The sequence below is a fragment of the Mycobacterium sp. SMC-15 genome, from assembly GCF_045310925.1.
GTDB lineage: Bacteria > Actinomycetota > Actinomycetes > Mycobacteriales > Mycobacteriaceae > Mycobacterium.
Genome location: NZ_JBJIAJ010000001.1, coordinates 398252 through 454322, shown reverse-complemented (window position 1 = coordinate 454322; position 56071 = coordinate 398252). Strand labels below are relative to the sequence as shown.

Below are 56071 nucleotides of genomic sequence, written 5' to 3'. Positions count from 1 at the left end.
TGTTCTGCTCATCGTCGGAGAAACCTGTGTAGACAGCGTCGTGGTACCAGGCGGCTAACCGTACCGCGTCGGGGGTGGCGGCGTGATCCGCGAGCTGATCGACGTGACGCAGCACCTTCCGCAGGTGGGTTACGTTGTGATACCGGCGGTGCGGTTCGGACCAACGGGCAAGCAACTGACGGCCGACGTCGGTCTTACCCGACTCAGCGCTGTGCCTTCCGATCAGCGACTGCCAGGCGGCCAAGAGGTCGGCGGTCTGGTAGCGCTGCGATTCATCGACGACCAATGGATTCCTTGGGATACGCCACAGAGTTTTCGCTAAGCAAGAGTCATTCCGTCGTAATTCTCGGAGCAGAACATGCAAGGATCGTTTCGTTCGCTACCGTAATTAACATATGACGCTACGGCCGTGACTACTGATGCGGCCGTAGCTGGGTCAAGGGTCGGTTCATCTGTGGTTGTAAGCCCAGGCTCCAGGGCGCCGATACTGGCGACTAGCGGTATCTGGCTGTTCATGTCGCCGGTGGCATCGGCAGTGCAATCGCCATCGATGAACAATGTGTACAAATCATGCTCGGGGAACCCGTAGTTTAATCTCAGTACCCACCATTTTCCGGACCGCATGGCGGCATAGGGGAAGAATTTATACCCCGTACGCAACCACTCAGGGCGTGCGCTGGTGTCGATCGGCGGCGGCCCGCTTTGTGATGCATCTTCCAACGCCATAGTTTATGCGATTCTCTTCGGGTCGCTAAAAACCGTTGCCTCGCGATTTTCGTCTTTGTTGCCCATCAGATGTCCTTCGGGTGCTTCAGTTGATGCCAGTGGTTGGGAACCGCGGCCAAAATTCGTAATAGACCGCGTTAGTTAAGTTTGTTGCCCGCTAACTTGGCGGCTAACGACTCACACCAGCTCGCTTCAGCCTGTAATGCCTCGCTACTCACTCGCAGCGTCTGACCGACCATGACGGAATTCTAATTTCGAACGAGACCTGGCGCACCTCACGGTCGGACCGGCACCATAGACCGATGCCGCCACCCCTCGACGACATCCTTGACCGCCTACACGTGGTGGCGCTGCCGATGCGGGTCAAGTTCCGCGGGATCACGGTGCGCGAGGTGGGCCTGATCGACGGCCCGGTCGGCTGGGGGGAGTTCGGTGCGTTCGGCGAGTACGAACCGCCCGAGGCGGCGCACTGGCTGGCTTCGGCGCTGGAAAGTGCCTATGGCGAACTGCCCCAACGTCTCCGCGACCGCATCCCGATCAACGCAACGGTGCCCGCCGTCGACGCCGAGCGGGTTCCCGAGGTGCTGGCGCGGTTCCCCGGCGCGAAAACCGCCAAGGTCAAGGTCGCCGAACCGGGCCAGACCCTGGCCGACGACGTCGCTCGCGTGGAAGCCGTCCGCGCGCTCATCCCCACCGTGCGGGTTGATGCCAATGGCGGCTGGACCCTCGATCAGGCGGTCGAGGCGGCAAAGGCCTTGGGTGCACTGGAATATCTCGAACAACCCTGCGCCACCGTCGCCGAACTCGCGGAGCTGCGCCGTCGCATCGATACGCCGGTGGCCGCCGACGAGAGCATCCGCAAGGTCTCCGACCCCCTGGCCGTCACGAAAGCCGGGGCCGCCGATATCGCGGTGCTGAAAGTCGCGCCACTGGGCGGCATTTCAGCGCTGTTGCAGATCGCTGATCAGATCGGCATCCCGGTGGTGGTCTCCAGCGCGATCGACTCGGCGGTCGGTATCGCAACCGGCCTGCGTGCAGCGGCCGCGCTGCCGGACCTGCAGCACGCCTGCGGGCTGGGCACCGGATCGCTGTTCGTCGACGATATCGCCGAGACACCGCCGCAAGAGGATGGCTACCTGGCTGTACAGCGCGTCACCCCGGACCCCGCGCGGTTGCACGCCCTAGCCGCTTCGCCACAGCGGCGCCAGTGGTGGATCGACCGGGTCCGGGCCTGCCATCAACTGTTGCCGCAGTAAACCCTCACACGCTGGGCAGCCGCGCGTCGATCCCGTTGGCGATCGTGACGGCTTCGTCGCTGACGTAGAGCTTGCACGCCAGCACATCAATCGCGACGTTGTTGGTAACCCGCAGGGCCCGTTGACACGACCAACCCGCGCTGTCGTCCTGGTGCTGGGTCATCCACACCGTTGAGTCGACATCGGCGACCGCGTCAAACGTCCAGGACGTATCGGGGTAGCCGTCCTTGGCGGTCGCGAATGTCTGCTCGCCGCAAGAGTTCCAGCGCCGCGCGGTCGTGTCGAAGAAATTCTGCGCCGCGTCGCGGTTGGCGAACACCGTCGCGGCCTGAATCACGAAATGGTCTTGCGAGCTCTGGGTGAGGGTCTGGGCGAGGGTCGCGGTCCATTGCGCGTCGGCGTATACGGTTTTCTCGACGGGCATCCACGCCGCCAGACAGCCGTGTTCGGGGAATTGGCGACCGGAGTCGAACATCCGCGACCGGGAGTCTTTGACCCGCATGGCGCGCGCGCCCATGATCTCGCTCACCGTGGTCGCCTTCAGCAGCAGCTCCGGCAGCATGACAGCCGTCACCGGCCGGGGTCCGTCCTGGTCGGCCGGCACCGCCACGCCACCGGTCACCCGGGAACAGCCCGCCAGCACGGCACAGGCCAGCGCCAGCGTGCAGGCCAAGCCGACGCTCCGTATCCGCATCACCGTCCCCCAGCTGCGCAGTTGAGATCCTGACACCATAAAGCGTCGACGGGTCGCGTACCTTCACTCTGGTGACCAACCTCGCTTACGACGACCGTAATCAGGATGGGGAGCCGGTTCTGTTCATCGCCGGGCGGGGCGGCGCCGGCCGCGGCTGGCACTTGCATCAGGTGCGCGATTTCCAGCTCGCCCGGTATCGCCCGATCACCTTCGACAACCGCGGCATCGGTGCCACCGAGAACGCCTCGGGGTTCACCACCGAAACCATGGTCGCCGACACCGCGCAGCTCATCGAATCGCTGAACTGTGGACCGGTCCGCATCGTCGCGGTGTCGATGGGCTCCTTCATCGCTCAGGAATTGATGCTTGCCCGGCCCGAATTGGTGACATCGGCCGTCCTGATGGCTACGCGCGGCCGCCACGACCGCGCTCGTGAATTCTTCTACCAGGCCGAGGCGAAGCTCGCCGAATCCGGTGCCGAACTCCCTACCGAATACGAAGCCAAAGTTCGCCTGCTGGAGAGCTTTTCACCGAAAACGCTCAGCGACGACGCGGCGATCAAGGACTGGATCGCGATGTTCACCATGTGGCCGGTCAAAAACACCCCGGGGCTGCGCTGCCAGCTGGACGTGGCGCCGTTGACCAACCGGCTGCCCGCCTACGCCAACATCACCCAACCGGTGCTGGTGATCGGATTCGGCGACGACGTCGTCACTCCGGCGCACCTGAGCCGCGAGGTCGCCGATGCGATCCCGGGCGCGCGCTACCTGGAGATCCCCGATGCCGGGCACCTCGGTTTCATCGAGAAGCCGGACCAGGTCAACAAGGCTGCCCTGGAGTTCCTCGCCGAGGTCGACGGCAAGCCGTTCCGGTGGGCGCCGGTGCCCCCGGCGCACGACTAACCTGATACCAATGACCAACCCCTCGACGGCACAGGCCCGCATCGTCGTCGACGAGCTGATCCGCGGTGGTGTCCGCGACGTGGTCTTGTGTCCGGGGTCGCGCAATGCGCCGCTGGCGTTCGCGCTGCACGACGCCGACCGGGCGGGCCGGCTGCGGCTGCATGTGCGCATCGACGAACGCACCGCCGGGTATCTGGCGATCGGGCTGGCGGTGGGCGCGGGTGCGCCGGTGTGTGTGGCGATGACCTCGGGTACCGCGGTCGCCAATCTGGGGCCGGCGGTGGTCGAGGCCAACTATGCGCGGGTGCCGCTGATCGTGCTGAGCGCCAACCGCCCCTACGAGCTGCTGGGCACCGGCGCCAACCAGACCATGGAGCAACTGGGCTACTTCGGCACCCAGGTGCGTGCCGCCATCAGCCTGGGGTTGGCCGAGGACGCCCCCGAGCGGATGGACGCCCTCAATGCCACCTGGCGTTCGGCGGTGTGCCGAGTCTTGGTCGCCGCCACCGGATCCCGGACCGCGAACGCGGGTCCGGTGCAGTTCGACATCCCGCTGCGCGAACCGCTGGTGCCCGATGCCGATTCGGATCGGCCGCTGGAGCAGCTGGGCCGACCGCACGGGCGTCCCTGGACTCTCACCCCACCGGTCAGCTTCGACCAGCCCCTCGACATCGACCTGTCCCCGGACACCGTGGTGATCGCCGGGCACGGTGCGGGGCTGCACCCCAACCTGGCGGCGCTGCCCACCGTCGCCGAGCCCACCGCCCCGATGCCGGAGAATCCGTTGCACCCGCTGGCGCTGCCGCTGCTGCGCCCGCAGCAGGTGATCATGGCCGGCCGGCCTACCCTGCACCGTCCGGTGTCGACCCTGCTGGCCGATCCGACGGTGCCGGTGTACGCGCTGACCACCGGGCCACGCTGGCCGGACGTGTCGGGTAACTCGCAGGCCACCGGCACCCGGGCCGTCACCTCCGGGGAGCCGGATCCGGCCTGGCTACGCCGCTGCGCGGAGCTGAACGCCCAGGCCAATGCCGCGGTGCGCGCGCAACTGGCGGCCCATCCGCTCACCACCGGCCTGCACGTGGCGGCGGCCGTGGCCGACGCGCTGCGCCCCGGGGATCAGTTGGTGCTGGGCGCGTCGAACCCGGTGCGCGACGCCGCCCTGGTCGGGCTGGGCAACGCCAAGGGTGCCCGAGGCGTCGCCGTGCGATCCAACCGTGGGGTCGCCGGCATCGATGGCACGGTGTCCACCGCGATCGGTGCCGCCCTGGCACACGAGCGGCAGAACCCCGACGCGCGCACCATCGCCCTGATCGGGGACCTGACCTTCGTCCACGACAGCTCCGGGCTGCTGATCGGGCCCACCGAGCCGAGGCCGCAGCAGCTGACGATCGTGGTCTCCAATGACAACGGCGGCGGAATCTTCGAGCTGCTGGAGCAAGGAGACCCCCGGTTCGCCGATGTCTCGTCGCGAATCTTCGGCACCCCGCACGACGTCGACATCGCCGCGTTGTGCCACGCCTATCACGTCGATTTCCAGCAGGTCGAGACCGAGGACCTGCTCGCCGTGCTCGCTGAACCCGCCGGCGGCGTGCGGGTGCTCGAAGTCAAAGCCGACCGCTCATCGCTGCGGACGCTGCACGCCGCGATCAAGGCCGCGTTGTGAGACTGCCCGATTACCGGTCCAATCGGGCCTATCGAACGTTGAAGCCGCTGTTGCGCACATTGATTCGCGGTAATGGCGCCTTGCCCCGCGACACCTGGGCCGCGCGTGTACTGCGGTGGGCGCGTACCGGCGTGGTGATCCTGGTGTCGTTGGTGACATTACAGTCGCTGTTGCTGGTGGCCGGTGCGTGGCGCAACGACATCACCATCGAGCGCGACATGGGGGTGGCCGAGGCCGAGGTGCTCAACGCGGGATTTCGGCGCTCCACCATCGAGTTCGTCACGCCGGAGCGGATCACCTACCGCCCCGAGCTCGGCGTGCTCTATCCCTCCGAATTGGCAACCGGGATGCGGATTTACGTCGAATACGACAAGGCCGACCCGGATCTGGTGCGGGTCCAGCACCGGACCGCGGTGCTGGCGGTCATTCCGGCCGGTTCCGTCGCGGTGATCGCCTGGCTGATCGGGGTTGCGGCGCTGGCGGGATGCAATGTCGCCGAACGACGGTGGGCCAGAGCGCAGTCGTAGTGCGGCAGTCGTCGCTGGGGCCAAAAGTCCTCAAAATTTGCGCTAGTGCCTGTTTTTGCTGAAGAGCGCAGAACGACTTGTTAATCTGCTGCGGATTTCATGCTGTTCGTTTCGTAGCAAACGGCGGCCCTCGGGTGGTGAGGAGACATTCCATGATCCGTCGCACTGTGGTCCTTGCAGGCCTCGTCGCATTCGGAGTCGGTATCGCAACGGCTCCCATCGCTGCTGCAGAGCCGTACTACAAGAACTGTTCTGAGGCCCGTGCGGCGGGAGCGGCGCCCATCCGCGAGGGCGAGCCCGGATACCGCCGGGCGCTCGACCGCGATGGCGACGGAATCGCCTGCGAATAAATAGCGCTGGGGAGCGCTGACGCGCTAGCGCTCGTGCACCAGCCGCTCGAGCCAGCCCGCGTCGTCGGTGTCCACCACCGTCTTGGTGGTCAGGTCGTACACCGTCGGGGTGCCGGGGCTCTCCGGGTTCGCCGAGAGCAGTTGCACGCGGTTGAAGGCATTCATCGACGTGGCGTCCACGACCTGCTGGCCGGCAGCGATCCGGTCCACCACGTGGCCGGGCAGGCCGCTTTCGCGAGCGGTGGTCGCGATGTCCTCCACGCTGGGTGTGCCGCCCTTGCGGTACAGGCCGGTCACGAACGTTTGGTAGGCGCCGGCCGTCGTGGCCGGATCGGCCGCTGCCATCAGTGCGTTGCCGACGCGCGCGGAGGTGTCGTTTTTGCGGCGGGCATCCAGAAACGTCATCCACCGGTAGGTCACCGCGACGTCTCCGGTGGACAGGTGCCAGCCCAGCTCGTCGCCGGAGGCCGCCTCGAACTTCGCGCACTCGGAGCACTGCGGGTCGCAGAAGATCTCCAGCTGCACCGGGGCGGAGGCCGCTCCGACCAGCACGCCGAAGTGGTCGGCACTCCACGCCGTGCCGGGTTCATGCGCCGGTCCCAGCTTCGCCTCTCCTCCGTCGAGGCTCGCTGAACCGCCGGGTTCCTGCGCCGGGGGATCGGCTGCTGCCGGCCCCGCCAAAGCCCCGCCGAATACCATCAGTGCTGCCAATGTGCCCAGCCAAGACCGCATTCCAGCACCCTATCGAAAGGCGGGTACCGTCGACCGGGTGAGCCGCGCGAGCCTGGACAAAGACCCCCATGCCGTGGCGTCGATGTTCGACGGCGTTGCCCGTCGTTACGACCTGACCAACACGGTGCTGTCGCTGGGACGAGATCGGTCCTGGCGTAAGGCCACCCGGAAAGCCCTTGAGTTGCAGCCGGGGGAGAAGGTGCTCGACCTGGCCGCCGGGACCGCGGTGTCGACGGTGGAGCTGGCCCGCTCGGGTGCCTGGTGCGTGGCGGCGGACTTCTCGGTGGGGATGCTGGCCGCAGGGGCGGGTCGGCCCGTGCCCAAGGTCGCCGGGGACGCCACCAAGCTGCCCTTCGGCGACGAGGTGTTCGATGCGGTCACGATCAGCTTCGGGCTGCGTAATGTCGTCGACCACACCGCGGGCCTGCGGGAGATGGCCCGGGTGACCCGGCCCGGGGGCCGGCTGGTGGTGTGCGAGTTCTCCACCCCGACGGTGCCGGTGTTCGCCACGGCTTACAAGGAGTACCTGATGCGGGCGCTGCCCGCGGTGGCGCGCGCCGTGTCATCGAACCCGGAGGCCTACGTCTACCTCGCCGAATCGATCCGCGCCTGGCCGGATCAGGCCGCGCTGGCGGAGCAGATCGGCGCGTCGGGTTGGTCGGAGGTGAGCTGGCGCAACCTCACCGGGGGCATCGTCGCGCTGCACTCGGCCCGCAAGCCGCGCTAACCCCGCGCGCTCGGCCTAGGAAGGCCTAGGAAGGGTCTAGGAAGCCGGGTCGAACCGGAACACTGCGATTCGGCCGGCGAGCGCCTCGACCTCGTCGGGGGTGCCCTGGTCCACCAGGCCGGCCTGTTTGAGGAAGCGGGCGCCGACGGGCACCTGCACCGGAAACGCCCGCAACACCGGACGGGCCGCCTCCGCCGACAGCTCGACGATGCGCACCGGCCGTTCGTGGCGACCGTGGCGCAGGAGGCCCGCACCGGCCGCCCGGGCGTTGAGCGCCCAATCGGCCTTGGGGAACCCCGCCACCGTGTAGAGCTGGCCGTCGACGGTGAACGGCGTCATCGGGGTGCTGCGCGGCTGGCCGGACTTGCGGCCCGGCACCGTCAGCACCATCGGCGGTCCCGTGGGGATGCCCAGTTTCTGCAGGCCGATCATCAGCTTGTTGACCGGTTTGAGCCAGCGCGGCGGCTTCGGGTCAGCCATGGCTTCGCTCCCTGTCAGCCCAGATGCGCCGAGAGCAGCCAGCCCGCAGCCGACTTGCGCCCACCCGCTTCGTCGCGCAGCCCGACGCCGCCGAACCCGGGGAAGTCGTCGGGGAACACCGCGTGCAGCCGGGCCGGCTTGATCTCGTCGACCACCCAGTACTTCGAGACCACCTCACGCAATTCGTCAGCGGTCACCGCGAATGGCGGGCCCTCGGGGATGGCGGTCTTATCGAAGACCAGCACGAAGTACGACGCCCCCGGCGCGGCGGCCCGCACGATGGACTGCTGGTAGCCCTCACGGGCCTCCACCGGGATCGAGTGAAACAGCGTGCTGTCGACGATGGTGCCGAACCGGCCGTCATAGCCGGAGAAATTGCTGATGTCGGCGACCTCGAAGGAGGCGTTGGTCAGGCCGCGTTTGGCGGCCTCGGCGCGGGCCAGCTCGATAGCGGTGGGCGAGCTGTCGAGCCCCACCGTGGTGTGCCCCTGTTTAGCCAGGTGCAGCGAGATGGCGGCCTCGCCGCAGCCGACGTCAAGGACATCGCCGTGGAACTTGCCCTGCTCGATCAGTGTGGCCAGCTCGGGTTGGGGTTCCCCGATACTCCACGGTGGTTTGGCGCCCAAGCCCATTTGCTCGGATTCGCCACGGTAGGCGGCGTCGAACTGGAGATCCAATGAATCGCTCATTACCCCGGTATATCAACGCCCCTGATGCATGTCAATGTTGTTGATATATCTTTTTGCGGCGCCCCAGCAGCCGCCCCCAAGTTCCCGGCGCTAGGAGAACGGGCGGCGGCGGTCGATCAACCGAGACATCCGCCCCCCGCCGCGCCAGGCCCGCGCCACCAGATCTGCGTCATCGTCGGTGACCAGGTTGGCCATCACCCGCACCGCCACCCGCATCAGCATCGTCGAGCGCATCGCTATCGGGCCGGTGGCCGGCAGGAACCGGGGGAACGTCAGCAGCAGCGCGAGGCGTCGCGCGACCGAGAACCCGCGTGCGTAGTGGGCGGACAGCAACTCCGGCCAGGCCTGCGAGAGGTCAGCAGAATGTCCAGCGGCGCTCAGTAACTCAATGGCCAGCCGGCCGGTTTCCAGGCCGTAGTCGATGCCCTCGCCGTTGAGCGGGTTGACGCAGGCCGCGGCGTCGCCGATCAGCATCCAGTTGGGCCCGGCGACCCCCGAGACCGCGCCGCCCATCGGCAGCAGGGCGCTGGCCGGCGCACGCACCGGCCCCTCGAAGCCCCACTCCTCGCGGCGCAGGTCGGCGTAGTAGGACATCAGCGGCCGCAGCGCGACGTCGGCGGGTCGTTTGACGGTGGCCAGCGCACCGACGCCGATGTTCACCTCGCCGTTGCCCAGCGGGAAGATCCAGCCGTAGCCCGGCAGCACCTCGCCCTCGGGGGAGCGCAGCTCCAAATGCGACGTCAGCCACGGTTCGTCGCTGCGCGGCGAGGCCAGATAGCCGCGGGCGGCCACCCCGTACACCGTCTCCTGGTGCCACTGGCGGCCCAGCACGCGGCCCAGCGTGGAGCGGGCCCCGTCGGCAACGATCAGCGTCTGACAGCTGACCTCCGCGCCGTCGGCCAACACCACCGAGCGCACTCGCCCGGACGAGTCGTGATGGACCCCGACGGCCTTGACGCCCAACAACATCCGGGCCCCGGACTCCTCGGCGACCTTGCGGATGCGTTCGTCGAGTTCGGTGCGCGGCGCCGCACTGCCGGTGGACGGGAACGACGGGCCGGGCCAGTCCACTTCGATCTCGCCACCGAAGCCGGCCATCCGCAGACCACGGTGCCGGATGTGGCTGTCCAGCCACTCGCCGAGCCCCAGTAACTCCAGCTGTTCGACGGCCCGCGGGGTCAGGCCGTCACCGCAGGGCTTGTCCCGCGGGAAGACGGCCGAATCGACCACCAGCACGTCGCGGCCCGCCCGCGCGGCCCAGGCGGCTGCCGCCGACCCCGCCGGTCCCGCACCGACCACCACCACATCAGCCTGCGAACTCACAGTGACCAGTATGTTGGAGCCGTGAGGACACCGGCGAACGTGGTGGCGGGGTTGGATTTCGGCGGCTTGGGGGACCCGGGTTTCGCGGACCGAGTCCGCGACGGGGTTGCCCGCATCGAAGAGCTGATGGACACCGAGTTGCGCGGTGGTGACGGCCTGATGACCGAGGCCGTCACCCACCTGTTCGACGCCGGCGGAAAGCGGTTCCGTCCGCTGTTCACGGTGCTGTCGGCCCAGCTGGGACCCGAGCCGGACGCCTGGCAGGTGACGGTGGCCGGTGCGGTGATCGAGCTGGTGCACCTGGCCACGCTGTATCACGACGACGTGATGGATGAGGCGCAGATCCGCCGTGGGGCACCGAGTGCCAACGCGCGGTGGGGCAACAACATCGCGATCCTGGCCGGCGACTACCTGTTCGCCACCGCGTCACGGCTGGTGTCGCGGCTGGGCCCGGATGCGGTGCGGATCATCGCCGAGACCTTCGCCCAACTGGTGACCGGACAGATGCGCGAGACCCGCGGTGCGGCTGACGGCGTGGACTCGATAGAGCACTACCTCAAGGTCGTCTATGAGAAGACGGCCTGCCTGATCTCGGCGTCGGGCCGGTTCGGTGCGACGTTCTCCGGTGCCGACGACGACCAGATCGAGCGACTGGCCCGGCTGGGCGGGATCGTGGGCACCGCCTTCCAGATCTCCGACGACATCATCGACATCGATTCCGACCCCGACGAGTCTGGCAAGCTGCCCGGCACCGATCTCCGCGAGGGCGTGCACACGCTGCCGGTGCTCTACGCCCTGCAGGAGACAGGTGCCGACGCCGAGCGGTTGCGGGAGCTGCTGGCCGGCCCGGTCACCGAGGACGCGGCGGTCGAGGAGGCGCTGGGGCTACTGCGGGCGTCGGCGGGGATGGTCAAGGCCAAGCAGACCGTGGCCGACTATGCCGCGCAGGCCCGCGCGGAGCTGGCTGAGCTGCCCGACTGCGTCGGTCGCGCGGCGTTGGCCGGGTTGGTCGACTACACCGTCAACCGGCACGGCTGACCACGATTGCGGAACTCGTGCGACCGCGGCGGCGTTTAATGAGCACGATGGTCGTTCTCCAAGGAGGAAGTCGATGACCTGGCACCCGCACCACAACACGGCGAAGACGTTCTTTCTGCTGTTCGTGATGTCGGCGTTGATCGTCTTGGTGGGCCGGGCGTTCGGGCCACAGATGATGTGGGTGGCGGTGCTGTTCGCCGTGGGGATGAACGCCTACACCTACTTCAACAGCGACAAGCTGGCGCTGCGGGCGATGCGGGCCCAGCCGGTGACCGAGGTACAGGCACCGGAGATCTACCGGATTGTGCGGGAGCTGGCCACCACCGCCCACCAGCCGATGCCCCGGTTGTACGTCAGCGACACCAACGCACCCAACGCCTTCGCCACCGGCCGCAACCCGCGCCACGCCGCGGTGTGTTGCACCAGCGGAATTCTGCGGCTGCTCAACGAGCGTGAGTTGCGCGCGGTGCTGGGGCACGAGCTGTCGCACGTGTACAACCGCGACATCCTGATCTCGTGCGTGGCCGGCGCACTGGCCTCGGTGATCACCGGGTTGGCCAACATGGCGATGTTCATGGGCAACCGGCGCGACGGCAACCCGCTGGCGATGCTGCTGGTCGCCTTGGTAGGTCCGCTGGCCGCGTCGGTGGTGCGAATGGCTGTGTCGCGGTCGCGCGAGTACCAGGCCGACGAGTCCGGTGCGGTGCTCTCGGGTGACCCGCTGGCGCTGGCGTCCGCGCTGCGCAAGATTTCCGACGGTGTGGAACTCGCCCCGCTACCGCCCGAGCCGGAACTGGCCAGCCAGTCGCATCTGATGATCGCCAACCCGTTCCGCGCGGGGGAGAAGGTCGGTCAGCTGTTCGCGACCCACCCGCCGATGGCCGACCGGATTCGGCGGCTGGAGGCGATGGCCCGCGGCTAGCGCACCCGGACGCCCCACCTGCCACTTTCGCACCCGCGCTTGGGGATATGTGGCTTGTCGAATCGCGTGCAGAAGTTGGCCGACCGGCCGCCGACTGGCCTGCCCGACTGGTGATATCGGATGCGCTATCCGATTCACACTCACCTCACCCCAGCCTCGATGGTGCGCAGGTGGCGCATGCGTCGGCTGCGTCCGCTGTGGAGCGCGATTCACTGGGAACCAGCACCGTGCCACCGGTAGCGCAATGCTGCCGCAGCCAATCTTCCAGGGTCTGCTCGGCGGCGTGATCGATGTAGGTGGTCCGGATGGCGAGCGTGACATGCGAGCCGGCGGGAATCTGTGCCAGCACGTTGGTCAGCCGGGGAAGCGCCAGGAAGGTGCACGCGCCCGACACGGTCACCACCCACTCGTCGTCGCTGTGCGCGGCGGTGATCTTCATCCGGATCACCCGCCAGCCCGTCAAGGCCATCGCCAGCACCAGCCCGATCAGCACGCCGTGCAGCAGGTTCAGGAACACCACGCCGGCAACCGTCACCAGGTAGACGACGAGATCGCCGCTGCGCCAGGCCGTCTCGATGTGAATCATCTTGATCAGCTGAACGCCGACGGTAATCAGCAGGCCGGCCAATGCCGCAGTGGGAATCTTCTGCACCAAGTCCGCGAACGGCAGGGCGAACAGCAGGATCCACACGCCGTGCAGGAACGCCGACGCCCGCGACTTCGCACCGGCGGCGACGTTGGTGGCGCTGCGGACGATCACCCCGGTGATCGGCAGCCCACCCAGCAATCCCGAGGCGACGTTCGCGGTGCCTTGCCCGATCAGTTCGCGGTTGAAAGCGGTACGCGGCCCGGTATGCATCCGGTCCACCGACACCGCCGAGAGCAGGCTTTCCACGCTGGCGATCAACGCCACGGTGACCACCCCGATGAAGGCGGCAGTCCAGTTGCCGTCCGGAAGCGCGGGCAGCTGCACGGCATCCAGCAGTGATCCGTCCAGGGTGATGCGACGCACCTCGAGCGAGAAGAGCAAGGACAGCACTGTCGCTCCGGCAATCGCGACCAGCGGCCCGGGAATCCGGCCCAGCGGTCCCGGTACCGATCGCCAGGCGAGCATGGTCATGATCACCAGGATGCCCAGGATCGGCTCGGCCCCATGGGACTCGATCAGCCCCTCCGGCAGCCTGGCGAGGTTTTCCCAGGCCGAACTCGCCGAGCGGCCGCCGAGTAGGACGAGCAGCTGCTGCAGGGTGATCGTGATGCCGATTCCGGCCAGCATCGCGTGCACCACGACCGGCGAGATCGCCAGGGCGGCCCGCGCCACCCGGCTCAGTCCCAGGAGGACCTGCAGCATCCCGGCGCCGACGGTGATTGCGCACGTCACCTTCCAGCCGAAGCGCCCCACCAGATCCGCGACGATTACTGTCAGCCCGGCCGCCGGCCCGCTGACCTGCAATGGTGATCCGCCCAGGGCGCCGACGACGAGCCCGCCGACGATCGCGGCGATCAGGCCAGCCAGCACCGGTGCGCCGGAGGCAACGGCAATACCCAGCGACAGCGGCAGAGCGACCAGAAACACCACCAGGGAGGCGGGTAGGTCATGCCGGAGAACCGAGCGCGACCAGGCTCTTCGTGCGTTGGCTCGTGATTTGACGTCGGCTTGCGCGGTCAGCATCCGGTAGTTCCCCTGCCCTCATAAGATATTGCTGAGATGCAGAGAAGTTATTCATGCCTTATTGCCAGTGATGGAATGTGACATGTCCAGGAAGTAAACACATGTAACACATTCGGAGCGAACGTACAGGAATCACACAGTTAGAAGCCAGAGCCGGTCACCTCATGCCCGGGGGTCTCGGCGATCAGTCCGCGATAGGCCTGCTCCACCGTGGAGCCGTGGTTGATCACGCCGTCGACCTCGCGCGCGATCGGCATACTCAGGCCGTACTGGGCGGCGAACTTCATGATCACGCTGGCGGCCCGCACCCCCTCGGCCACCTGGTTCATCGACGCGATGATCTCGTCGATCGGCTTGCCGGAGCCCAGCTGCTCACCGACATAGCGGTTGCGGCTGCGCTGGCTGGTGCAGGTGACGATCAGGTCGCCCATCCCGGCCAGGCCCGCGAAAGTGTCGCGGGCTCCGCCCATCGCCTCGCCGAGCTTAGACATCTCGCGCACCGAACGCGCCATCACCATGGCCCGGGTGTTCTCCCCGATCCCCAGTGAGTAGCCCATTCCGACCGCGATCGCGTACACGTTCTTCAGTGCGCCGGCCATCTCGACCCCCACCACGTCGTCGGTGGTGTAAACCCGGAATCGCTTGGTGCGGAACAGTGACGCCAGTTCGCAGGCCAGGCCCGGGTCGGGCATGGCCAGCACCGCCGCCGCCGCATAACCCTCGGCGACCTCGCGGGCGATGTTCGGTCCGGCCAGGATGCCGGCGGGATGCCCGGGCAGCACCTCGTCGACGATCTGCGACATCCGCATGTTGGTGCCCTGCTCCAGGCCCTTGACCAGCGACACCACCGGCACCCAGGGGCGCAGCTCGGTGGCCAACTCTTCGAGCACTCCCCGGAAGCCGTGTGACGGTACGGCCATCACGACGACGTCGGCGCAGTGCGCGGCTTCGGCGAAATCGGTGGTGGCGCGCAGCGTGCTGCTGAGTTCGACATCGTTGCCCAGGTAGCGACTGTTGCGATGGTTGTCGTTGATGTCGGCAGCGGTCGCTTCCGATCGCACCCACTGCAGCGTCGGCGCACGGCGCGAGCAGATGGACGCCACCGTGGTACCGAACGATCCGCCTCCGAGCACGACGACATTGGGTGTACGAGTAGCAGCAGGCATGAGCGACAGCGTATTGCCGTCGCCACTGCCGCACCCACGGTTTGTGAACATGTCGCCTAAACGGCGGACCAGCCGCCGTCGATCGAGAGCGTGGTGCCGTGGATGTTGGCGGCTTCGTCACTGGCGAGGAACACCACGGCGCCGGCAACCTCTGCCACGGTGCTCATCCGCCGGGACGGAATCCGGGCCAGCACGGGCGCCACGTGCGGTTCGAACTCCGCGTTGCGCTCGGTTCGGATCGGTCCGGGGGCAACGGTATTGACGCGCACACCGGAGGGGCCGTATTCGTCGGCCCACGACTTGGTCAGCGAGTGGATGGTGGCCTTAGTCGCGCTGTACAGCGCTGAATTCGCCGAACCGATCAGCCCGCTGATCGAACCGACGTTGACGATCGCGCCGCTGCCGCGCTGCGCCATCGCGGGCGCGAGAGCGCCGGTCAGCAGGAACGGGGCGAATACGTTGATCGCGAACGCGTCGCGGATCTGTTGCTCGGGAACCTCCGCGGTGGGCGACGGCATCAGCAGCATGGCCGCGTTGTTGACCAGGATGTCGATCGGACCGCCGGCCGCGGCGGTCGCCTCGGCGGCCAGCCGGGTGACCGCGTTCCCGCCGGCGCCCAGATCGGCGCCGATGAACGTGGCCTTGCCGCCCGCTGATTCGATGCGCTGCACGATGTCGGCGCCGCGTTTGGAATCGCGTCCGCTGACGAGGACCGACGCGCCGGCCTCGGCCAATGCGGTGGCGATGCCGGCCCCCAGTCCGGCGGTAGAACCGGTGATCAATGCTGTGCGGCCTGCAAGCCGGGTAATGTTTGGACTCATGAGTCCAGATAGTTCACCTATCAAAATGGACCCGCAAGTCCAGAAATTGACCAGCAAGGGGGCGGCCACCCGGTGGCGGATCATCGAGGGCGCCGCCGCGGAGATCCGTACCAGCGGGGTGTCGGCCACCACGCTCGATGACATCCGGGCGCGCACCCAGACCTCCAAGAGTCAGCTGTTCCACTACTTTCCCGGCGGCAAGGAACAGTTGCTGCTCGCGGTGGCCGAACACGAGGCCGCGCGGGTGTTGGCCGATCAGCAGCCCTACCTGGGCGAGCTCACGTCCTGGGCGGCCTGGCAGCGCTGGCGCGACGCCGTCGTCGAGCGGTACCGACGTCAGGGGCAGCATTGCCCGTTGGCGGTACTGATGTCCGAACTCGGGCGGACCACGCCGGCGGCCCAAGCCGTTACCTCGTCGCTGATCCGGCAATGGCATGCCGAGATCGCGACCGGGATCCGCGCGATGCAGCAGGGCGGCAAGATGGCGGGGCGTATCGACGCCGATTCGGCGGCAGCCGCCCTACTGGCGGGCATCCAGGGCGGCGTCGGCATCCTGCTCGCCACCGGCGATCTCGGCTTCTTGGAGGCCGCACTGGACCGCGGCATCGCCCCGCTGCGTACCGAGACGTGACCTATCCGGCCAGCGGGATCGCCTCCCCGGCCCGTCCGAACACCATTGATTCGGTGATCTGATCGAACCGGAAGTCCAGGGCGTCGGCGAAGTAGTTCTGCCGTACATTCCAGGGCCGCTTGGTGCCCGAGCGCGGGAGCGCGTGCGGCGCGCGCAGCACGTAGCCGGCCTGAATGTCCCACGCCGACTTCTCGGCCATCGGCTCGTCGCCGAGGTGCGGGTAGGCGTGGGTGTAGCCCCGCGAGGTCATGTACTCCAGCAGTTTGGCGGTGGCCCGGGCGGTGATGTCGGCGCGCAGCGTCCAGGAGGCGTTGGTGTAGCCGACGCACCAGAACAGGTTCGGCACGTCTTCGAGCATGTGCGCCTTGTAGACGAAACGGTCGGTGGACTTGATCTCGGTGCCGTCCAAGCTGATCCGCACCCCGCCAAGTGCCTGCAGCTGCAGGCCGGTGGCCGTGACGATGATGTCGGCGTCCAGATGCGCACCGGACTGCAACGCGATCCCTGCGGCATCGAAGTGGTCGATCCGGTCGGTGACCATGTCGACCCGCCCGGCGCTGATCTCGGCGTAGAGGTCGGCGTCGGGAATCAGACACAGTCGCTGGTCCCACGGCTCATACGGCGGCTTGAAGTGGGTGTCCACCGGATAGCCCGGCGGCAGGTTCTGCACGGCCGTGCGACGCAGGATCCACTTCAACACCGGGGGAGTCTTGCGGGCCAGGAACCAGACGTAGCCCTCGAACATGGCCATCACGAATCGGATGATCGGGTGAGCCAACTTGCGGGGCAGCAGTTTTGCCACCACGTCAACGAAACGGCTGTACATGGTCGCCGAGATCAGATACGTGGGGGTGCGCTGCAGCAGGGTGACGTGGCGCGAGCGCTCGGCCAACGCCGGGACCAGTGACATCGCGGTGGCGCCGCTGCCGATCACCACGACCTTCTTGTCGGTGTAGTCCAGGTCTTCGGGCCAGTGCTGCGGATGCACCAGCGTCCCCGCGAACGTCTCGGATCCCGGGAAGTCCGGGGTGTAGCCCTCGTCGTAGTTGTAGTAGCCGGAGCCGAAGAAGACGAACCGGCCGCGGTAGGTCCGCGCGGTGCCGTTCTCGTCCGCCGTCACCGTCCAGGTGTCGGTCGCCGAGTCCCAGTTTGCCGCGGTGACGTGGTGGTTGAACCGGATGTGGTCGTCGATGCCGTACTTGTGCGCGGTGTCGGTCAGGTAGTCGCGGATCTCGTCGCCGTTGGCGACCCTTTCGCGCCGGGTCCACGGTTCATACGGCAGGCACAGCGTGAAGATGCTGCTGTCCGAGCGCACCCCGGGATAGCGGAACAGATCCCAGGTCCCGCCGATGCGCTCACGCCGTTCCAGGATGACGTAGCGGGTGCCGGGGTTGCGTTCGGCGATGCGGTAAGCCGCGCCGATACCGGAGATGCCCGCTCCGATGATGACGACGTCCACGACCTCTTCGGTAGTCACGATGCTCAGCCTAAGCACCGGGAGGCGGTCGGACCAGCGGTACCGGTTACCGGTAATTCACGAACTGCAAGGCCACGTCCAGGTCGGCACCCTTGAGCAGTGAGATCACGGCCTGCAGGTCGTCGCGCTTCTTCGACGACACCCGGATTTCTTCGCCTTGGACCTGGGACTTGACGCCCTTGGGTCCCTCGTCGCGGATCAGCTTGTTGATCTTCTTGGCGTGCTCGGCGTCGATGCCCTGCTTGAGGCTGCCGCTGACCTTGTAGGTCTTGCCCGACGGCTGCGGGTCCCCGGCGTCGAACGCCTTCATGGAGATGTCGCGGCGGATCAGTTTCTCCTTGAACACATCGACGGCGGCCTTGACCCGCTCCTCGGTGGAGCTGACCAGCTCGATGTTTTCCTCACCCTTCCAGGCGATGGTGGTGTCGGTGCCGCGGAAGTCGAACCGGGTGGCCAGCTCCTTGGCGGCCTGGTTCAAGGCGTTGTCGACCTCCTGCCGGTCGACCTTGCTGACGATGTCGAACGATGAGTCCGCCACGAGATCTGTCCTCTCCTTGAGTTGTGCTGGCCGTTTGCGTCTGAGGTACATCCTCGTTGTAGTCTGCTAGGCGCACTACGGCAGGTTGCCCGAGCGGCCAATGGGAGCGGACTGTAAATCCGTCGGCGAAAGCCTACACAGGTTCGAATCCTGTACCTGCCACACTGGTCAGGCCCCCTCAATGAGGGGGCCTGACGTTTTTCCGGGCTGGGCGCGCATGCGGCCAAGACCAGTTTTCAGTAGGCCGAACGGTGCGAGCTTGCCGGTCGAATCCCGTGGTGCAGTTCGGCGACGTCGGGGTGAGCCCGGGTGCGCGACTTCCATGCGTTCTCGCCGTAGGTGTCGAAGATGGGGTTGTCCGGGTCGGTCTCGACGCCCCGCGCCAGGACCGCCAAGTCGGCGGGCAGGGTGATACGCGGGATGGTGGCATCCAGTGCCGGGTTGAGGAAGTACGGGATAGATACCCGGTCGGTGCCCGGTTGGGGCAACAGCACCCGGTGACGCGTGGCCCGCAGGTAGCCGTCGGTCGCGACTTCGAGCAGTTCGCCGATGTTGACGATGAACGCGCCGGCCATCGGGGGAACGTCGACCCATTCGCCGGGCGAGCTTTCCACTTGAAGCCCTTCGGAATCCGGATCGACGAGCAGCAGGGTCAACACGCCGGAATCCTTGTGGGCGCCGACACCTTGGCCGGCCTCGGGGCCGCCCGGATACCGGACGACTTTGATCAGCGTCGCCGGCGAGGTGGCGAACGCCTCGTCGAACAGGTCTTCGGCGGCTCCCAGCGAGGCCGCCCAGTGCCGGAGCAGTTGCAGGCCCACCGCGGACAGGGACCGGTCCCACGCTTCGAACGCGGCGCGGAAGGAAGCGGGCCGTGCGGGCCATAGGTTCGGGCCTTGCAGATGCCAGTACCCCTCCGCTTCGGGTAGCGCGGGACGCTGCGGCCCGATATCGATCTGCTCTCGCCAGTCGACGCGCCCGTTCGTCAGCTCTCCGCCCAGACGTGAATAGCCCCGGAAATGCGGGCTTTTCAACTGGCTGATCTGGTTCTTCTCCGCCTCGGGCAGCTCGAAGAACTGCCGGGCCAGCTGGAGGACCTCGGTGCTCTGCTCCTCGGGTATGCCGTGGCCGATGAGATAGAAGAAGCCGCGGGTGTGGGTGGCCTCCCGCAAGGCCAGGCGAAACGCCGCTGCGTCGGTAGCGGCGTCAGACAGGTCCAGTACGGGCAGCATCACAGGGACCCTTCGTCATCGGGCGCCAAAAGCCAAGCGCCTACAGGTCGCCTGAGTAATCGGCGGTCAGCCAGCGGTCGGGCCGGATGGTGAACAGCACGCTGGATGCGCCGTCCATGTTGGCGGCAAATGCCCGGCCGCCTTCCTGGCCCAGGTAGCGAATCGCGATGGCCTCGCGCTGCGGCAGCGGCGCCGGCGTGACCGCATTGACCACGGTGCCTTCGACGATCACATATTGGTAGGGCAGCTCTTCGCGCTGCACCACCAGCGTCACCGCACCGGCCTGCTCGATGAGCTTGGCCTTCCGCCGGCCGGCACCGGTATTGACCAGGATGTCGCCGCCGGGGGTGTAGTCGTACCAAATCGGGACACTGGCCGGAGGCCGGCCGTCGGTGGCGGCGACGGACAGCACCGCGATGTGCTTGTCGGCGAGAAACTGTTGACGCTCGGTCTCGGTAAAAGGTTTGGGCATACCGGCTCGAACAGCGGTGGACGCTGCGCTATTCCACTTACACTCCGGCGATGCCCGCCGAGAAGGAGCCCGGAATGCCTGTAGCGGATCTCGTTGTCATCGGCACGGTGCTCACGGTCAACGACGCGCAACCGACTGCCCAGGCGCTGGCTGCCATCGACGGGCTCATCGTCGCGGTCGGCGACCGCACGGACGTGGACCCGCTCATCGGCCCCGACACCCGGGTGCTCGACATCGGCGACGGCGCCGTATTGCCCGGCTTCGTCGAGGCCCACGGGCATCCGCTGATGGAGTCGGTCGTGCTGTCCGGCCGGATGGTCGATATCCGGCCGGTGACTCTTACCGACGCCGACACCGTGGTGGCGCTGATCCACCAGGAGGTCGCCACTCGCGGCGTGGACGGGGCATACGCGGTCGGCTGGGACCAGTTGCTGCAACCGGGTCTGCCCATACCTACGTTGGCCTGGCTGGACCGCGTCGCCCCGGAGCACCCCCTGGTGATCGTGCACAACTCGGGCCACAAGGCGTATTTCAACAGTGCAGCCGCCCGGGAGGCCGGGCTGAGCCGCGACACCCCCGACCCGATCGGTGCAAAATACGGCCGCGACGCCGCCGGCGAACTGGATGGGACCGCGGAGGAGACCGCCGCGCTGATTCCGTTGCTGGGCAAGGCGATGCTGCCCGGCGACGCTCCGGCGATGCTGCGCGCCGAATGCGCACGGCTCAACCGGGCCGGCCTGACAACAATTTCGGAGATGGCGTTCTCGCCGCAGTTCCGGCCGCTTGTTGACCACCTGCGCAATGAGCTGACGGTGCGACTGCGCACCTACGAGATCTCCAACGAGGCGTTGCACACCGACGCTTCGCCGGGGGACGGCGACGACATGGCGCGCCAGGTCGGGATCAAGATCTGGGTGGACGGCTCACCGTGGATCGGCAACATCGACCTGTCGTTCCCGTACCTGGACACCGACGCCACCCGCACCATCGGCGTCGAACCCGGATCATGCGGGCACGCCAACTACACCGGCGAACAATTGACCCGCATCGTCGAGGCGTACTTCCCGCACGGCTGGCAGATGGCCTGCCATGTCCACGGCGACAACGGGGTCGACACCATTCTTGATGTCTATGAGGACGTGCTGCGGCGGCACCCGCGTCCCGATCACCGGTTGCGCCTCGAACACGTCGGCGCCATCCGCCCCGAGCAACTGCGCCGCGCCGCCGCGCTGGGCGTCACCTGCAGCCTGTTCGTCGACCACCTCCACTACTGGGGTGATGTTCTGGTCGACGGACTGTTCGGCGAGGAACACGGCTCGCGCTGGATGCCGGCGGCATCCGCCGTCGCGGCGGGTATGCGCATCTCATTGCATAACGACGCGCCCGTCACCCCCGAAGAGCCGTTGCGCAATATCAGCGTCGCCGCCACCCGGGTGGCACCCAGCGGGCGGGTGCTGGCGCCCGAAGAGCGGCTCACCGTCGAGCAGGCGATTCGGGCGCAAACCCTCGACGCGGCCTGGCAGCTGTTCGCCGAGGATGTGACCGGCTCACTTGAGGTGGGCAAGTACGCCGACCTGGTGGTGTTGTCGGCCGACCCACGCGCCGTCGCCCCGGAAGCGATCGCCGATCTCGAGGTGCGCGCTACCTTCCTGGCCGGCCGCCAGGTGGTCTGAAATCCGGGGACCGCCAGCTATTTAAAGGAAACATAGGGGTCTAAAGCCCTCTGGCGGACTAAGCCTGGTAAGGCTAACCTTCGTTGCATGAGCCTGCCGATGCCCGACCGCAAGACCGCTGATCTGCCCGGCCACTGGCTGTTCGCCCGTCTGGGCAAACGGGTGCTGCGGCCAGGCGGGCTCGGTCTGACCCACCGGATGCTGGCCGACGCGCAGCTGGCCGGGGCCGACGTCGTGGAACTCGCCCCGGGCATGGGGCGTACCGCGAAAGAGATCCTGCAGAACGGCCCCGGCACCTACACCGGTGTCGAGGCGGACGAGAACGCCGCCGGCGTGGTCCGCTCGGTGGTCGGTGAACGGGGCCGGGTCGTCACCGGCGAGGCGTCGCAGACCGGTCTGGAGGCCGACAGCGCCGACGTCGTCATCGGCGAAGCGATGCTGACCATGCAGACCAACGCGCATAAGGCCGACATCATCGGGGAGGCCTTCCGAGTGCTGCGCCCCGGCGGCCGCTACGCCATTCACGAGATGGTTCTGCAGCCCGTCGACGTGCCCGAGGCCGTCAAGGACGAGGTCCGCACGGCGCTGGCCCGCTCCATCAAGGTCAACGCCCGCCCGTTGACCGCCGCGGAATGGACCGAGTTGCTCACCGAGGCCGGCTTCACCGTGGAGAAGATCTCCTACGCACCGATGGCGCTGTTGGAGCCCCACCGGTTGATCGCCGACGAGGGCCTGTTCGGGGCGCTGCGGTTCGTGTTCAACGTGCTGCGCGATTCCGATGCGCGGGCCCGGGTGCTCAACATGCGCGCGACGTTCCGTCGCCACCGCAACAACATGGCCGCTATCGAGGTGATTGCTGCCAAGCCCGCCTGACCGGCTTGCCATGATGGACAGGTGACAACCCGCGACCGCGACGACTCGGGCCGTCCCCGCAACGCCCGCCCGCGTGATCGGCTGGGCCGGCCGCTGCCCCGCGGCAGCCAGGGCGGCGTCGAGGGTGTTCCCGACGACCTCGACCTGCCGCCGGCGCAGATGCTCGCGTACGCGCAGCTGTTGTTGGACGACGGTCTGGCGTTCAACGCCCACGAAGTGCTGGAAGCCGCCTGGAAACATCGGCCTTCCGCCGAGCGTGAACTGTGGCAGGGCTTGGCGCAGCTGGCCGTCGGCGTCACCCACGTCCAGCGGGGCAATGTCGCCGGCGCGGTCAGTCTGTTGCGCCGCGGCGCCGAACATCTGGCGACGGTGCGGCCCCCGGCCCCGTTCGGGATCGATCTCGCCGGATTGCTCGGCTTTGCCGCGCATTTGGCCGACGACCTGGCGGCCGGTGTCGAGATCGCCCCGCAGCGGCTGCACCCGCGGCTGGTCGCGTGAGCGCCCCGATTCGCTGGACGCTCGCCGACGGCCGCGACCTCCTGTTCTTCGCCCTGCCCGGCCACACCCCGGCCCCGGTGACCGATCGCCGGCCGCTGTCGCCCCGTGACCCCGAGCCGTCGCAGTTGCGCTTCGACCGCACCACCGGCCAGTGGGTGATCATCGCCGCGCAGCGCCAGGACCGCACCTACAAGCCCCCGGCCGAGGCCTGCCCGCTATGCCCGGGGCCGAGCGGTGAGACCAGCGAGGTGCCGGCGGCCGACTATGACGTCGTGGTCTTCGAGAACCGGTTCCCGAGCCTGGCCGGGGCCGGGGCCGGTGCGGTGGTCGGCCCAGCTCCGGACGGTGCCGAGTTCGTCTCCGCTCCGGGCTACGGCCGTTGCGAGGTGATCTGTTTCTCTGCCGATCACACCGGTTCGTTCGCCGACCTGCCGGCGGCGCATGCCCGGCTGGTGGTGCAGGCGTGGCGGCACCGCACCGCTGACCTGTTGGGCCGCGCGGGTGTCGAGCAGGTGTTCTGCTTCGAAAACCGCGGCGAGGAGATCGGGGTGACGCTGGCTCACCCGCACGGCCAGATCTACGGCTACCCCTACCTGACTCCACGCACCGCCGCGATGCTGGCGCAAGCGCGTGAGCATCGAGTGACGCACGGCACCAACCTGTTCGCCGATCTGCTGGCGGCCGAGCGTGCGGACGGTGCTCGGATCGTGGCGCAGACCGAACACTTCACCGCATTCGTGCCGTTCGCCGCACGCTGGCCGGTGGAGGTGCACCTGTACCCGAATCGTCGAGTGCACAACCTGACCGACTTGACCGATGACGAGCTCGAAGACTTCGGAGGCGTCTACCGAAACCTGTTGGGTCGCTTCGATCGGATCTACGACACCCCGCTGCCCTATATGGCCGCGCTGCACCAGTACCGCGGCGACGGCGCGCAGGCCGACGGCTATTTCCACGTCGAGCTGATGTCGATCAGACGCAGCGCCACCAAGCTGAAGTATCTGGCGGCCTCGGAGTCGGCGATGGACGCGTTCATCGCCGACGTCACGCCGGAGTCGGTGGCGGCTAGGCTGCGGGAGCTGTGATCACCTACTCCGCGCCGGGCCGGGTCAACCTGATCGGCGAACACACCGACTACAACGGCGGTTTCGCGCTGCCCATCGCGTTGCCGCAACGCACCAGCGTCACCTTCACCCCCGCCGAGGTCGACACCCTCACCGTGCTCAGCGATCGCGCCGACGCGCCGGTCAGCATTCCATTGAACACCACGCCCGGCCAGACCACCGGCTGGGGCGCGTACGCCGCCGGGGTGATCTGGGCGCTGCGCGACAGTGGGTTTGCGGTGCCCGGCGGCACCATGGATATCCGCAGTGACGTACCGATCGGCTCGGGCCTGTCGTCGTCGGCGGCCCTGGAATGCGCGGTGCTCGGCGCCTTGGCCTCGGCGGCCGGCCTGAATATCGATCGGATCGAGCAGGCCCGGATCGGCCAGCGCGCCGAAAACGACTATGTCGGCGCGCCAACGGGTTTGCTGGATCAGCTGTCATCGCTGTACGGGGAGGTGTCCAGCGCGCTGCTGATCGACTTCCGCGACGTCGCGGTGCACCCGGTGCCGTTCGACCCGGATGCTTCCGGGGTGACCTTGCTGCTGCTCGACTCCGGTCAGCGGCACGGCCACGTCGACGGGGAATACGCCGCCCGACGCGCCTCGTGTGAGCGGGCCGCCGCCGAGTTGGGGGTGTCATCGTTGCGTGAGGTCCAGCACCGGGGCGTGGCAGCGCTCGATGCGCTCGCCGACCCGGTCGACGCCCGGCGGGCCCGGCACGTGCTGACCGAGAACGAGCGGGTGCTGGATTTCGTTGCGGCGTGTGCGGAGTTGGACTTCGCCGCGGCCGGTACGTTGTTCACCGCGTCGCACGCGTCGATGCGCGACGACTTCGAGATCACCACCGAGCACATCGACCTGATCGCCGACAGTGCGGTGAGCGCCGGCGCGCTCGGCGCCCGGATGACGGGCGGCGGGTTCGGTGGCTGCGTGATCGCCCTGGTGCCCGCCAAACTCACGTTGAAGGTGGGTGATGCGGTGCGCGCCGCGGTCACCGACGCCGGATATGCCGAGCCGGAGGTGAGCCGGGTGTATGCGGCGGCCGGGGCCCGATAGCCTCAGATCCCGTAGTCGGGCAGGTCGAAGTCGTCGCGCACGGCGCCGGCGAACAGGTTTGCCAGCATTCGCAGGTTCATGGCCCGTAGCGCTAGGTTACGAAACCATAGGCCGAAACGTGTTCGGGTGGCGAAAAATCCGAGCAACTGTGCAGCGTTGGACTGCTTGTCTTCGATCAACGGGCGCAACCGCGCTTCGTAGGCGTCGAATGCGCGCCGATGATCGCCGTCGGCGCGGTGCAGCTCGCCGGCCAGCACGTAGGCCTCGGTGATCGCCAGGCCGGTGCCCTCTCCGCCCAGCAGCGAGATGCATCCGGCCGCGTCGCCGATCAACAGCACTCGGCCCCGCGACCAATGGTTCATCCGAACCTGGCTGACCACATCGAAGTAGAGGTCGTCGACGATCTGGCCGTCGATCGCAGCCAGTAGCTGGGAACACTCCCAGCCGGCATCGGCGAACCGATTGTGCAACTGGGTGTTCGGACCTGAAAGCTCCGGTGAGGTATCGCGGAACACGAACAGCGCCAGGGTGCGGTCTTCGCGCAGCGCGACCCGCGACACCTGGCGGTCGGGCACCGCGTACGTCACGTACTCCGATTCGTCGCGCGGCCGGTAACCCTCGACGACGGCGGCGGCCACCTTGCAGCCCAGATAGTGCTCGAAATCGTCGTCGGGCCCGAAGACCAACCGGCGCACGTTGGAGTGCAGCCCGTCCGCGCCGATCACCAGGTCGAACTCCCGCGGCCCGGCGTGGTCGAAGCTGAGGCGGACGCAGTCGTCGTCCTGGTCGATGGCGGTGATGCTGTCGCCGTAGATCATCTCGACGTGCTCGGCGATGGCGGCGTGAATGGCGGCGGCCAGGTCGCCGCGCGGCAGACTGGTGAAGTCGCCGCCGAGCAGATGCCGAAAGACGTTGGCATCCAAGGTGGCGAGGGTATGGCCGTCGGTGCCGACTGATCGGAGGGATTCGATCTGGTAGCCCTTTTCGAGGATCTGCGCCTCGATGCCCATCCGCTGGGCCACGGTGTAGCCGACGCCCCAGAAGTCGATCATGTAGCCACCGGAGCGGAAGGCCGGTGCACGTTCGATCACGGTCGGGGTATGGCCGGTGCGGTGCAGCCAGTACGCGAGCGCCGTCCCGGCTACTCCTGCACCGCTGATCGCGATCCGCATGGGTTCAGATCATTTCGTTCTCGGTCAGCCATCGCATCACCGGCCAGCCGATGAAAACCGGCAGCCAGCAGGTCAGTACCCGGTAGAGCAGCACCGACGGGACCGCCAGCGCGGCGGGCACACCGAACGCGGCCAACCCACCGATCAGGGCGGCCTCCACGGCGCCCACCCCGCCGGGTGTCGGTGCGGCGGAGGCCAGGGTGCCGCCGACCATCGTCACCACCGTGACGGTGACGAATGAGGTGTTGCCGCCGAACGCCTCCACGCTGGCCCACAGTGCCAGCGCCGCACCCAACGTGGTGCCGGCCGCGCCTAACACGATCAACGCCAGCCGCTTGGGCTCGCGGGCCAGGTCCACCAAGTCGCCGGTGACTTCCTTGAGGCGCGGCCGCAGCGCCGTGGTCAACCACCGGCGCAGGTTCGGTACCAGCAGCACGATCCCGGCCAACCCGAGCGCAACACCGGCGATCAGGTACAGCATGGTCGCGCCGGGTACGAAGTGGGACAGATCCGTCGAGGCGCCCGCAGCGGTGGTGAAGATGACCAGCAGGATCACGTGCACGATCACCTGCACCGACTGCTGCAGCGCAACCGCGGCGGTCGCGCGCAAGGTGCTCAGGCCGCCCTTTTGCAGGAAGCGGGTGCTCAGCGCCAGACCGCCGACCCCGGCCGGCGTGGTGGTGGCCGCAAAGGTGTTGGCCACCTGCATGATCGCCAGATTCCGGAAGCTGACGAAGCCGTTGGCGCAGGCCCACAGGGCGCCCGCCGCGCCGACGTAGGTCAGCGACGAGACAATCAGCCCGACCAACGCCCACCACCAGTTCGCCTGCCGCAGTTGGGAGAAGAAGGTTGGCACCTGGCTGATGAAGGGATAGGCCACGTAGACCAGGGCGACCAGCAGGATCAACTGAATCAGCTGGCTGCGGGTGAACCGGGTGATGGTTTTGGTCTGGATCTGATCGGTACCGGTCTGACGCTTGACCTCCTCGCGGGCGGCGGCGATCACCGTGCCGACATCGGGGACGGCATTGCGAAGGCGCGCGGGAACCGCGGATTTGGTGAGGCGTCGCGAGGCGGCCAGCACCACGGTGCGGCCGAAGTGCTCGATTGCCGCGGCCACCGCCGCGGCCGCGTCGTACAGCGATGACGTCGTCACCAGCAACTGGGCGATATCGGATTGCAGCTGGGTGTCGGTGGCGCCGTACTCGGCATTGCCGAAGCCACCGAACACCACCTGCCCGTCGTCGACGGTCATCTCCTTGCTGCGCAGGTCGCCGTGCGAGATCTGCTGATCGTGCAGACGCCGCAAGGATTCCCAGGGCTGGGCCACCGGCGTGGAGGAGGTGCAGTCGGCGATCGGGGTGCCGCGGGGCGGGGTGTGGGCGTACAGCGTCCAGCCGCGGTCGAGGGAGGCGACCGCGACGGTGTTGGTGTTGGCCAACTTGGCATCAGCGATGGAGATCGCCATCAGGGCGCGATGCTCCACGGCGCGGTGCAGGGAGGCGTGCAGCGGCGCGGTCTCGGTGGTGCGTAACCGGAATTTGCGCCAGAGCTGGCGCAGCGCGCCGCCGCTGCGCTGGTTCGGGCCGTACAACTCGATGGTCACCGGGTGGTCGCCGACGGTGGACAGCACCAGCGGGCCGCGGCCAGCCGGCCGGATGACGGCGAGTTCGGAGACGGTGTGACCGCGACGTGCCAGGGCGCGGACCGTGCCGTCCAACGGCACCTCCAGTGCGGGGGTGCCGACGATCAGGATCACCAAGGCCCCGACGAACCATCCGACGGCCAGCCCCAGCAGCGAGCGGGCCGGCACAATCGCGCTGACCACCAGGTGGATCGGTACGAACGCCAGCAGCAGTGCCCACCACCAGCGTCGCCAGCGGGCCGGCAGCCAGGGGCCGGAGACGGTGAGCATGGCGGCGAGCATGGCGATCCACCGCGGGTCGTCGAGGAACTGTGCCAGCGTGGTGGCCAGCCGATCGGAGAGGTCGAAATGCCAGTTCGGTGCGGCCATGCCGGTGCTGCGGATCGACAGTGACACCACGGCGAGCAGGCCGGCCACGGCATAGGCTCCGAGCAGCTTCCATTGCTTGGAGACCACCAGTCCGATCAGAATCGCGAACGGCAACACCAGGATCGCGATGCCGTAGGCGAGGTAGACCAGGTTGGCGTGGACGGGGGAGAGCACCCCGACGATCTGGGAAACCGACCGCTCGAGTGCCACCCATTCGTAGCGGGTGACCAGCGAGCTGGTGATGACGGTCGCGAGGAAGAGTGTGGCCAGCACCAGACGCAAGATGTCATTGGTGCGTCGGGTCAGCGGCTGCAGCAGGTTGCCGGTGACGGCGACGTCGCGCCCCTCAACTCGCATGATCTCTTTCGGTCCGTCTCATGCCGCATCGCGCGGCGGCTCGCCACAACTTAACCGGTGAGCTGCGGTATCACCGTGGATTGTCGGCGACATGGGGCCGCGTCGGCCCGCGTGAGTCCCATGCGCCACACCCGTCACCACCGGGGACCGGCATGAGGGGTGCCCAGCTTGCAGCGACGCGGTTCAGAGCGGGTAGCTGACCCCGGTCATCTTTTCCGACTCCTCCCACAGCCGCAGCCACAGCCGCTGATCCTTCGAGAGTTTGTTCGACGGGCACGGCCCCATTGCGCCGCGAGACTGGTTCAGCTTGGTGGGGCCCCAGTAGGTGTCCGGATCGGCGTCGGGCACGGTCGCGGCGAACAGGGTCGACTCGGCGCCCCGCTCCGGCGGCTGACCGACCAGCGGCAGGCCGTACTTGGCGATCAAACCGACGACGGTCTTGTCGTTGTCGAACAGGTCGGTGGTCGACACCCCGGGGTGCACGCCGTAGGACCGCAGCGGCGAACCCGCCGCCACCAGCCGCCGCTGCAGCTCGCGGGCGAACATCAAGTTGGCCAGCTTGGACTGTGCGTAGGCAAGGTTGCGTTGGTAGGGGCGGTGCTCGTAGTTGAGGTCGTCGACCCAGAACTTGGGGGTCTGCTTGTGCGCGATGCTCGACACCGTCACCACCCGGTCACCGATCCGGTCCAGCAGCAGGCCGGTCAGCGCGAAGTGGCCCAGGTGGTTCACCCCGAACTGCGTCTCGAAGCCGTCCACGGTCCGCCGCATCGGGATGTTCATGATCCCGGCATTGTTGACCAGCACTTCGAAGCCGCCCTGCTGCGCGGCGAAATCGCGCACCGAGGCCAGGCTGCCCAGATCCAGCGCCGCCACCGTCACGTCGCCGTCGATGCCGTCGGCGATCTCCTGGGCCTTGGCGGTGTTGCGACAGGCCATCACCACGCTGGCGCCCTTGGCGGCCAGGGTGCGGGTGACGACCTCACCCAGACCGCCGTTGGCGCCGGTCACCACGAAGGTGCGGCCGGACTGATCGGGGGTGTCCGTGATTCTGAAAGACATGCTGGTCACCGTACCTGCCTGTGGCGCTCACGCCGTAGCGCTGTTCGGTAGCCGGGGAGCTCAGATGGTGTCTACCAGTGCGAGGAAAATCAGTGCCCATGGCACGCCGCCGGCCAAGAGTGTCAGGCCGGATCCACCGACGGCCAGCCCCAGGCCGCGCCGGCGCGGTGACTGCGAGCGCAGCAGCCACGCACCGATCAGCAGTGATGCGAACGCCGTGATGGTGAACGTGGCGGCGAACATGATGCGATATCCGGCATGGCTGTCTATCGGAAAATGACCCAGTAGCCAGCCGACGCCGAAGGCCGTCGCGAACACGACCTGGACGACGATCGGCGCTGATCGGGTGGCCGTCCGCCAGACGTCGTTGTCCTGTACACAAATTCGTGCCCGCAGTTGATTGAACATGCCCGAGTCCTCTCAGTGCAGGTGCTGCAGCAGCTGGTAGATCACGGTGGCGGGTATGACGGTGACGGCGATGGTCAGGGGAGTTGCGAGGTAGCCGATGAGGATGCCGCGCCCGACCTGGCCAGCCTCGCCGGGCAGTTCGCGCATGAACAGTCCGGTCGGCACCGCCACTACCGTTGCGATAACAAAGAAGAAAACGCTGGCGAACCAGAGCGGCAGCCAAGCCCACGTCGCAGTCTCAACGATCGCGATGGTCGCCAACGCGGCCAGGAAGCCGCGCGGTCCGTAGCGAGCTGCCGGGTCAGGGGTGGTCATGACGGCTCCTTCAACGGTGCTTAGCTGATTGGTCTCGACGAGACGGACGGCGGAGCATAGACAGGCCCGAATTCGCGGGCCGTCGCGTCGTCGAACGCGGCGAAGCGCGAACTGCCGACGCCGATCTCGTGGTGGATCGGCAGATTGGTGACCGGGCCCAACCAAGTGTTGCCGGAGTGTGCCGGATCGATCAACACCGTGCGGGTGCCGCCGCTCGGCAGATCCTGGTAGACCTCCAGCGACGGGTAATTGGTCCGTGTTCCGTCGATATAGACGCCGTCGTGTCCCGGAGTGAACACCAGATCGCCGTTGACGCTGAGCCGATTGTCGCGCAGTGGGCCGTGCGCATCCGTTGTGAAGCCGGGCACCAGCGGGTTCCCGGCGTCGTATTTGATGCGCACCGACCCGTCAGCGGCTTGCGCGATGCTGGCTTGGGGGACGCCGACTGCCACTTTTCCAGGGCCGCCACTGCCGTTGAGTTCAACCGACGGGTTCTGTCGCATCACCACGATGCCGTTCTCGTAGTCGATGTAGGTGGTGACCTTTGTGTCCTCGGGATCAAAGTGCGCATTAGGTCCACCATCGTTCCCAAAATCGCGAGAAAGTAAACCGCTCTTGACATCTCGCTGTGGGATCCATTGCGATGCACGCACAACTCCTTGCCCCGGCACCGGATCGATCCGGGCCACCCGAACCTCGGAGTTCACCCCCTGGAACTTGGAGTCGTAGGTGCTCGGGTCCAAGGCCGCCGCAGTAGCCCAGTCGGAGGCTGATACCGGGTCTCGCCCGAAGACCTCCCGGAAGGCGTCGATCTGGTTGAGCCGGCGCGCCTCATCGGTGGCCGGGCCTCGTTTGAAGGAGTGGTCTACGGCCTGGATGGTCGGCCGTTGCCGGTGCTCGACCGAGTAGCCGCCATTCAAGGTGCGCACCGCCCGCGCGCGGGCCTGACCGTCAGCGACGGTCTCGGCGATCACCTGGTGAATGTCGCGGGTCTTAGCAGACAGGAAGCGCTGGAACTGTCGGGCGCCGGCCGGGGTATCCACGGCCAGAGCGCGGTGCTGGGCCAGCGCGGCCCGGATCTCGGCTTCGATACTGTCGAGACGCCGGCGGCCCTGCACCGCCACCTGCGCGGCGCCGCGCACCGTCGTCAGGAAAGCCCGGTCGGTCTGCACGGACCTCTGCAGCCGCCCCGCCAGGGCATCTTCGCGCGCTCGCGCGGCATCGGCGTGGGCGCCGAGTTCCTCGGGCATGCCGGCGACGCTAGTTCAGCGATGGCGATCCCGGTATTCACCCGAGGCCGAGCCTTGAGCGTCAGTCCTTGAAATACACCAGCTGATGCGTGCTGGCCACCAGCCGGCCCGCCCGCGACCACAGGTGCGCGCTCTGATCGAAGTAGCCGCGCGAGAACCGATTGGCGTGCGCGCTGGCCAGCAGAAAATCACTTCCGAGCGCGTCGATTTCGCCTTGGTCGGCGTGGAAGTAGGTGGTCAGGGAGATGGTGCCGGCGGGCAGGAAGCGGCCGCTGCGCAGGAACACTCGAGGGAAGAACACGTCCGACAGGCACGCCAACGCCGCGAAGTCGAGCGGCCGGTTCTCGGCGTCGCGCACCCACAAGGTGGTGGTCGAGGATTCGCTGGGCTCTACCGCCTTGAGCGGCACCGGGCCGTCGGTGAAGCGCATGTCGTAGCGCTTGGCCCAGACGATGGCGTCGACGAAACTGCCCGGGGCGACGTCCTCGGGGGCGGGGGCGCTCGACGGGTGGCTTTCGTCGTCGGCCCAGGTGTCCCGGTGCAGTCCGAACAGCGCGGTGGCCGTGGTCTTGACTTCGTCACCCTGGCGCAGCTCAAGCACCCAGTGCTGGTTGCTGCGGTTGGTGCGCGCGGCGCGCACGCTGACGTCGAATTCGCCGTCGGCAATGGGTGCGGCGAAGTTGACGGTCAGCGCCAGCGGGTCACCGATGCGATCGGGGTGCGATTCAACGGCACGTAGCAAAACAGCCGCGGTGATCCCGCCGAACGGCCCGACCATGTTGGCCCACTCCGGACGGGTAGCGCCGCGGAACGTTCCAGCGTCGACCGCCTCGAGTTGCATGGCCAGATCGAAGGGGTGTGGGGTCACGGGAGTCCTTAGCGGTGATCGGAGCGGTCCCGGTCACGCTATCGCGGTGACCACCCAGGTGCGGCCCGGGAACTGCACCACACCGTCGACCCGCTGCCGGCGCAGCTCGTCACGCAGTTCCTCGACCACGCCGGCCCAGCCATCGGCACCCAGCCTGGCCTCCAGTTCGGCGCGGGCCTGCTGCCCGGTGCGGTTGGCCAGGATCAACGCCAGCCGTTCCTCGACGCCGTCGCTGCCGTCGATCCCGAAATTGCAGACCCCGTCGAACGCTTCTACGGCAATGTCGTTCCAGCCGGCGTTGGTCAGGATGGCTCGCACCCGCTCGGGATTGCCGAATGCCAGCGGGCCCGGCGCCGTGGGATCCAGCGCGGCAGGAGGTGATTCCAGTTTGGCGGCCAGAACATCGGTGCCCGCCGTGAACATCGGATTGTCGCCTTCGCGCCAGCACACGAACGCCAGTCGGGACCCCGGGGCAGCGGCGGTGCGGATGTTGGTGAACGCCGCCACCGGATCGTCGAAGAACATCACCCCGAACCGCGAGATGACCCGCTGAAACGATGCCCCACCCCCAGCCTGGTGCAGGTCCATGGTCTGGGCGTCGCCGAGGATCACCGTGGCCTCGGGAACCCGCCGGCGCGCCGCGTCCGTCATCGGTTCGGAGATGTCCACGCCGAACGGAATGGCACCCAGGGCGGCGGTGCGCTGCAGCAATGTGCCGGAGCCGCAGCCGATGTCGAGAACTCGCTCACCTGCGGTGATGTCGGCCGCCTGCATGACCGCGTCGGCGAATGGTGCCAGCACCGCCTCGAAGGTCGCCGCGTTGTCCACCCAGTCGATGCCCTGGGCCGCCCAGGCCTGCTGCTGTTCCTCGTTCGCCATGGCCTCAGCGTAGGGAGTGGCGCCGGCGGAGAGGATTGGGGGAGTCGCCCGCCTTGCAGCGACAACCGACGTTATGTCAGATCCGCGACTGGGATTGTCGCGCAGAGGCGGGCATCACCCCACATGGTCCCGCCGCGTCACACGCGGCCCAGTCCGAGGCTTGTGGACCGCGCTTCGCCCATGATGTTGTTCTAGGTCAACACCCCGGCGAAGGAATCCCACATGCCCGACGCTCCGCTGCGTGACGATCACCTTGAGCTGCTGCGCCGTCGCGCGCTGACCGAGGACGCGGCCCGACCGCAGTCGGTGCAACGCCGGCATGACGCCGGGGGCCGTACGGCTCGCGAGAACATCGCTGACCTGGTCGACCCGGGGACCTTTGTGGAATACGGGCGGTTCGCCATCGCGGCCCAACGCGCCCGGCGCGACATCGACGACCTGATTGCCAACACTCCCGGCGACGGCCTGCTGGGCGGAACCGCCACGATCAACGGCGCGCTGTTCGGACCCGAACGCGGCGCCTGCGCCGTGCTGTCCTACGACTACACCGTATTGGCGGGCACGCAGGGCGCGATCGGTCATTTCAAGAAGGACCGCCTGTTCGAGCTCATCGAACGGATGCGCCTGCCGACAGTCTTCTTTGCCGAGGGTGGCGGTGGCCGGCCTGGTGACACCGACTATCCGACGGTGTCGTCACTCGACGTACCGGCATTCGCCTTGTGGGCCAAGCTGTCCGGGCTGGTGCCGCGTATCGCGGTGGTCAAGGGCCGCTGCTTTGCCGGCAACGCCGTGATCGCGGGCGTCTCGGATCTGATCATCGCGACCGCGGACACCTCGATCGGCATGGCGGGCCCGGCGATGATCGCCGGCGGTGGACTGGGCCACGTCGCACCCGATGACGTGGGCCCGTTGTCCGTGCAGGCGCCCAACGGCGTCGTCGACGTTGTGGTGGCCGACGAAGCCGAGGCCGTTGCGGTCACCAAACAAGTCCTCGGCTACTTCCAAGGTGCTACCGCCCCCGGCGCTGCGGCCGACCAGGACGCCTTGCGCACCATGATCCCCGAGCGCGCACGGCGTGCCTATCCGCTCAAGCCGATCATCGAGACCCTCGCCGACGTGGGTTCGGTGACGTTCCTGCGGGAGAAGTTCGCGCCCGAGATGGTTACCGCACTGGCGCGTATCGACGGCCGGCCAGTCGGGATCATCGGCAACAACACCATGGTCATGGCCGGAGCCATCACCGCCGCGGCCTCCGACAAAGCCGCGCGTTTCCTGCAGTTGTGCGACGCCTTCGGGCTGCCGATCGTGTCCCTGGTCGACTGCCCCGGCTACATGGTCGGCCCGGCCGCCGAGGCAGAAGCGCTGGTACGGAGGGCATCTCGGCTGCTGGTGGCCGGGGCGGCGCTGCGGGTGCCGCTGATCGCGGTCATCTTGCGGCGCGGCTATGGCTTGGGTGCCCAGGCCATGATGGGCGGCAGTCTCCATGAACCGGTGCTGACCGTAGCCTGGCCGAGCGCGCACCTGGGCCCGATGGGGCTCGAAGGTGCGGTTCGGCTGGGGCTGCGCAAGGAACTCGACGCCATCGCCGATCCCGATGAGCGGGAGGAACGTGTCCGGCAGGCCACCGCCATTGCGCAGGAGAACGCCAAAGCGCTCAACGCCGCAACGCTTTTCGAGATCGATGACGTGATCGATCCCGCCGAGACCCGCGCTCTGATCGTGGCAACGCTGGCGGCGTGCGCCGGGTTCGGCCAAGACGTGCCGCCGCGGCGGTTCGTCGACACGTTCTGAGACGTTCCTGCATCAGAGCAGCCGGCCGAACACCACGAAGGCCGCGACCGCGAACAGCACGGCGTTCAGGGCCACGCTCTTGGGCTCCTGCAGTCGAGAGTGCGCCCAGGCTGCCCCGACCATGACGACGCACAAGCCTGCGGCGGCCAGCGGTGTGAGCACCTGACCCATTCCCGTGAGCCCGGGTGCTACCAGTCCGAGGGCCGCCAGAAGCTCCATCGCCGCGGTGAAACGCACTACCGGCATGGGAAACATGGCCACCCCGGTTTGGCCCGTGTCCAGCAGACGTTGGCGCGGCATGGTGAGTTTGGCGCCTCCGGAGGCAGCGAATATGGCGGCCAGTGCGAATTGGGCAGTCCACAGTGCGACGTTCATGATCTCGGTCCTTCCTGTTCTGGGTGTTCATCTGCTAGGACGGAAAGAGACCGGCGAGTGTGACAGCTCGCTGGTGTCACACTCGCCCACGCGGAATCGTCTACATGACATGAGCAGGTACCAGACCATTCGCTATGACCGGCGTGAACACGTCGGAACCCTGACGTTGTCGCGACCCGAGAAACGCAATGCGCTCAACCCGGCAATGCGCGCAGAGTTGGACCAGCTCGGCAGACAGCTGCTGGCCGACGAGGCCCTTCGTTGTCTGATCGTCGCCGGTGACGGGCCGTCGTTCTCGGCCGGTATCGACCTGGTCGAAGACATGGCCGGGACGTTGACCGCGTTCGCCGAGCGGCCCGTCGATGACGAGACCGTGGAGCTCGGCCTCGCGATAGCCGGGACCTTCGAGTGGATTCCCCGGCTTGGCTGTCCCAGCGTCGCAGCGGTCCGGGGGCACGCCTACGGGGCGGGCCTGCAGCTGGCACTGGCCTGCGACTTCCGCGTCTTCGCCCGCGACGCCCGGGTCGGTTTGACCGAAACTCGCTACGGCCTGTTGCCTGACATGGGCGCAACGTTTCGACTCCCGCGCCTCATCGGGGAGGGGCGGGCGCGGGAACTGATCCTGTTCGGCGAGGTCATCGACGCAGCGGAGGCGCTGCGCATCGGACTGGCCAACCGTGTGGTCGGCGACGACGAACTCGATTCCACGGCGCACGAATTCGCCGACCGTCTCGCGCGCCAACCGAGGATAGCGGTCCGTGGGGCCCGGCGTGCCATCGATGCGGGCCGGACCCTTGACGACGCCGCCGGCCTACGGGCAGCGGTCACCGAACAGGCCCGTTGTTTGGCGTCCGCCGAATTTCGCCACGCCATCCCGACCCAGACAAGGTGAATGCCATGACCAGTGACCTGCCCTACATCGACGAGCACACGCTGCGGATCGACGCGCCCCGTAGCCGGGTGTGGAGCGCTCTGCAGCGCTATGTCGAGGCCATGTTGCACGGTAACGAACGCAATCCGCTGCTCGCGCCGCTCGGACTGCGGCCCCGCGCTGGTTTCGCCGTGGCCGAAAGCGTTGAGCAGCAACGGATCGTACTGGCGGGACAGCATCGCTTCTCGCGGTACCGGCTGGTGTTCGAGCTCACCGACGATCAGGCAGGTGCGACGCGCCTGCATGCCCACAGCTACGCGGCATTCCCCGGACTGCACGGCGGCATCTATCGGGCCCTGGTGATCGGGACACGCATGCACGTCGTCGCGACGAACTACCTGTTGCGGGGTATCCGCACCGCTGCAGCAGCCGGCTGAAGGTCGCGTTCCGCCCAGATCACGCCGCCGAGCGCAGATCCCGATCACTGCTCGCCGGTTGCGGATACGGGCGATTCCGCAGCGGCGCCCATCCGACGTAGGTCAGGTACAGCCCGACCAGTGCGAACAGGACGTAGGCGGCGCGCGGCCAACCCTCGGCACGCATCGCGATGTTCACGCTCGACAAACCGGCGTAGGGAAACACTGTCAACGCAAGCCCCTTGAGAAGGGTGATCCAACCCGTCACCGAGACGCAGATGGCCGCTGCGCCGCGCCAAAGCGGGTGCAGCGCCACCACCGCCAATCCGGCCAACAGGGTGAACGCCTCAGCCTCCCACAGCAACAACGGATCGGGTCCGAAGTCCGAGGCCTGCGCCCACACCTGCGGGAGACGAGACAGGGCCGCCACAGTGACGATGACCAGGAACGGACCGATAACGCGAGCGAACATCCGCGTCCGGGCCGAAGATTGCTCTGACACACTCACCGCACTGCCCTCCTGGACCTTGTTTCACCAGGCTACGAGGATTGTGTGATGGCCACCACCACCGGCTGTATCAGCGGCCGGTGGTGGTATCCAATGTCAGCTCCCAGGCCGACAGCCACGGTGTGATGGTCTGGGCGATCGAGAAGGGATGCGGGTCTTCGCACTTGGGCTCGGAGTAGGTACCGTCGGACACCGCGATGTAGATGCCGACCGCCTCGGCAGTGCCGTCGTCACGCAGTCGGTACACCGGTCCGCCGGAGTCGCCGCAGGTACCGCCGGCTTCAAACCGGACCTTGTTCGCCTCACTGGCCACGACTGGACCGCACACCGGTCCGCCACTGCGGATTCCGTAGTGGCACAGCACATCGCCAACGGACACATACTCGGCGGCCCCGACCACCGGATGCCCATCGATGACCGAAGTCACGGGAATCTTGCCGGGGTTGTCCAGGGTGATCAGCCCGATGTCGTAGTCATCCCAGTTGCTGCCGTCGCTGACGGTCTCGGTGAACGTGCCGATGGTGCGATAGGCGAAAGCGCCGCCGTGGCGGATCACCACCTGCCCGGGCCCGCCGCCCGGGTTGCAGTGCCCGGCTACCAGCAGCCCGGGTCGGCCGTCGCGGGTGTGTACCAGGAATCCGGTGGTGCAACTGATACTGGCTGCGTCGCCGCCGGGGGAGACGCTGATGCCGATGCCGGGCCCGATCGCGTGCGCCATCGGGATCGGGACCAGAGGGTGCGCCGGGTGGGTGCGGTTCACCTGGTACAGGCCGATGAAGATCGCGGCGACGACGACGGCGGTCCCGATCCGCCATACCGCCGTCTTCGCCGTGTCCCAGCGGCGCCGTTCCGTCACCGTGGCAACGGTAGCGGTTGCGTAGGCTGGCCAGATGGCGTCCCCGATACTGACCGCCGACTTTGCCAGTGAGTTCCCCGAACTCGCCCAGCCCTGGCGGGCCGCCATTCCGCCGGAACCGAAGCTGCTGGTGCTCAATGAGAAGCTGGCCGCCGAACTGGGCTTGGATCCGGCCTGGCTGAAAAGCCCTGACGGGCTAAAGCTGTTGACCGGTACCGACGTTCCCGACGGCGCCACCCCGGTGGCCCAGGCCTATGCCGGACACCAATTCGGGAACTATGTGCCGCTGCTCGGAGATGGTCGCGCCCTGCTGCTCGGCGAACTCGACGGCGACCGCCGTCACGACATCCACCTCAAGGGCTCCGGGCCGACTCCATTCGCCCGCGGCGGCGACGGTTTGGCCGTCGTCGGCCCGATGCTGCGCGAATACGTCATCAGCGAAGCCATGCACGCGCTGGGGATCCCCACCACCCGCTCGCTGGCCGTGGTGGCCACCGGAGCCCAGGTGCAACGCGAGGCGCCGGTGCCCGGGGCGGTACTGACCCGCGTTGCCGCCAGCCACTTGCGGGTCGGCAGTTTCCAGCTCGTCGCCCAGCAGGCCCGCGCCACCGGTGATCTGGGGCTGCTGCGCCGGCTGGCCGACTACGCGATCGCCCGGCATTACCCCGACGCCGCACAGGCCGAAAACCCTTACCTCGCACTGTTTCAAGCGGTCGTCGAAGCCCAGGCGTCGCTGATCGCACGCTGGATGCTGGTCGGTTTCGTGCACGGCGTGATGAACACCGACAACATGACCATCTCCGGGGAGACCATCGACTACGGCCCGTGCGCATTCATGGAGGCCTACGACCCGGCGACGGTGTTCAGCTCCATCGACCACGCCGGGCGCTACGCCTACGGCAACCAGCCGCTGGTCGCCCAGTGGAACCTGGCCCGGTTCGCCGAGACCATCCTGCCGCTTTTTGCCGCCACCGAGGAGCTGGCGCTGTCGGTGGCGGTGGAAACCCTCGAAGGGTTCATGCCGCGCTATCACGGCCTCTGGTCGGCGGGGATGCTGGCGAAGTTCGGGCTGACCGGCAGCGTGGAGGCTGCCGCGCTGATTGATCAGGCGTTGGCGCTCATGACCGACAACCAGGTGGACTACACCTCGTTCTTCCGGCAGCTGGCGGCGGCCGGGCGCGGGCACACCGGCTCCCTGCCCGCCGTATTCGGTGACTGGCTGGGGCGCTGGCGGGCCATGCAGCCCGACTTTGACGCGATGGACAGGGTCAATCCGGTCTACATTGCGCGCAACCACCTGGTGGAGCAGGCGTTGACGTCCGCGATGCGCGGCGACCTGGCGCCGGTGCAAAATCTGTTGGACGTGATCACCGAGCCCTACCGGCAACGGGATGACGTGGCGGCATATGCCGCTCCGGCACCGCCGGAATTCGGGGCCTACCGCACATTCTGCGGGACCTGACGGCCGCGGACGGCCAATCAGTCCGGGGTGGATAGTGCGGCTTCGTGCGTGCTCCGGTGAGCCCGATGCGCGCCATGTTGCGCCGGCACATGCGGGGTCCGAAGTCCCGGGGGCGCGGCGTGGCGCCCCGTTGAACCGCCGTTCTCGCTGATCTCGAACCGCCGCGCCAGCCGGGCCAGCGGTGCGGGCGCCCACCAGTTCCAACTGCCCATCAGGTGCATGAACGCCGGCACCAACACCATCCGGATCAGCGTGGCATCCACCAGCACCGCCAAGGTCAGACCGAGGCCGAGCATGCGCATGAACGACACCTGTGCGGCGATCAACGCTGCGAACGAGATCGACATGATCAGGGCCGCGGCGGTAATCACCCGAGCGGTATGCGCCAATCCCTGCGACACGCTCTCGTCGTTGTCGGCGCGGGTGCGCCCCGAGGCCAGCCAGTACTCCCGGATCCGGGATACCAGGAAGACCTCATAGTCCATCGACAGCCCGAACGAGATGCAGAACAGCAGCACCGGAACGTTGGCGACCAACATGCCGGTGGGCGTCGTGCCCAGCGCTCCGAGATGCCCGTCCTGGAATATCCAGACCAGCGCCCCGAACGCGGCGCACAGCGACAACACATTGAGGATCAGCGCCTTGATCGGCAGCACCACGCTGCCGGTCAGCAGGAACAGCAGCGCGAACGTGATGGTGGCGATCAGCCCCAGCACCAGTGGCAGCCGGTCGGTGATCGCGTCGACGCTGTCCCGGTTGATCTGCGCCAGCCCGCCCATCTGCACCGTCCGCTGACCGGGTGCCGGCACCTGATGCAGCAGATCGAGCTGGGTTTCGGAACGCTGCGAAAACAGCGGGGCGGTGCTGGCCACGGTCAGCAACACGGTGTCGTCTTTGATCCCGGTGGCCGCCGAGGGATCGCCCACCCGGTCGCCGCCGACGAAGGTGCCGGTCGGCGCCGACACCGAGGACACCTCCGGGACCCGGGACAGTTCGGCGGCGTAGCGATCCAACTCCTGTGGCGCGATGCCGTTCGCCTCACGAACAACGATCGGCACCGCCCGGTCGGAGTCGTCGGCGAACTGCTCGCGCAGCGCGTCGCCGACCTGGTGCGCCGAGGCTGTTCGCGGCAGCACCCGGTCGTCGGGGTAGCCCCACTTCACGCCGAGGAACGGCGCTCCGACCGCCACCAGCAGCGTGACCACGGCCAGACCGATCGGCACCGAGTGGCGGGAAACGAATCTCGTTGACCGGTACCAGAATCCCTCTTCGATCGGTCGCGCGACGGGCTCAGGGCGCCGCAGCAGCCGCCGAATCGGCCGTCGCAGGTTCAGTGCGTCGAGACGGGGTCCCAGCAGGGCGATCGCCGCCGGGGTCACCACGATCGCCGCGATCGCCACGAACGTCACCGTCGCCACCCCGGCGTAGGCGAACGACTTGAGGAAGTACATCGGGAACAAGACCATGGCCGCCATCGACAGCGCGACGGTGATCGCCGAGAACAGCACGGTGCGACCGGCGGTGGTCATCGTCCGGATCAGGGCTCGATCGGGGGCGACGCCCTCGGCCAGTTCGTCGCGGTAACGGTTGATGATCAGCAGGGTGTAGTCGATCGCCAGCGCCAAGCCCATCGCGGTGGTGAGGTTCATCGCGAAGATCGACACGTCGGTGCCCAGCGTGATCAGCCGCAGCACCGCCATCGAGCCCACGATCGCCAGTCCGCCCAGCGCCACCGGCAACGCGGCCGCCAGCAGACCGCCGAAAACCCACACCAGCACCGCAAAGCTCAGCGGGATCGCGATCGATTCCATCAGCAGCAGGTCATGCTGATTCTGGTGATTGATCTGCGCATAGACCATCGCGCCACCGCCGGCGCGAACGCTGACCCCGTCGCGGTCGTGTGCCACCTGGTCGGCCAGGGTGCGGGCATATTTCTGCGCGTCGTTCTCGCCGCCGCGCAGGTTGGCCACGATCAGACCGGCCGTACCGTCGGTGCTGGTCAGTCGGGCGGCCGCCGAGGGCGGATCCGTCCACGGCGAGGCTACGTTGAAGACGTGCGGCGAGCGCTGCAGGACTCCGGCGATCTCGGTGCCGACCGTGCGGGCCCGGTCGCTGTCGGCGCCTTCGGGGGAACTCACCAGAATCAGCAACTGCTGGTCACTTTGGCCGAACTTGTCGGTCAGCAGCGCGGTGGCCTGCGCGGACTCCGAACCGGGGTCCTGAAAGCCGCCCGCGGACAGGCTGTCGGCCACCGGGATCCCGAACACCGCGGCTGCGACCATCACCAGCCCGGCCAGGACGAGGACGCGTCGCGGAGCGGCGAGGGCCAGCAGGGCGATCCGGTGCAGCACGTAGTGACCTTCCGCCGATATGGTCAACCGGAGGTGCAGCGGCACCCCTACCGACAAGATACGTAGTCGATGGCGCAGGCGTTCAATATTCGCCAGCTATGCCGAGCCGTTGAACCAGCGCCGCGGCGGCACCGTGACCTCGACATGGACAACACTCCGACCGTGGCCGCCGTAGCCGTGGAATTCCTTCTCACCAACACCGTCAGGGTGAGGTGATGGCCGCTCTGTCGGACTTCGCTGGCCCCGACTTTCAGCGGTTCGCCGCCCACAGTGGTGTCGCGACCCGCCAGCTGGCGCTGCCGTTGGCGCGGTACCCGAAGCTCAGCGGCTTCTCCGAGGCGAACGACGAATACCTTGACATCGCTCTGGATCTGAGCGAGCGGGCGCTGCTGGAGGCGCTGGATCGCGCCGGAATCGCTCCGGCCGACGTTGATGTCGTGTTCTCGACGACGGTCACCGGCTTGGCCGTTCCCTCGCTGGAGGGGCGGTTGGTGTCGCGGATCGGTCTTCGCTCCGACGTCAAACGCATCCCGCTGTTCGGGTTGGGCTGTGTCGCCGGCGCGGCGGGCCTGGCCCGGGTCCACGATTACCTGCGCGCCTTCCCCGACCATGTGGCCGCCCTGGTCGCCGTCGAACTGTGCTCTTTGACGGTTCAGCGCGAAGACCTCTCGGTGGCAAATCTGGTTGCCGCCAGCCTGTTCGGTGACGGCGCCGCGGCGGTCATCGCGACGGGCGCCCGACGCGCGGCACGCGGTCCGAGGCTGTTGGCGACGCGAAGCCAGACCTACCCCGACACCGATGACATCCTGGGATGGAAGATCGGCAGCGAGGGCTTCAGCATCGTCCTGTCGGTGGAGATCGCCACGATCGTCGAGAAGTATCTCGGCGACAACGTGCGCGAATTCCTGGCCGATCACGGCCTGGTCAGCGACGACATCTCGACCTGGATAGTGCACGCCGCCGGACCGAAGATCATCGACGTGATCGAGAACCTGCTGCACCTACGGTCCGAGGCGCTGACGCCGACCCGAAATTCGTTGCGGGATCACGGAAACCTGTCCTCGGTGTCCGTCCTGGACATTCTCGACGGCATCGAATCCGATCCTCCGCCGCCCGGATCGCTCGGGTTGATGATCGCGATGGGGCCGGGTTTCTCCGCCGAACTCGTGCTGCTGGAGTGGTAGGCGTGTACTACTTGCTGGTTGGGGTGGTGGGCATCGAACGACTCATCGAGTTGGTGGTGGCCCGCAGCAACGCGCGGTGGGCGTTCGCCAATGGCGGCGTCGAGTTCGGGCACGAGCACTATCCGGTGATGGTCAGCATCCACTCGGCGCTGCTGGTCAGCTGCGTTGCCGAGGTATGGCTGTTGCACCGGCCCTTTATCCCCTGGCTGGGCTGGCCCATGTTTGCGGTCGCGATGTTGAGCCAGGTACTGCGCTGGTGGTGTGTGCGCACACTGGGCCGGCGCTGGAATACCCAGGTGATCGTTCTGCCGGAAAGCCCTCTGGTGCACGGCGGTCCGTATCGCTGGATCCATCATCCCAACTATGTGGCAGTGGTATGCGAGGGGTTAGCACTGCCGCTGATCCACACCGCCTGGCTGACCGCGCTCTGGTTCGGTCTGGCCAACGCGGCGGTGTTACGGGAGCGGATTCGGGTGGAGAACGTCGCGCTGGGGTACCGGTGATCGGCTTCGACACCGACCTGCTGATCGTCGGCGGCGGGCCGGGGGGCCTCGCTACCGCGTTGTGTGCTCGACAGCAGGGACTTTCGGTGATCGTTGCCGATCCCCGGGCCAGCCCGATCGACAAGGCCTGTGGGGAGGGCCTGATGCCGGGCGGGCTGGCCGTGTTGAAGTCGCTCGGGGTGGACCCGGTCGGTATGCCGCTGCGCGGCATCAACTATCTCGACGAGCAACGCCGGGCCGAGGCGCCTTTTCGCAATGGCCCGGGACGCGGCGTGCGACGCACGACGTTGCATGCCGCCCTGACCGATCAGGCCAAGCAGAACGACGTCGACTGGGTCGCCACGAAGGTGGACGCCGTCGTCCAAGACGCCGGGGGAGTAACGGCGGGCGGCATCCGGGCCAGATGGTTGATCGCCGCCGACGGACTGCATTCGGTCGTTCGCCGCGCCGTCGGGATCTCCTGTGTTGCAGGGACCCCGCGGCGTTACGGTCTGCGATGGCACTACCAGGTTCCGGCGTGGTCGGAGTTCGTCGAGGTGCACTGGTCACGGTGGGGTGAGGCCTACGTGACGCCGGTAGAGCCGGGCCTGGTGGGGGTGGCCATCTTGTCGCCGAACCGCCCGGAGCTGGACTGGTTTCCGTCCCTGGCGGCCCGTTTGGCCGACGCTCCACGCGGTCCTGCCCGCGGCTGCGGTCCTATGCGGCAAGTGGTTTCGCGCCGGGTTGTCGGCCGGGTGCTGTTGGTCGGTGACGCGGCCGGCTACGAGGATGCGCTGACCGGCGAGGGCGTCAGCCTGGCTGTCAAACAGGCCGCTGCGGCTGTGGCGGCGATAGTCGATGGCAACCCGTTGTCTTACGAGCGCACCTGGCATTCCATTACCCGCCGCTATCGACTGCTCACCCGAGGTCTGGTGCTGGCCAGCGCGTGGCAGCCGGCCCGACGGGCTGTGGTCCCCGCCTGCTGTGCGCTGCCTGCGGTGTTCGACCGTGCGGTGCACCTGCTGGCACATTGAGGCGCTACTCGATGGCGGACAAAACCATCTGGGTGGAGCCGCGCGAGCCGATGGTGATGCGCACCGCGCCGTCGGGATAGTTCCGGACCCGCAGCCCACTGGCGGAGAAGATCTCGCTCCATGGCCGGTCGGTCGCCGGCAGGTACACAAAGTTCGCGTGGGAATCGGTGGTGTACACCCCCGATGCCCGCAGCCGGGTCCGCAGATAGCTCCGTTCGGCGACGATGTGGGCGATGCGCTGCTCCAGTTGTGCTTCTGCCTGGTAGGAAGCGGCCACCGCCACCGTGCAGCCGGCGCTGATGCCGAACGGCAGCTGCATCGACCACAGCAGACCGGCCAGCTCCGGTGCCGCCAGCGCGTAGCCGATTCGTAGCCCGGCCAGGCCGTAGGCCTTGGAGAAAGTGCGCAGCACAATCACATTCGGGAAGCGTGCAATGAGTCTGGGAACGTCGATGCGCTGGTTCGGTGCGACGAACTCGATGTAGGCCTCGTCCAGCAGCACAATGGTGTCGGCGGGAACGTCCGCGACCAGCCGTTCGACATCGGCGACGGTTTCCAGCGTTCCGGTCGGATTGTGCGGGCGGCACAACACCACCACCCGGGCACCCTGGGCGGTTGCCTGGGCCATCGCGGTCAGGTCGTAATGGCCGTAGCTGTCGAGGGGCACGTCGACCGCGGTCAAGCCGGTCATCTGGGCGAAGGCGGGGTAGCCCTCAAAAGTGGGCTTGCTCAGTACGATCCGCTCGCCGGGAGATGCTGCTGTCTGCAGCACCCGCATAGCCAGCCCGGACGCGCCCGGGCCGAGTGCCACGCTCTCCTCGGCCACCCCGGCATGGTCGGCTACCAGTCGGCGCAGTTGGGTGGGCAGGAATTCTGGATAGCGGTTGGCCGCCCCGATGAAGTCAACCAGCGCCGCGCGCACCGCCGGCAGCGGCGGTAGGGGGTTCTCGTTGAGCGACAACGCACACGGGTCGACGGCCGGCGGCAGTGCGCTGAGAAGATGCGTGGTACCCGAATCCGCTTGCGCCGCCGAGGTCATTGCGGTCGTCCGCCCCATCGGATGGCCGCCGCACCGGCGAAGTCGCCGGCGTGTGCGAAGCCGGCCATCACCACCACCTCGCCCGGCTGCAGCCGGTTGCCGGTTATAGCCCGATCCAGGTTGATCGGGATGCCGGCGCCGAACAGGTTGCCGCACTCATCAAAGGTGTCGACGTGTCGTGATTCGGGCACTTCGAGCGCTTCGCGCCAATTGCGCAGAAAGATCCGGTTGGGCTGGTTGGTGACCAGGAGTCCGATATCCGAGGGAGACAGGCGGTTGCGATGACAGACCGCGAGGGCGACCTCGGGGACCTGCCGGTTGCCGCGCGCGAGCACCTTGGTGATCTTGTCTTCGGTGAAACCGATGTAGGCGGCGCCCGGCCCGGGCTGCCACCACTTGCGGGGCGGGTCGGTGTTGTAGGTCATGTCGCCGGCGTACTGGCCGTAGGTGCGGCATTCGACGTCGATGATGGGCGATTGATCTGATCGGGTGAGCAGTCCGACCGCCGCGCCGTCACCGGGAACCGACGCCTGCGACTTGCTGCGCACGGCGGGATGGTCGAAGACCTGGCCGGCGGCGTTCTGCGCGATCGCGATCAACGCGCTTTGCCCCAGTCCGGCCGACAACAACTGGCGAGCCACATTGAGCCCCAGGATGAAAGCGGCGCATCCGCCATTGTGCAGATCCAGCACCGAGGATGGACGCATTCCCAGCCGGTGGGCGACCCCGCCGCCCGCGCCGCAGAACGGGATGTCCGGCAACTGGGTGTGGGTGATCAAGATGTCCACGTTCTCGATGACGTCGCGGCCGTGGCGCTCGATGATTCCCTGCGCCGCCTGCTCGATCATGTCGACCGCGGACTCGTCGTCGCCGACATGATGGCGGAATCGGGGGGCGCGGAACATCAGGTTGTCGCGCAACGCATCGGACTCGGCGAACTGCGCGTAATAGTCGGCGCCGATGGGTTCGCCGGGAAGGTAGCTGGAGACGTCGATCAGGCTGACGGCTGATTGGTTCATGATCGCCTCATCGCATCCAGAATGGGGTGACCGGAAGGCCGTTGTGGTGCCGGTATTCGGCAATCGCCTTCAGATTCTTCAGCTCCAGCAGGTGGCCGGCGCTGAACATGTCCCAGAAGTCGCCGACCCACACCGGGCGCTGCGGCGGCGCGGTGTCCGGATAGGGATTGTGGTCGTAGAACGGGTGGTGGCAATTGGTCCACAGCACAACCGATCCGGGCTTGTTCAGCACCACCTGGGCGTCGACGATCCGGATCAGGTAGATCATCCACAGGTGGTCGGGCTGATCCCAGGCGCAGTGGTAGTCCACCGTGAGTGCTTCCCGGTTAAAGACGGTGCGGGTGTAGATCTTGGTCTCCGAACCCAGTCGGTCGTAGGCGAGCCAGAGATCTGCTTCGTCGGTGGGGGTGAAGCCGCGCAGGCTGTAGGTCCACTCTTCCAGGCATCGCGTATCGGAGAGGTAGTCGAACAATTCGTCGGGCGGACAGTCGATGTAGTCGTTGACGGTGCAGTAGTCGCCGAACACCACGTCGTGGGGATAGACCGAATGCATCATCTCCATGATGATCGGGGTGGCGACCTCCCGCGGACTGGTCTCGACCCGGACCAAGCCGTCGATGGGTCCGGGCGTACCGGTGTGGACGCTGATATCAGCGAGGGCGGGCAGCGACATCGAATTGATCCTCCTCGTGGGTTGGAACCTTGCCGTTATGAGCTACTGGAGCAGTGGTTTTCGGTGACGCATCGGCAGAAAGGAACGGCGCGAACGGTGGTATCTCGTCGGCGGCGCACTCGACGCTGATCACCGAGGGGCCCTCACGGTCCAACGCCGACTCCACGACCGCGCCGAATGTGCCCGGGTCGTCGACGTCGATCGCGCTGAGCCCCGGGAACATCGACGCCAGGCCGTCACCGAGCTGGCTGGGCGTAAAGCGGTTGTAGCTGTAGAAGCCGTCATAGAAGAGCTGCTCGCGGGTGACGCACATGGCGTGCGCGTTGTTGTTCAGCAGCACGAACAGCACCGGAAGCCGGTACTGCACGGCGGTGTGGATCTCCATGCCGTGCATGAAGAACGCACCGTCGCCGGCGATCACCACGGTGCGCCGACCACGGCCGAAAGCCATCCCGATCCCGGCCCCGAAGCTGTAGCCCATCCCGCCCATCCCCAGTGCGACCAGGAAACGGCCGTCGCGTCGCGGCGGCAGGTAGTGGATGGCCGCAGCGCCGGTGTTGCCCGCATCGACGACGATGTCGGTCCCGGCAGGCAACGCGCGGTCCAGCACGGCCATCGCGTCGCGATAGCGCACCCCGGGGCCGGCGTAAGGCGGGGGATTCAGTTCGGTGTGCGGCACCGTCTCGGGCACCCGCAGCCACCGGGGGCGCCCGGCTCCGGAGAGCTCGCGGGCGATCGCGCGTAGGGACACCCGAAGATCAGCGGTCTGCACGTGCGTACACGGAACATACGGCGGCGCCGAACCGATCGATACCGTGTGGATGGAGCCCAGCACCGCTTCGAGACCGGCGCGGGCGGTCAGCGACATCCGGGTGCCCACCACCAGGCACAGCGCACTGCCGGTCAGTGCATCGGCTACCGAGGGGTGGCCCATGATGCCGGCCACACCCAGTGCCGACGAAGATCCCAAACCCGAAGTGCCCGAGACGTCTTTGGCGTCGGGGACGCACACCACCCGTGCGCGCAGCAGTGCCCGCAGATTCTCGAGATCGGCGCGGGCGTCGTCACGCGCCACCTGTTCGCCGGCGATGATCGTGACCGGTCCATGGGCGTTGCGCAGCGCGTGGACGATCGGATGCGGGTCGCTGATCACGACGGGATCGCCGCCGGTGTCGCCGCCGTTGCGGTACGGGCCGGCGGTGACGAAGCCCTGCTGAACATCCTTGGGCAGCAACAGCACCGCGGGCCCGCCGCCGCGTGCCGCGGCGATCGCCCGGGGCAAGGCGGCCACGATGTCCTCGGGGTTCATCACCCGCTCGCAGAAGACCGAGACCGCCGAGAACAAGGCCTGTGCATCGAGTGCACCGTTGCGGCCACTGGTGTCTTGGAAACTGCCTCGACCGTCCAAAGTGATCGGGGCCTGGCCCACCAGCGCCAGCACCGGAACCCGGCTGGCCAATGATTCACCGAGCCCGGCAACCAGGTTCAGCGCGCCCCCGCCCGACGTCGCGGCGACCACCCCCAACCCGGCACCGCTGCGGCTGTAACCGTCGGCCATGGTGGCGGCCGAGAACTCATGCTTGGCCAGCACCGCCGTGATGTCGGGACGAAAATACGCTGCGTCGTATAGGTCTTCGATGTTCGCGCCATCGACGCCGAAGATGTGACCGACTCCCATCGCCGCCAGCTGGGCGACAATGAAATCGACCACGGAAGCGATCCTGGACATCTGCCCGCCTAACTCGTGATGACGATGTCATTGACACGGTTTGCGGCGGGCGTTGGTTCGAAGAAGGATCCGATGACCCGGGCTCGTTACAGCGTGCGCTCCAGCAGGACCTGGCCGTTGTCGGCCGACACCACTTGGACCGAGGCGATCTGATCCGACGGAGTCGAGATGCTGCCGGCCGGCGTCGCGGTGTGCCCGGGTTCGGCGACCCAGGTCGCCAGCCGGGTCTGGCTGCCATCGCGGCCGACCACCACCAGCGCCAGGGTGTCGTGGTGAGCGTTCACCGGTGCCAGGCAGACGCAACTCAGATCGATGTAGCTACCCCAGGATTCGTCCCTGACCGCCACCGTCGAGGCGAGCGCCGTCGTCCCCACTTGGGCCATCGGCACCGCATCGGGGTGGGGGGACGGCGTGGTCGCCGAGCCGATGCCCAGCAGGACACCGATCCCGAGCACGGCGGCCGCCGCGGCCGAGGCCGTCCACGCCATCAGCCGGGTACGCCGGCGCCGCCGGTGCACCTCGGTCAACAGGGCCGGCAGCAGGTTGGCCGGCGGGGGAGGCTCTGTGGCGGACTCGTTGATGGCCGCCACACAGTTGCCGTCGAGCTGGGACAGCAGGGCGGGCACGCCGCTGATTTCGGTCACGGCGTCCCGGCACTGCGGGCAGCTGGCCAGGTGTCCCTCGAATTCCCGGCGGTCGGCCGCAGACAGCGAACCGAGCACATAGGCGGCATCCCACATGGCGTATGGGTGCTCACCCTCGACCGGCCCGCAGGCCGGGCCGATCTCCCGCGGCGACATCATCGTGTCACCCCCATCTCCTGCAGGGCGAGTCGCAGAGCCCGCACCGCGTAGTGCAGGCGCGATTTCACTGTTCCCTCCGCGATCCCCAGGTCTTCGGCGGTCTGGCCCGTACTCCAGCCACGGTAGTAGGACCGTTCGATCACCGCCCGGTGCTCCGCCGACAGGTGGGTCATGGCGTCGGCGATCAACATCCGGTCCAGGGCGGTGTCCACCTCGTCGCGGGTGGGTTGCTCGGGCGTGGTCGTCTCGTCGAGCGTGGCGACCACGTGGCGGTACTGGGCGCTGCGCCGTTCGTCGATGATCATGTTGCGCGCCACGGTGCACATCCAGGCCCGAGGGGAGCGCTCGGTATCGCCGATGACCTCCGGGTGCTGCCAGGCGCGCAGCAGCGTCTCCTGCACCACGTCTTCGGCACGGCTGGCGTCACCGGTCAGGCGCAGGGCGTAACGCCACAACACCGCGGCGTGCTCGTCGTAGAGCGCTTTCATCAGCGCGGCTTCGTGGTCTGGCGGTATGCCAATGCGAGGCAAGCTGATCACCTCCTGCCTAATGACACGACGTGGATGCCTGCTCGGTTCATGCGGCGGTCCCAGCTTCGGCTCTCCTTCGTCGAGCCTCGCTGAACCGCTCGGTTCATGATTTTGCACCTCAGTCAGGAATCCAGCTGCCGTGAAAACCGTGCGGAACGCGACGCGGCAGCCGCACCCGGGCGACCGGTTCGGCGTCGAACTCCGACGCGCCCAGGATCACCAGTTCGCTACACTCGCGGACCGGGCTGTAGACGTAACTCAGGTACCAACCGGCCGATTCGTCGGTCTGCCCCGGTGCCGGAGCGAACACCGCCTCGTCGGGCGCGCCGGCCATCCCGTTGACGCCGAACCGGTGGACCTCGGCGCTGTCGCGGGCCAGGTCGTAGCGGACCAGACCGTCTGCGCCGACGGCGACGGCGTAGCGGGCCGCAGCGCCCACCCGCCGGTCGTCGACGCGGGGGAACTCGATGTCACGATCGTCGAGCTGAACCTCTTGCACGACGCCCGCGTCCAAGTCGATCGTCCAGCGCCACAGCGAGGCGTCGGTTTCGAAATCACTGTTGGCACGCCAGATTTCCGGGTAGCGGACCACCTGCATCACGATCGCGTCGCCGTGGGGTGACGACACATCGAACGCGTTGGCGACGTGGAAGACGTAACACGGGTTGATGTCGAACCACCGAACCGGACCGAACGGGTCATCGCGGCGCAGCACCCCGAGGCGGGCGCCGTAGTCGTCGTCCCACCGGTACGGCAGGTCACGCTCGATGGGCCGGGTGAGCGCAACCTGCGGATTGAACACCAACGGCAGGTCCAGGAACACCACATGCTGCGCGGTCAACGCGAAGTCGTGCATCAGCGTCAGCCCGGGGACATCGATCGGACGGCGGACCTGGACCGCGCCGTCGGCGCCGGCGCGGTAGTAATTGATGTGCGGGTGGGCAAGGTCGCCGTAGCCGAAGAAGTGCAGCTCGCCCGTGATCGGACACACCTTGGGATGCGGCGCCATGGAATCGGTCAGCTTGCCGGCGAAGTCGTAGGCGCCCAGCGTGTCCAAGTCGGGGGTCAGTTCGTAGGGCAATGCGGTGTCCATCAGCGCCAGGGTCTTGCCGGCGTGCCGGATGACGTGCGTGTTGGCCGCGCTGGAGTGCAGATTGCGGCTGCCGTCGGCGTTGAACAGCGGCAGGGGGTGTTCGAAGCTCTCGGTGCGCACCCAGCGGTTGCGGTACCAGGCGGCCCGGCCGTTCTCCAGCCGAACTCCGTGCACCATGCCGTCGCCGGTGCACCAGTGCCCGCCCGCCTCGCGGGGGTTGGGGCCGTTGCGCAGATACCAGCCGTTCAACTCCGGCGGGATGCTGCCGTCGACGGGCAGATCGAACTCGGTGAGCTCGTCGGGGACCGGAGCGTAGTTGCCGGGGCGAAAGACCCTGAAGACCGTCTCCGGCGGCTGAAGAACCGCCACCGCAGCACCAGAGTCATGGCCGTTGACATGACGGACGACACCGGCGGCTGCGCGACCCGCGGTGAATTCGCTGTCGGCTGTCACGTCGTCGGATTCGGTGAAGTCCTCTTCATCCAGCAACGACAGGACAGCCGGCATCTCGGACAACTCGGTGACGGCGTCCTGGCACAGCAGGCACTCGTCCAGGTGCGTCTCGAACTCGCGGTAATCGGACTCCGAGAGTGACCCCAGCACATAGGCGGCATCCCACAGGCCGTACTCGTGGTCAAACGTCATTGCACCGTTCCCATATCTCGCAGTGTCTGTTGCAGTGTCCGCAGCGCGTAGTGCAGCTGGGTCTTCACGCTGCGCTCCGCGATTTCCAGATCGACCGCGATCTGCTCGGTGCTCCATCCGAAGTAATAGGCACGGCGTAGCAGGGCCCGGTGTTCGGCGGAGAGCTGCGCCAGCGCGGCGGCGACCATGGCTCGGTTCGGTGCAAAGTCGCGGTGCATGGCGCTTGACGCGCTGCTGAGGCGGGCCCGGGCCTGGTCGTCGGTGGTCATGGCGGTTCAGGCCCGGCCCGTACGCGCAGAAGTGTCCGGCCGCGGTGTGCCCGCGGCCGAGAATCGATCTGCCGCTGGTCTTCCTCTACCCATGCACCAGCCTCCCGGAAGTGACACGGAGCAGCGTCCCGTCCGGTTCAGTGTCGCGCGCGCCGGGCGGCCGCGGTAGAGGCTCTTTAGGTCGTGGTGACCAGCGTCAGCTGCCAGGCCTGCAGCCACGGCTTGATGAGCTGAGCGACGGAGGACTCGCGTGGCTGCGCGCAGGCCGTCTCGGGATCCTCGCCGTCGGACTCCGCGGTGAGGATGCCGACCGCTTCGGCGGTGCCGTCGGGGCGCATCCGGTAGGCCGGGCCACCCGCGTCACCGCAGGTGGTAGCCGCGGCGAACCTGACCTTGTCCTTTCCGCTGGCAGCCACCGGACCGCACATCGGCTCGCCGCTGCGGACGCCCAAATGACAGAGCGTGTCGCCGACCTTGATGTTGTCAGCGACGCCGCTGACCGGGTGTCCATCGACCTCGGAGGTCAGCGGGAACTTGTCGGGGTCGTCCAAGGTGATCAGGCCGATGTTGTTGCCGTCTTTGCCGTCGTAGACGCTCTCGGTGAAGGCGCCGACGGTGGGGTACAGGGCACCGTTGTGGATGGACACCGTTCCGGAGCCGCCGGGTTTGTTGCAGTGCCCCGCTGACAGCAGTCCCGGTCGGCCGTCCTTGCTGCGTACGAGGAAGCCCGCGGTGCAGCTGGTGGCCTCGGAGCTGCCGGTAGAGGACACATTGATGCCGACCCCGGGGCCGATCGCCTCGGCCGGCGGCTGCGGGATGAGCTGCTGCACCGGCTGGGCGCGGCTGACCCAGACCATGCCCGCCAAGACCGTTACGACGCCGGCCGCGATGGACAGACGTTTGAGCAGGGTTTTGGGCGGGGGTCGTCGAAAGGCGGCCATCTGGGCGAGGGTACCGAGGGTGGGGCGGGTGTGCAGGTGGGGCGCTTACGCGGAGGGTGAACAGGGGGGACAGCTGCGACCATGTACCCATGACCGCAACACTCGTCGCCAAGAATGTGGCCGGCGGCTTCGCGCACCGCACCCTGTTCGAAGGCGTTGACCTGACCGTGGCACCGGGCGACGTCATCGGCGTCGTGGGTGCCAACGGCGCGGGCAAGAGCACCCTGTTGCGGATCCTGGCCGGCGATCTGGAGCCGCTCGACGGTGCGGTCAACATCGCCCCGGCCGATGCGTTCGTCGGTTGGCTGCCGCAGGAGCACGAGCGGGTGGCGGGGGAGACCGTCGGCGCCTATATCGCTCGCCGGACCGGCTGCGCACAGGCGGCGCAGGCCATGGACGCCGCGGCCGCGGCCCTGGCCGATCCGGATCACGCCCCCGCGGGTACCGATCCGGCCGACGCCTACTCCATTGCGCTCGACCACTGGCTGGTCACCGGCGCGGCGGACCTCGACGATCGGGTGCCGGCGGTGCTGGCCGACCTCGGACTGGACGCCGAGGCGGTGCAGCCCGAGTCGACGCTGATGACCGGACTGTCGGGCGGACAGGCCGCCCGGGTGGGCCTGGCCGCGCTGATGCTGTCGCGGTTCGACATCGTCCTGCTCGATGAACCGACCAACGATCTCGACCTGGACGGGCTGGCCCGGTTAGAGCAGTTCGTCCGTGATCTCCGCGGCGGGGTAGTGCTGGTCAGTCACGATCGAGAGTTCCTGGCCCGCAGCGTCACTCGTGTCCTGGAACTGGATCTGGCCCAGAACACGACGACCGTCTTCGGCGGCGGATACGACAGCTATCTCGAGGAACGGGAGATCAATCGCCGGCACCGGCGTGAGCAATACGACGAGTTCGCCGAGAAGAAGGCCGATTTGGTGGCCCGGGCCCGTGTTCAGCGGGAATGGTCGAGTCAGGGCGTCCGCAACGCGATACGCAAGGCGCCCGACAACGACAAGATCCGCCGCCGCGCCGCCACCGAGTCCAGCGAGAAGCAGGCGCAGAAGGTGCGCCAGATGGAGAGCCGGATCGCCCGCCTCGAAGAGGTCGTCGAACCCCGCAAGGAATGGACGCTGCAGTTCACCATCGGGGCTGCGCCACGGTCCAGTTCGGTAGTCGCGACACTCGACAATGCCGTGGTGCGGCAAGGCGATTTCGTCCTCGGACCGGTGTCGCTACAGGTGGATGCCGGCGAGCGGATCGGCATCGTGGGCCCCAACGGGGCGGGAAAGTCGACGTTGCTGCGACTGCTGCTCGGTCGTCAGCAGCCCGACGCCGGCCGCGCAAGTCTGGGCGCCAACGTCGCTATCGGTGAAATCGACCAGGCGCGCGCCGATTTCACCGGCCCCGCCCGTCTGGTCGATCGCTTCGAGCAACGGGTGCCGGACTGGTCGACCGCCGACGTGCGCACCCTGCTGGCGAAGTTCGGGCTGACCGCCGACCATGTGGAGCGCACGGTCGACGACCTTTCGCCCGGGGAACGTACCCGCGCCGGCCTGGCGTTGCTGCAGGCCTGCGGCACGAACGTGCTGGTCCTCGACGAACCGACCAACCATCTCGATCTGGCCGCCATCGAACAGCTTGAGCAGGCGCTGGAGACCTACGACGGTGCGCTGTTGTTGGTGACCCACGACCGCCGGATGTTGCAGAACGTCCGGTTGGACCGCACTTGGCGGGTCGAAGCCGGGAGTGTTACCGAGCTGTAGGCGGAAGCGGTTATCCGAGGCGGCCGTGAGCCGGCCAACGATCGAAGCGTCAGCCCGAGCCGTTGGGAAACAGCGTTTACGCCAGAGTCCAGAACGGCTCGATCGCCGCAAGAAACCTCTACCGCATTCGAAGAATCGGTCACTCCGAGCCGTTGCCGGCTTGCGTGTCGATGACGGTTTGGATCAGCTCGGCGATGCGCTGCTGTCCGGCCGCGGTCATGTCGAACTTGGCGCGCATCTCGGCGAAGCCGGTAGCGACCTGTCCGAATGTTCCGTCGACCTGCGCGAACCGTTCGTCGATCTGTCGAAAGCCATCGACCATGTCCTGGCGCAACGCGTTGAAGCTCCCGATGGTGGCCCGCTGAAAGTCACGGATCTCACCGCGGATCTCACCCACGTCGCGATCAGCCCCACCGGCGAGCACCCGGGCTGCGGCGGCGTCGCGTTCGCTGGCGCTGACCCGGCCGCGCAACTCGCCCACCTGCACCTCCAGGGCGCTGACCCGTGACTCGAGGTCCTTCGGCGGCATGGTGGCAGCGTACGCGGAACCGGCGGCATGAGAAGTCTGTCTATCCACAAGCGCTCGACGCTCGCAAGGCCACCCCGCGGTCTTATCGCGCCGGCCGCCGAACCCCACAAGAGTCCGGCGACTTTCCGGTGAATGGGACGGGGCTGGCA

At 67.5% G+C, this 56071-nt stretch carries 56 protein-coding genes, 1 tRNA gene and 1 pseudogene (1 of these 58 only partly in view); 23 read left to right on the top strand and 35 right to left on the bottom strand.

Features of this window, described 5'->3' with window-relative positions:
• Positions 1-286: the 5' end (the start) of a metal-dependent phosphohydrolase gene (locus ACJH71_RS02190; protein ID WP_406756383.1), read on the bottom strand. The gene continues 416 nt to the left of window position 1, outside the view; only the first 286 of its 702 coding nucleotides appear in the window; its start codon is at positions 284-286; its stop codon lies beyond the left edge, outside the window.
• A 742-nt stretch (positions 287-1028) separates the two neighbouring features.
• Here ACJH71_RS02190 and ACJH71_RS02185 point away from each other — a divergent pair.
• Positions 1029-1982 carry an o-succinylbenzoate synthase gene (locus tag ACJH71_RS02185; RefSeq protein ID WP_406756382.1) on the top strand — a complete coding sequence of 318 codons (954 nt, stop codon included), beginning with the start codon at positions 1029-1031 and terminating at the stop codon, positions 1980-1982.
• Between the two features lie 4 nt (positions 1983-1986).
• Here ACJH71_RS02185 and ACJH71_RS02180 read toward each other — a convergent pair whose 3' ends face one another.
• The gene (locus tag ACJH71_RS02180) at positions 1987-2676 is read right to left on the bottom strand and encodes a sensor domain-containing protein (protein WP_406756381.1); all 690 of its coding nucleotides are present in this window, start codon (positions 2674-2676) and stop codon (positions 1987-1989) included.
• Between the two features lie 71 nt (positions 2677-2747).
• Here ACJH71_RS02180 and ACJH71_RS02175 point away from each other — a divergent pair, with 71 nt between their 5' ends.
• The 4 genes from ACJH71_RS02175 (at position 2748) to ACJH71_RS02160 (ending at position 6121) form a co-directional block, all read left to right on the top strand.
• Positions 2748-3578, top strand: a complete 831-nt coding sequence (locus tag ACJH71_RS02175) for an alpha/beta fold hydrolase (protein ID WP_406756380.1) — start codon at positions 2748-2750, stop codon at positions 3576-3578.
• A 10-nt stretch (positions 3579-3588) separates the two neighbouring features.
• A complete protein-coding gene (menD, locus tag ACJH71_RS02170; protein ID WP_406756379.1) occupies positions 3589-5244 on the top strand; it encodes a 2-succinyl-5-enolpyruvyl-6-hydroxy-3-cyclohexene-1-carboxylic-acid synthase in 1656 nt (551 codons plus the stop codon).
• Entirely contained in the window at positions 5241-5771 is a 531-nt protein-coding gene (locus ACJH71_RS02165) for a DUF3592 domain-containing protein (protein ID WP_406756378.1), read from the top strand. The genes menD and ACJH71_RS02165 overlap by 4 nt, the downstream gene beginning before the upstream one ends.
• A gap of 152 nt (positions 5772-5923) precedes the next feature.
• Positions 5924-6121 carry an excalibur calcium-binding domain-containing protein gene (locus tag ACJH71_RS02160; protein WP_406756377.1) on the top strand — a complete coding sequence of 66 codons (198 nt, stop codon included), beginning with the start codon at positions 5924-5926 and terminating at the stop codon, positions 6119-6121.
• Positions 6122-6145: 24 nt separating this feature from the next.
• On the opposite strand, the gene ACJH71_RS02155 is transcribed toward ACJH71_RS02160, so the two are convergent.
• Positions 6146-6853, bottom strand: coding sequence for a DsbA family protein (locus tag ACJH71_RS02155; protein ID WP_406756376.1), 708 nt, complete (start codon positions 6851-6853; stop codon positions 6146-6148).
• Positions 6854-6890: 37 nt separating this feature from the next.
• On the opposite strand from ACJH71_RS02155, the gene ACJH71_RS02150 reads away from it, so the two are divergent.
• Positions 6891-7580 carry a demethylmenaquinone methyltransferase gene (locus ACJH71_RS02150; protein ID WP_406756375.1) on the top strand — a complete coding sequence of 230 codons (690 nt, stop codon included), beginning with the start codon at positions 6891-6893 and terminating at the stop codon, positions 7578-7580.
• Positions 7581-7616: 36 nt separating this feature from the next.
• Here the strand turns inward: ACJH71_RS02150 and ACJH71_RS02145 are convergent, their stop codons facing one another.
• From ACJH71_RS02145 to menJ, 3 genes are all read right to left on the bottom strand, one after another.
• The gene (locus ACJH71_RS02145) at positions 7617-8060 is read right to left on the bottom strand and encodes a nitroreductase family deazaflavin-dependent oxidoreductase (RefSeq protein WP_406756374.1); all 444 of its coding nucleotides are present in this window, start codon (positions 8058-8060) and stop codon (positions 7617-7619) included.
• Positions 8061-8074: 14 nt separating this feature from the next.
• The gene (locus ACJH71_RS02140) at positions 8075-8749 is read right to left on the bottom strand and encodes a class I SAM-dependent methyltransferase (RefSeq protein WP_406756373.1); all 675 of its coding nucleotides are present in this window, start codon (positions 8747-8749) and stop codon (positions 8075-8077) included.
• Between the two features lie 90 nt (positions 8750-8839).
• Positions 8840-10072 carry a menaquinone reductase gene (menJ, locus tag ACJH71_RS02135; protein ID WP_406756372.1) on the bottom strand — a complete coding sequence of 411 codons (1233 nt, stop codon included), beginning with the start codon at positions 10070-10072 and terminating at the stop codon, positions 8840-8842.
• 21 nt (positions 10073-10093) lie between these two features.
• Here menJ and grcC1 point away from each other — a divergent pair, with 21 nt between their 5' ends.
• Positions 10094-11110, top strand: coding sequence for a nonaprenyl/(2E,6E)-farnesyl/geranylgeranyl diphosphat synthase (gene grcC1 / locus ACJH71_RS02130; protein WP_406756371.1), 1017 nt, complete (start codon positions 10094-10096; stop codon positions 11108-11110).
• A 73-nt stretch (positions 11111-11183) separates the two neighbouring features.
• A complete protein-coding gene (gene htpX / locus ACJH71_RS02125; protein WP_406756370.1) occupies positions 11184-12032 on the top strand; it encodes a zinc metalloprotease HtpX in 849 nt (282 codons plus the stop codon).
• A gap of 145 nt (positions 12033-12177) precedes the next feature.
• Here htpX and ACJH71_RS02120 read toward each other — a convergent pair whose 3' ends face one another.
• The 3 genes from ACJH71_RS02120 to ACJH71_RS02110 all read right to left on the bottom strand — a co-directional run bounded on the left by ACJH71_RS02120 (position 12178) and on the right by ACJH71_RS02110 (position 15691).
• Positions 12178-13704 (bottom strand): SulP family inorganic anion transporter, encoded by a 1527-nt coding sequence (locus ACJH71_RS02120; RefSeq protein ID WP_406756369.1) that lies wholly within the window; start codon positions 13702-13704, stop codon positions 12178-12180.
• Positions 13705-13844: 140 nt separating this feature from the next.
• A complete protein-coding gene (locus ACJH71_RS02115) occupies positions 13845-14870 on the bottom strand; it encodes an NAD(P)H-dependent glycerol-3-phosphate dehydrogenase (RefSeq protein WP_406756368.1) in 1026 nt (341 codons plus the stop codon).
• Positions 14871-14926: 56 nt separating this feature from the next.
• Positions 14927-15691, bottom strand: a complete 765-nt coding sequence (locus ACJH71_RS02110; RefSeq protein WP_406756367.1) for an SDR family NAD(P)-dependent oxidoreductase — start codon at positions 15689-15691, stop codon at positions 14927-14929.
• A 25-nt stretch (positions 15692-15716) separates the two neighbouring features.
• Between ACJH71_RS02110 and ACJH71_RS02105 the strand changes: the two genes are divergently transcribed.
• On the top strand, positions 15717-16322 hold the full coding sequence (locus ACJH71_RS02105; RefSeq protein ID WP_406756366.1) for a TetR/AcrR family transcriptional regulator: 606 nt from the start codon (positions 15717-15719) through the stop codon (positions 16320-16322).
• 1 nt (position 16323) lies between these two features.
• On the opposite strand, the gene ACJH71_RS02100 is transcribed toward ACJH71_RS02105, so the two are convergent.
• Positions 16324-17799: a flavin-containing monooxygenase gene (locus ACJH71_RS02100; RefSeq protein WP_406756365.1), complete on the bottom strand. Its 1476-nt coding sequence runs from the start codon at positions 17797-17799 to the stop codon at positions 16324-16326.
• Between the two features lie 46 nt (positions 17800-17845).
• Positions 17846-18337, bottom strand: coding sequence for a YajQ family cyclic di-GMP-binding protein (locus ACJH71_RS02095; RefSeq protein WP_406756364.1), 492 nt, complete (start codon positions 18335-18337; stop codon positions 17846-17848).
• Between the two features lie 79 nt (positions 18338-18416).
• Here ACJH71_RS02095 and ACJH71_RS02090 point away from each other — a divergent pair.
• Positions 18417-18499 (top strand) — tRNA-Tyr (locus ACJH71_RS02090).
• A gap of 74 nt (positions 18500-18573) precedes the next feature.
• Here the strand turns inward: ACJH71_RS02090 and ACJH71_RS02085 are convergent.
• On the bottom strand, positions 18574-19569 hold the full coding sequence (locus ACJH71_RS02085; protein ID WP_406756363.1) for an isopenicillin N synthase family dioxygenase: 996 nt from the start codon (positions 19567-19569) through the stop codon (positions 18574-18576).
• Positions 19570-19609: 40 nt separating this feature from the next.
• The gene (locus ACJH71_RS02080; RefSeq protein WP_406756362.1) at positions 19610-20041 is read right to left on the bottom strand and encodes a pyridoxamine 5'-phosphate oxidase family protein; all 432 of its coding nucleotides are present in this window, start codon (positions 20039-20041) and stop codon (positions 19610-19612) included.
• Positions 20042-20115: 74 nt separating this feature from the next.
• Between ACJH71_RS02080 and ACJH71_RS02075 the strand changes: the two genes are divergently transcribed.
• From ACJH71_RS02075 to ACJH71_RS02055, 5 genes are all read left to right on the top strand, one after another.
• Positions 20116-21714 carry an amidohydrolase gene (locus ACJH71_RS02075; RefSeq protein WP_406756574.1) on the top strand — a complete coding sequence of 533 codons (1599 nt, stop codon included), beginning with the start codon at positions 20116-20118 and terminating at the stop codon, positions 21712-21714.
• Between the two features lie 87 nt (positions 21715-21801).
• Positions 21802-22587: a methyltransferase domain-containing protein gene (locus ACJH71_RS02070; protein ID WP_406756361.1), complete on the top strand. Its 786-nt coding sequence runs from the start codon at positions 21802-21804 to the stop codon at positions 22585-22587.
• Between the two features lie 21 nt (positions 22588-22608).
• On the top strand, positions 22609-23085 hold the full coding sequence (locus ACJH71_RS02065) for a DUF309 domain-containing protein (RefSeq protein ID WP_406756360.1): 477 nt from the start codon (positions 22609-22611) through the stop codon (positions 23083-23085).
• On the top strand, positions 23082-24170 hold the full coding sequence (gene galT / locus ACJH71_RS02060; protein WP_406756359.1) for a galactose-1-phosphate uridylyltransferase: 1089 nt from the start codon (positions 23082-23084) through the stop codon (positions 24168-24170). The genes ACJH71_RS02065 and galT overlap by 4 nt, the downstream gene beginning before the upstream one ends.
• A complete protein-coding gene (locus tag ACJH71_RS02055; RefSeq protein ID WP_406756358.1) occupies positions 24167-25246 on the top strand; it encodes a galactokinase in 1080 nt (359 codons plus the stop codon). The genes galT and ACJH71_RS02055 overlap by 4 nt, the downstream gene beginning before the upstream one ends.
• 2 nt (positions 25247-25248) lie before the next feature.
• Here the strand turns inward: ACJH71_RS02055 and ACJH71_RS02050 are convergent, their stop codons facing one another.
• The 8 genes from ACJH71_RS02050 to ACJH71_RS02015 form a co-directional block, all read right to left on the bottom strand.
• The gene (locus ACJH71_RS02050) at positions 25249-26418 is read right to left on the bottom strand and encodes an FAD-binding domain (protein ID WP_406756357.1); all 1170 of its coding nucleotides are present in this window, start codon (positions 26416-26418) and stop codon (positions 25249-25251) included.
• 4 nt (positions 26419-26422) lie between these two features.
• Positions 26423-28789, bottom strand: a complete 2367-nt coding sequence (locus ACJH71_RS02045) for a flippase-like domain-containing protein (RefSeq protein WP_406756356.1) — start codon at positions 28787-28789, stop codon at positions 26423-26425.
• Positions 28790-28972: 183 nt separating this feature from the next.
• A complete protein-coding gene (locus ACJH71_RS02040; RefSeq protein ID WP_406756355.1) occupies positions 28973-29848 on the bottom strand; it encodes an oxidoreductase in 876 nt (291 codons plus the stop codon).
• A 60-nt stretch (positions 29849-29908) separates the two neighbouring features.
• Positions 29909-30256 carry a hypothetical protein gene (locus ACJH71_RS02035; RefSeq protein WP_406756354.1) on the bottom strand — a complete coding sequence of 116 codons (348 nt, stop codon included), beginning with the start codon at positions 30254-30256 and terminating at the stop codon, positions 29909-29911.
• A 12-nt stretch (positions 30257-30268) separates the two neighbouring features.
• Entirely contained in the window at positions 30269-30571 is a 303-nt protein-coding gene (locus ACJH71_RS02030) for a hypothetical protein (RefSeq protein WP_406756353.1), read from the bottom strand.
• 20 nt (positions 30572-30591) lie between these two features.
• Positions 30592-31821 carry a DUF4226 domain-containing protein gene (locus tag ACJH71_RS02025; RefSeq protein WP_406756352.1) on the bottom strand — a complete coding sequence of 410 codons (1230 nt, stop codon included), beginning with the start codon at positions 31819-31821 and terminating at the stop codon, positions 30592-30594.
• 61 nt (positions 31822-31882) lie between these two features.
• Positions 31883-32662 (bottom strand): acyl-CoA thioesterase, encoded by a 780-nt coding sequence (locus tag ACJH71_RS02020; RefSeq protein ID WP_406756573.1) that lies wholly within the window; start codon positions 32660-32662, stop codon positions 31883-31885.
• A gap of 60 nt (positions 32663-32722) precedes the next feature.
• Positions 32723-33568, bottom strand: coding sequence for a class I SAM-dependent methyltransferase (locus ACJH71_RS02015; protein WP_406756351.1), 846 nt, complete (start codon positions 33566-33568; stop codon positions 32723-32725).
• Between the two features lie 222 nt (positions 33569-33790).
• On the opposite strand from ACJH71_RS02015, the gene ACJH71_RS02010 reads away from it, so the two are divergent.
• A complete protein-coding gene (locus ACJH71_RS02010) occupies positions 33791-35359 on the top strand; it encodes an acyl-CoA carboxylase subunit beta (RefSeq protein ID WP_406756350.1) in 1569 nt (522 codons plus the stop codon).
• A gap of 12 nt (positions 35360-35371) precedes the next feature.
• Here ACJH71_RS02010 and ACJH71_RS02005 read toward each other — a convergent pair whose 3' ends face one another.
• Positions 35372-35734: a DoxX family protein gene (locus ACJH71_RS02005; protein WP_406756349.1), complete on the bottom strand. Its 363-nt coding sequence runs from the start codon at positions 35732-35734 to the stop codon at positions 35372-35374.
• 109 nt (positions 35735-35843) lie between these two features.
• Here ACJH71_RS02005 and ACJH71_RS02000 point away from each other — a divergent pair, with 109 nt between their 5' ends.
• Together ACJH71_RS02000 and ACJH71_RS01995 are read left to right on the top strand one after the other, a co-directional pair.
• Positions 35844-36626 (top strand): enoyl-CoA hydratase/isomerase family protein, encoded by a 783-nt coding sequence (locus ACJH71_RS02000; protein WP_406756348.1) that lies wholly within the window; start codon positions 35844-35846, stop codon positions 36624-36626.
• A gap of 5 nt (positions 36627-36631) precedes the next feature.
• Complete coding sequence (locus ACJH71_RS01995) at positions 36632-37042, top strand: hypothetical protein (protein WP_406756347.1); 411 nt, start codon at positions 36632-36634, stop codon at positions 37040-37042.
• 19 nt (positions 37043-37061) lie between these two features.
• Here ACJH71_RS01995 and ACJH71_RS01990 read toward each other — a convergent pair whose 3' ends face one another.
• A complete protein-coding gene (locus ACJH71_RS01990) occupies positions 37062-37529 on the bottom strand; it encodes a hypothetical protein (protein ID WP_406756346.1) in 468 nt (155 codons plus the stop codon).
• 70 nt (positions 37530-37599) lie between these two features.
• The gene (locus ACJH71_RS01985) at positions 37600-38385 is read right to left on the bottom strand and encodes a hypothetical protein (RefSeq protein ID WP_406756345.1); all 786 of its coding nucleotides are present in this window, start codon (positions 38383-38385) and stop codon (positions 37600-37602) included.
• A gap of 34 nt (positions 38386-38419) precedes the next feature.
• Between ACJH71_RS01985 and ACJH71_RS01980 the strand changes: the two genes are divergently transcribed.
• A complete protein-coding gene (locus ACJH71_RS01980) occupies positions 38420-39847 on the top strand; it encodes a protein adenylyltransferase SelO (RefSeq protein ID WP_406756344.1) in 1428 nt (475 codons plus the stop codon).
• A 17-nt stretch (positions 39848-39864) separates the two neighbouring features.
• Here ACJH71_RS01980 and ACJH71_RS01975 read toward each other — a convergent pair whose 3' ends face one another.
• A complete protein-coding gene (locus ACJH71_RS01975; protein WP_406756343.1) occupies positions 39865-42198 on the bottom strand; it encodes an MMPL family transporter in 2334 nt (777 codons plus the stop codon).
• Positions 42199-42342: 144 nt separating this feature from the next.
• Between ACJH71_RS01975 and ACJH71_RS01970 the strand changes: the two are divergent.
• The 3 genes and pseudogenes from ACJH71_RS01970 to ACJH71_RS01960 all read left to right on the top strand — a co-directional run bounded on the left by ACJH71_RS01970 (position 42343) and on the right by ACJH71_RS01960 (position 44898).
• Positions 42343-43382 (top strand): annotated as a pseudogene (locus ACJH71_RS01970) (type III polyketide synthase).
• 2 nt (positions 43383-43384) lie between these two features.
• Positions 43385-43885, top strand: a complete 501-nt coding sequence (locus ACJH71_RS01965) for an isoprenylcysteine carboxyl methyltransferase family protein (protein ID WP_406756342.1) — start codon at positions 43385-43387, stop codon at positions 43883-43885.
• Positions 43882-44898 (top strand): NAD(P)/FAD-dependent oxidoreductase, encoded by a 1017-nt coding sequence (locus ACJH71_RS01960; RefSeq protein ID WP_406756341.1) that lies wholly within the window; start codon positions 43882-43884, stop codon positions 44896-44898. The genes ACJH71_RS01965 and ACJH71_RS01960 overlap by 4 nt, the downstream gene beginning before the upstream one ends.
• Positions 44899-44902: 4 nt before the next feature.
• On the opposite strand, the gene ACJH71_RS01955 is transcribed toward ACJH71_RS01960, so the two are convergent.
• The 9 genes from ACJH71_RS01955 to ACJH71_RS01915 form a co-directional block, all read right to left on the bottom strand.
• On the bottom strand, positions 44903-45937 hold the full coding sequence (locus tag ACJH71_RS01955; RefSeq protein ID WP_406756340.1) for a pyridoxal phosphate-dependent aminotransferase: 1035 nt from the start codon (positions 45935-45937) through the stop codon (positions 44903-44905).
• The gene (locus tag ACJH71_RS01950; RefSeq protein WP_406756339.1) at positions 45934-46956 is read right to left on the bottom strand and encodes a 3-oxoacyl-ACP synthase III family protein; all 1023 of its coding nucleotides are present in this window, start codon (positions 46954-46956) and stop codon (positions 45934-45936) included. Before ACJH71_RS01950 ends, ACJH71_RS01955 begins: the two co-directional genes overlap by 4 nt.
• Before the next feature lie 7 nt (positions 46957-46963).
• Positions 46964-47629 carry an SRPBCC family protein gene (locus ACJH71_RS01945; RefSeq protein ID WP_406756338.1) on the bottom strand — a complete coding sequence of 222 codons (666 nt, stop codon included), beginning with the start codon at positions 47627-47629 and terminating at the stop codon, positions 46964-46966.
• Positions 47607-49358 carry a thiamine pyrophosphate-binding protein gene (locus ACJH71_RS01940; protein ID WP_406756337.1) on the bottom strand — a complete coding sequence of 584 codons (1752 nt, stop codon included), beginning with the start codon at positions 49356-49358 and terminating at the stop codon, positions 47607-47609. The genes ACJH71_RS01945 and ACJH71_RS01940 overlap by 23 nt, the downstream gene beginning before the upstream one ends.
• Before the next feature lie 86 nt (positions 49359-49444).
• Entirely contained in the window at positions 49445-50161 is a 717-nt protein-coding gene (locus tag ACJH71_RS01935) for an anti-sigma factor family protein (protein WP_406756336.1), read from the bottom strand.
• Entirely contained in the window at positions 50158-50649 is a 492-nt protein-coding gene (locus ACJH71_RS01930) for a sigma-70 family RNA polymerase sigma factor (RefSeq protein ID WP_046283350.1), read from the bottom strand. Before ACJH71_RS01930 ends, ACJH71_RS01935 begins: the two co-directional genes overlap by 4 nt.
• 160 nt (positions 50650-50809) lie before the next feature.
• Positions 50810-52429: a carotenoid oxygenase family protein gene (locus ACJH71_RS01925; RefSeq protein ID WP_406756335.1), complete on the bottom strand. Its 1620-nt coding sequence runs from the start codon at positions 52427-52429 to the stop codon at positions 50810-50812.
• The gene (locus ACJH71_RS01920; protein ID WP_406756334.1) at positions 52426-52698 is read right to left on the bottom strand and encodes a sigma factor-like helix-turn-helix DNA-binding protein; all 273 of its coding nucleotides are present in this window, start codon (positions 52696-52698) and stop codon (positions 52426-52428) included. The genes ACJH71_RS01925 and ACJH71_RS01920 overlap by 4 nt, the downstream gene beginning before the upstream one ends.
• A gap of 176 nt (positions 52699-52874) precedes the next feature.
• Positions 52875-53639, bottom strand: coding sequence for a S1 family peptidase (locus ACJH71_RS01915; RefSeq protein WP_406756333.1), 765 nt, complete (start codon positions 53637-53639; stop codon positions 52875-52877).
• Between the two features lie 89 nt (positions 53640-53728).
• On the opposite strand from ACJH71_RS01915, the gene ACJH71_RS01910 reads away from it, so the two are divergent.
• Positions 53729-55393 (top strand): ABC-F family ATP-binding cassette domain-containing protein, encoded by a 1665-nt coding sequence (locus tag ACJH71_RS01910; RefSeq protein WP_406756332.1) that lies wholly within the window; start codon positions 53729-53731, stop codon positions 55391-55393.
• Positions 55394-55532: 139 nt separating this feature from the next.
• Here ACJH71_RS01910 and ACJH71_RS01905 read toward each other — a convergent pair whose 3' ends face one another.
• Positions 55533-55922 (bottom strand): hypothetical protein, encoded by a 390-nt coding sequence (locus ACJH71_RS01905; RefSeq protein WP_406756331.1) that lies wholly within the window; start codon positions 55920-55922, stop codon positions 55533-55535.
• Positions 55923-56071 lie beyond the last annotated feature (149 nt).

Coding starts and splice junctions, on each gene's coding strand:
- ACJH71_RS02185 (WP_406756382.1), top strand. CDS start 1,029: ATGCCGCCACCCCTCGACGACATCCTTGACCGCCTACACGTGGTGGCG.
- ACJH71_RS02180 (WP_406756381.1), bottom strand. CDS start 2,676: ATGCGGATACGGAGCGTCGGCTTGGCCTGCACGCTGGCGCTGGCCTGT.
- menD (WP_406756379.1), top strand. CDS start 3,589: ATGACCAACCCCTCGACGGCACAGGCCCGCATCGTCGTCGACGAGCTG.
- ACJH71_RS02160 (WP_406756377.1), top strand. CDS start 5,924: ATGATCCGTCGCACTGTGGTCCTTGCAGGCCTCGTCGCATTCGGAGTC.
- ACJH71_RS02155 (WP_406756376.1), bottom strand. CDS start 6,853: ATGCGGTCTTGGCTGGGCACATTGGCAGCACTGATGGTATTCGGCGGG.
- ACJH71_RS02145 (WP_406756374.1), bottom strand. CDS start 8,060: ATGGCTGACCCGAAGCCGCCGCGCTGGCTCAAACCGGTCAACAAGCTG.
- ACJH71_RS02140 (WP_406756373.1), bottom strand. CDS start 8,749: ATGAGCGATTCATTGGATCTCCAGTTCGACGCCGCCTACCGTGGCGAA.
- htpX (WP_406756370.1), top strand. CDS start 11,184: ATGACCTGGCACCCGCACCACAACACGGCGAAGACGTTCTTTCTGCTG.
- ACJH71_RS02120 (WP_406756369.1), bottom strand. CDS start 13,704: ATGCTGACCGCGCAAGCCGACGTCAAATCACGAGCCAACGCACGAAGA.
- ACJH71_RS02115 (WP_406756368.1), bottom strand. CDS start 14,870: ATGCCTGCTGCTACTCGTACACCCAATGTCGTCGTGCTCGGAGGCGGA.
- ACJH71_RS02110 (WP_406756367.1), bottom strand. CDS start 15,691: ATGAGTCCAAACATTACCCGGCTTGCAGGCCGCACAGCATTGATCACC.
- ACJH71_RS02105 (WP_406756366.1), top strand. CDS start 15,717: ATGGACCCGCAAGTCCAGAAATTGACCAGCAAGGGGGCGGCCACCCGG.
- ACJH71_RS02085 (WP_406756363.1), bottom strand. CDS start 19,569: ATGCTGCCCGTACTGGACCTGTCTGACGCCGCTACCGACGCAGCGGCG.
- ACJH71_RS02080 (WP_406756362.1), bottom strand. CDS start 20,041: ATGCCCAAACCTTTTACCGAGACCGAGCGTCAACAGTTTCTCGCCGAC.
- ACJH71_RS02075 (WP_406756574.1), top strand. CDS start 20,116: ATGCCTGTAGCGGATCTCGTTGTCATCGGCACGGTGCTCACGGTCAAC.
- ACJH71_RS02070 (WP_406756361.1), top strand. CDS start 21,802: ATGAGCCTGCCGATGCCCGACCGCAAGACCGCTGATCTGCCCGGCCAC.
- ACJH71_RS02050 (WP_406756357.1), bottom strand. CDS start 26,418: ATGCGGATCGCGATCAGCGGTGCAGGAGTAGCCGGGACGGCGCTCGCG.
- ACJH71_RS02045 (WP_406756356.1), bottom strand. CDS start 28,789: ATGCGAGTTGAGGGGCGCGACGTCGCCGTCACCGGCAACCTGCTGCAG.
- ACJH71_RS02040 (WP_406756355.1), bottom strand. CDS start 29,848: ATGTCTTTCAGAATCACGGACACCCCCGATCAGTCCGGCCGCACCTTC.
- ACJH71_RS02035 (WP_406756354.1), bottom strand. CDS start 30,256: ATGTTCAATCAACTGCGGGCACGAATTTGTGTACAGGACAACGACGTC.
- ACJH71_RS02030 (WP_406756353.1), bottom strand. CDS start 30,571: ATGACCACCCCTGACCCGGCAGCTCGCTACGGACCGCGCGGCTTCCTG.
- ACJH71_RS02025 (WP_406756352.1), bottom strand. CDS start 31,821: ATGCCCGAGGAACTCGGCGCCCACGCCGATGCCGCGCGAGCGCGCGAA.
- ACJH71_RS02020 (WP_406756573.1), bottom strand. CDS start 32,662: ATGCAACTCGAGGCGGTCGACGCTGGAACGTTCCGCGGCGCTACCCGT.
- ACJH71_RS02015 (WP_406756351.1), bottom strand. CDS start 33,568: ATGGCGAACGAGGAACAGCAGCAGGCCTGGGCGGCCCAGGGCATCGAC.
- ACJH71_RS02010 (WP_406756350.1), top strand. CDS start 33,791: ATGCCCGACGCTCCGCTGCGTGACGATCACCTTGAGCTGCTGCGCCGT.
- ACJH71_RS02005 (WP_406756349.1), bottom strand. CDS start 35,734: ATGAACGTCGCACTGTGGACTGCCCAATTCGCACTGGCCGCCATATTC.
- ACJH71_RS02000 (WP_406756348.1), top strand. CDS start 35,844: ATGAGCAGGTACCAGACCATTCGCTATGACCGGCGTGAACACGTCGGA.
- ACJH71_RS01995 (WP_406756347.1), top strand. CDS start 36,632: ATGACCAGTGACCTGCCCTACATCGACGAGCACACGCTGCGGATCGAC.
- ACJH71_RS01980 (WP_406756344.1), top strand. CDS start 38,420: ATGGCGTCCCCGATACTGACCGCCGACTTTGCCAGTGAGTTCCCCGAA.
- ACJH71_RS01955 (WP_406756340.1), bottom strand. CDS start 45,937: ATGACCTCGGCGGCGCAAGCGGATTCGGGTACCACGCATCTTCTCAGC.
- ACJH71_RS01950 (WP_406756339.1), bottom strand. CDS start 46,956: ATGAACCAATCAGCCGTCAGCCTGATCGACGTCTCCAGCTACCTTCCC.
- ACJH71_RS01945 (WP_406756338.1), bottom strand. CDS start 47,629: ATGTCGCTGCCCGCCCTCGCTGATATCAGCGTCCACACCGGTACGCCC.
- ACJH71_RS01940 (WP_406756337.1), bottom strand. CDS start 49,358: ATGTCCAGGATCGCTTCCGTGGTCGATTTCATTGTCGCCCAGCTGGCG.
- ACJH71_RS01935 (WP_406756336.1), bottom strand. CDS start 50,161: ATGATGTCGCCGCGGGAGATCGGCCCGGCCTGCGGGCCGGTCGAGGGT.
- ACJH71_RS01930 (WP_046283350.1), bottom strand. CDS start 50,649: ATGAAAGCGCTCTACGACGAGCACGCCGCGGTGTTGTGGCGTTACGCC.
- ACJH71_RS01925 (WP_406756335.1), bottom strand. CDS start 52,429: ATGACGTTTGACCACGAGTACGGCCTGTGGGATGCCGCCTATGTGCTG.
- ACJH71_RS01920 (WP_406756334.1), bottom strand. CDS start 52,698: ATGACCACCGACGACCAGGCCCGGGCCCGCCTCAGCAGCGCGTCAAGC.
- ACJH71_RS01915 (WP_406756333.1), bottom strand. CDS start 53,639: ATGGCCGCCTTTCGACGACCCCCGCCCAAAACCCTGCTCAAACGTCTG.
- ACJH71_RS01910 (WP_406756332.1), top strand. CDS start 53,729: ATGACCGCAACACTCGTCGCCAAGAATGTGGCCGGCGGCTTCGCGCAC.
- ACJH71_RS01905 (WP_406756331.1), bottom strand. CDS start 55,922: ATGCCGCCGAAGGACCTCGAGTCACGGGTCAGCGCCCTGGAGGTGCAG.